We start from the raw sequence: 57,671 nt of genomic DNA on the forward strand, positions 1-57,671 counted from the left end.
CAAGGAAGGCAGCGCCAGCGTCAACCTGCGTGGCGTCAAGTTCGATATCACGGTAGACCTGACCGACCTTGCCACCGGACCTGATGCCGATGCGCTGGTCAAGGGGCGTGAGTTCAGCCTCAGCGCCAAGCCTGACGGGTTCAACATCGCTCGAACCCCGAGCAACACTTCCAGCGCGCAATTGACCAATGCCAGCGTCAGCAGTGCGGCCAACTATTCGAGCACGTTTCCTAACAGCGGCGTATTGATCAAGTTCGACGACACTGACCCGACGGCCTACAAGGTCTATGCCCAGCCGTATAACGCCGGCAGCAAACCGATCGTGGACAATGGCGTCATCACTCCCGGCACCGGCACCCCGCCAGGCCCGAGCACCATCACGGCGGCAGGCGTTACCTTCGAACTGAGCGGCACGCCGAACGTTGGCGACCAGTTTTCGGTGGGCAACACCACCCAAAAAACCCAGAACGCCCTCGATACCCTGGGCCAACTGCGTATGGCTCTGGAGCAACCGGCAGACGGCATTCCGGGCGCGCGGGTCAAACTTCAGGATGCCTTGAATGCCGCCGTCAGTAACCTGACCAGCTCGGCCGACCAAGTGGACAACGTACGTGGCTCCATCGGTGCGCGTGAGAATGCGTTGACGGTGCAGGCCAGCGCAAACACTAGCATCAGCTTGGCCAACACCACGACCATGAGTGCACTGGCCAACGTCGACATGGGTGAGGCGGCGATCAACCTGACGCTGCAGCAAACCATGCTCGAAGCCTCGCAGCTGGCGTTCGTGAAAGTCTCGCAGTTGAGCCTGTTCAACAAGATGTAAGTGGCGCCAAGTCAAGCGGCCCGCTCTGGAAACAGGGCGGGCCGTTGTCGTTTCTGGGGTTAAATTGTTGAAACGTTTTGCATAAAGCGCACAAAATTGAGTGACCTGTGAGTCATAAAGCGCATCTTCACTGTATCGTGTGAAAAGGATAAGTCGTCACAGGGTCCTTGCGGGGCGGCTTTCAGCGAGATTTTTATGGGGTTATCCCCTTTATTGTCAGCACTCCGGGCGCAGTCCTCGGGGTGTTCTCCAGCTATTTAGTATTGGGAAGCCACAATGATTGGCATAAAAAGCATCGCCAGTTACGTGCCGGCAGACGGGATCGATAACTACGCCCAGGGTGCCAAATTCGCCAAGGATGAAGAATTCATCATTGGCAAGATCGGTTCTGCGTTCCTGCCGCGCAAGGAAGCCGCGCAGGAAACCTCCGATCTGTGTGTCGAGGCGGTCAACGCTTTGTTTGCCAACAACCCGGATCTGAAGCGCGAATCGATTGATGCGCTGATCGTCGTCACCCAGAACGGTGATGAAGAGGGTTTGCCCCACACCGCCGCGATCGTCCAGGACAAACTGGGCCTGCCGACGCATGTGGCGGCCTTTGATATTTCCCTGGGCTGCTCCGGCTACGTCTACGGTATCTACGCGATGAAGGGCTTCATGGAAGCCACTGGCCTGAAAAACGGCCTGCTGATCACCGCCGACCCGTATTCGAAGATCGTCGACCCGGAAGACCGTAACACCACCATGCTGTTCGGCGACGCCGCTACCGCCACCTGGATGGGTGAAGACGCGCCGTGGTTGCTGGGCAAGTCCAAATTCGGCACCGACGGTTCCGGCGCACCGCACTTGAAGGTCAGTGATGGCGTGTTCTTCATGAACGGTCGCCAGGTCTTCAACTTTGCCTTGCTCAAGGTGCCGGCGCATTTGCACGAGCTGCTCAACGAGTCGGACCTCAAGGCTGATGAGATCGACGCGTTCTGCATTCACCAGGGCAGTGCGGCCATCGTTGATGCCGTGGCACGCCGTTTTGAAGATGCCCCGGTGGACAAGTTCATCAAGGACATGGTCGAGACCGGCAACACCGTGTCGTCGAGCATTCCACTGCTGCTGGAAAAGCACGTGATGGACGCCAAGTGGAAGCGCGTGGCAATCAGCGGTTTTGGTGTGGGTCTGTCGTGGGGTTCGGCGATTCTGTATCGCCCGTGACGCTTTAATAGGCTGCATAAAAAAACGCCGATGATCTAGAGATCATCGGCGTTTTTTATTTGGCGCCAGAAAAGCCAATGAATCCGGGGTTTTGAGCTGATGTAAGCCGTTGAATTGCAAAGGGTGGCACGGCGCCAGTAAAAAAAATCAAAAAAATCCTCAAGCAACTGCCTACCACGACGATAACTATTACGTAGGTTCTCAGGCCACACCCGGCGGTTGCCAGGGCCGGAAGCCGCAGTATCCATCCAACGAGGATTTCGTCATGGCTTTAACAGTAAACACCAACATTGCTTCGATCACTACTCAGGGCAACCTGAACAAAGCTGGCGGCGCCCTGGCCACTTCCATGCAGCGCCTGTCTTCCGGCCTGCGTATCAACAGCGCTAAAGACGACGCAGCTGGCCTGCAGATCGCTAACCGCCTGACCAGCCAAATCAACGGCCTGGGTCAAGCAGTAAAAAACGTGAACGACGGTATCTCCATCGCTCAGACCGCTGAAGGCGCGATGCAGGCTTCGACCGACATCCTGCAAAAAATGCGTACCCTGGCTCTGTCTTCCGCTACTGGCTCCCTCAGCGCTGACGACCGTAAGTCGAACAACGACGAATACCAGGCTCTGACTTCGGAATTGACCCGTATCTCGCAAACCACTACTTTCGGTGGCCAGAAGCTGCTGGACGGTTCGTACGGTACCAAAGCTATCCAGGTTGGCGCTAACGCTAACGAAACCATCAACCTGAGCCTGGAAAACGTTGCAGCCAACAACATTGGTTCGCAGCAGGTCAAAACCAAGGCCATCGTGCCTAGCGCAACTGGCCTGGCTGGCGGCGACATCACTGTTACCGGCAACGGTCAGACCAAAACCGTAACTTACGCTGCAGGCGCTTCGGCTAAAGACATCGCTGCGGGCCTGAACGGTTCGATCGGTGGCCTGACCGCTACCGCCAGCACTGAAGTCAAACTGGAAGTAGGCGCTGCCACTCCGTCGAACTTCAAACTGGCTGTAGGTAGCGGTGCCGCTGTTGATTTCGTCGGCGTGAAGGACCTGGCCGGCCTGGCTGACCAGCTGAAATCGAACGCTGCCAAACTGGGCATCAGCGTTAACTACGACGAATCCAACAAAACCCTGTCGGTTAAGTCGGATTCCGGCGAAAACCTGTCGTTCTCGGGTGCTGATGCCAACGCCCAGGCCAACATCCTGGTTGGCGCTAAAGACGGCGCTGGCGCATTCGCCACCCCGGCTGCTCTGGGTGCTGCTGCAATCGTTGTGACCGGTCAGGTTTCCCTGGATTCGGCTAAAGGCTACTCCCTGAGCGACGCTGGTACTGGTGTATCGGACTTGTTCTCGGCTGCTACCGTTTCGTCGACCAAGACCACCATCTCTAACACCGACGTGACCGACGCTACCAACGCTCAAAACGCGCTGGCTGTTATCGACAAGGCCATCGGCACCATCGACGGCGTTCGTTCGGGCCTGGGTGCTACCCAGAACCGTCTGACTACCACTGCAGACAACCTGCAGAACATTCAGAAGAACTCCACCGCTGCACGTTCCACCGTTCAGGACGTCGACTTCGCTTCCGAAACCGCCGAACTGACCAAGCAACAAACCCTGCAGTCGGCTTCCACCGCGATCCTGTCGCAGGCTAACCAGCTGCCATCCGCTGTACTGAAGCTGCTTCAGTAATCCCAGCGCTTGGTAACTAACGGAAGGGCGCGTCTACGTGCCCTTCCGTTTTTTCGGTTTAGAGGAGATTGGACATGGACATGAGTGTAAAGCTGAACCAGTCTTATCCGCCGGTTGCACCTCAAAGCGCACCTGCCAAGGTAGTGGCTGACAACAACGTTCTGAATGTCCAGGCAACGCCCGCGATTAGCCAAGAGCCCGCACGCGCCGACCTGGAAAAAGCAGTCACCGATATTCGCGATTTCGTTCAAGCTACCCAGCGTAGCCTCGATTTTTCCATTGATGATTCCACCCGCCGTGTGGTGGTCAAGGTCATCAATACCGACAATGGTGAAGTGATTCGCCAGATTCCGTCGGAAACAGCATTGAAGCTGGCACAGAACCTCAGCAGCGCAAGCAACCTGTTGTTTGACGACAAGGCCTGAGCTGGCATGAAACTTGTTGCTGTCCTGTCTTGAGGCGTAATAAGTCAAGATAACGGCAGCCACCGAACAGGAGATAGATGATGGCGGGTTCAACGGTAAGTGGTATCGGTTCGAACATCGATACGCAAGCGATCGTGACATCCTTGGTTAACGCCGAAAAGGTGCCCAAGCAAACGCAGATCAATACCGCGTCCGCGAAAGCGACCACCACGCTGTCTTCGATCGGCAAGGTTCAGGCAGCGCTGGATGCGTTTCGTAACGCCCTGGACACCATGTCCAAGGACAGCAGCTTCACCGGTTTGAGCGGTTCGTCGTCGGATGAAAAGACCGCGACCATGACGGCCAGCAATACGGCCTCGAACGGCAGCTTCCGGTTGATCGTCGACCAGTTGGCCCAGGCGTCCAAGCTGTCGAGCAAGAACTTCAGCGGTGGCACTTCGACGGTTGTCAACGCGACGGATAAGCCGACCACGTTGACCATCAGTCAGTCCGGCAAGGCTTACGACCTCAGCGTTCCAGCCGGCGCGACCTTGCAGCAGGTACGTGACTCGATCAATACGCAGTTTGGCACGTCGGGGCTGAGTGCCAACATCCAGACCGATTCCAACGGTTCTCGATTGATCCTGACCTCTACCAATATGGGGACGGGCTCGGACCTCACGCTGTCTGGCACCTCGGGGCTGGATGTGGGCGCCACGGTCGTTGATTATCCCAAGGATGCGCAATACAGCATCGATGGTGTTTCGTCTGTGTCCAAGTCCAACACCATCACTGGTGCTCTTAGTGGCGTGGATATCAAGCTGGTAGCTACGTCGACTTACAAAACGGGCACTACGGGTGACAAGAACGCCACGCTCATCACCGTCAGCACCAACAACACCGCGCTCAAGTCCGGGGTCAAGGGGTTCATTGACACCTACAACGCCCTGATCACAGCGATGAACGCCGAAACCAAGGTCACCACGAACCTGGACGGCAGCACCACTGCGGCAGCGTTGACGGGTGACTCGACCATGCGTTCGTTGCAGAGCACGATCCGCAATGAGTTCAACGCGCTGTCGGGCAACGGGGCCTTCAAGTCCCTGGCTCAGTTCGGCGTGACCACCAGTTCGACCACTGGTCTGCTGGCGATTGATGACAAAAAGTGGGACGCGGCGGTTAAAACCAACGGCGCCGACATCAACAGTATGTTCAGCGGTAAAGACGGCATGCTGGCGCGGATGAAAAGCGCCACGGATGACTTTGCCAAGGCGAGCACCGGTATCTTGGCGACGCGTTCGACGTCCTTGTCGGACACGCTGAAGGACCTGACCAAAGACCAGGCCACGCTCGACGAGCGCATGACCCTGCTCACCAACAGCCTGTCGGCCAAATACAACGCCATGGACACCCTGGTCGCCCAATTGCGCCAGCAAAGCACCAGCGTCATGACCACGCTCAACGCCTTGAACAACGTCAAGACCAATAGCTGATGCCTGCGCATGAAAAAGGCCAGGCAATCTGCCTGGCCTTTTTTTATCGCGGGACAACTGGCCCTAAAGCTTTTTGCGAACCCGTCGACATATTGGTTACTAGAATCCTTTTCGCTGTCGCCCGTCACGAGGTAGAAACATGAATCCCATGAGAGCCCTTCGCCAATACCAGAAGGTCAATTCCCATGCTCAGATCTCCGAAGCCAGCCCTCATCGCCTGGTGCAGATGCTGATGGAAGGCGGGCTCGACCGCATGGCCCAGGCCAAGGGCGCGCTGGCGCGTGGCGACATCGCCCAGAAGGGGCTGATGCTCGGCAAGGCCATCGATATCGTGATCGGCCTGCGTGACGGCCTGAACGCTGAAAAGAGTGATAACCCGGCTTACGTTCAGCAGTTGGAAAGTCTGTATGCGTACATGACCAACCGTCTGATGGAAGCCAACCTGCATAACGACGCTGACATGATCGACGAAGTTGCCCGTTTGATGATTACCGTTAAAGAAGGCTGGGATGCGATTGGCGCGCCACAGGCTGCAGCAGAATAAGGCCTGGGTGCCTTGAGGAACACGTCATGAGCCAAGCACTGCAACGCATTGATGAAACCCGTGAGGCGCTGATGGGCGCGCTGGCAGACCGTAACTGGGACGCCATTGGCGAGCTGGATATGGGCTGTCGCGACGTGATCGAGCAGGTGCTCAGCGAAGCACCGGTGGATGAGGATGCGTTGCGTGAAAAGCTTGAGAGTCTGTTGGCGGTATACCAGCAATTGCTTGAGGTGACGACCGGCGAACGCCAGGCGATTTTCGAAGAGATGTCGCAGATCAACCAAGCGAAAAATGCGTCAAAGGTTTACCATCTGTTCGGCTGAACAGTCGAAGTTAATCCTACCGGCGCGTCATAAATTTGACCGTGCCAGCATTTTTGACTTAACTAGTGCTGTTTTCAGATTTCAGACGTCTATAAGGTAAGAAGTCTTACAGGCGCCTCGATTGCCCTCAATCTCGGGGCAGGAAGTTTTACTAGGGAAGTTGCTATTGCATGTGGCGTGAAACCAAAATTCTGCTGATCGATGACGATAGCGTCCGCCGCCGCGACTTGGCGGTGATTTTGAATTTTCTTGGCGAAGAAAATCTGCCCTGCGGTAGCCATGACTGGCAGCAGGCGGCCAGCTCATTGTCATCGAGCCGTGATGTCATTTGTGTGCTGATCGGGACAGTAAACGCTCCAGGCGCTGTTTTGGGCTTGTTAAAGACACTGTCTACGTGGGATGAGTTCCTTCCGGTCCTGCTGATTGGTGATATTTCTTCTGTCGAGCTGCCGGAAGACCAGCGCCGCCGCGTGCTTTCCAGCCTGGAAATGCCTCCCAGCTACAGCAAATTGCTTGATTCCCTGCACCGTGCCCAGGTCTATCGCGAGATGTACGACCAGGCCCGCGAGCGCGGTCGCCACCGCGAACCTAATCTATTCCGCAGCCTTGTCGGCACCAGCCGCGCCATCCAGCACGTGCGCCAGATGATGCAGCAAGTGGCCGATACCGACGCCAGCGTGCTGATCCTCGGCGAGTCGGGCACTGGCAAAGAAGTGGTCGCGCGTAACCTGCACTACCATTCCAAGCGCCGCGACGGGCCATTTGTGCCGGTCAACTGCGGGGCGATCCCTGCAGAGCTGCTCGAAAGCGAACTGTTCGGCCATGAGAAGGGCGCCTTTACCGGGGCGATCACCAGCCGTGCCGGGCGTTTCGAGCTGGCCAACGGCGGCACCCTGTTCCTTGACGAAATCGGCGACATGCCGCTGCCGATGCAGGTCAAGCTGTTGCGCGTATTGCAGGAGCGCACCTTCGAGCGCGTGGGCAGCAACAAGACCCAGAGCGTCGACGTACGCATCATCGCCGCTACCCACAAGAACCTCGAAAGCATGATCGAGGTGGGCAGCTTCCGTGAAGACTTGTACTACCGCCTAAACGTTTTCCCAATCGAGATGGCCCCGCTGCGTGAGCGCGTGGAAGACATCCCGCTGCTGATGAATGAACTGATCTCGCGCATGGAACACGAAAAGCGCGGCTCTATTCGCTTCAACTCCGCTGCGATCATGTCCCTGTGCCGCCATGGCTGGCCGGGCAACGTCCGTGAGCTGGCCAACCTGGTCGAGCGCATGGCGATCATGCACCCCTACGGTGTGATCGGCGTGGTCGAGCTGCCGAAGAAATTCCGCTACGTCGACGACGAAGACGAGCAGATGGTCGACAGCCTGCGCAGTGACATGGAAGAGCGGGTCGCCATCAACGGCCATACCCCGGACTTCGGTTCTACCGCCATGCTGCCGCCGGAAGGTCTCGACCTCAAAGACTACCTCGGCAACCTGGAGCAAGGCTTGATCCAACAGGCCCTGGACGACGCCAACGGCATCGTCGCCCGGGCCGCCGAACGCCTGCGCATTCGCCGAACCACCCTGGTGGAGAAGATGCGCAAGTACGGTATGAGCCGCCGAGAAGGTGATGAACAGGCAGATGATTGACGCCTGTTTTTCAAGCCGCTGATTAATCAGCGGTTTTTTTTCGGCACAAGTATTGCTACAGCCCTCGCAACGTTCCGTTTAACTGACGGTCAGCCAAGCGAGAGAGCATGATGCCCCACGCCGCCCAACTATCTTCGGCCCCTGCCATCCAGGGACTGATTGCGCCTGTAGAACCGCAGACCCGCCAGGGTCTTGAACAAGCGTTCTCGCAGTTCAACCAGATGTCGAGCCAACTGACTGATTCCTACAGCCTGCTGGAGGCCCGAGTCTGCGAGCTGAAAGGCGAACTGGCGGTGGTTAGCGCCCAGCGCATGCAAGAGCTGGCCGAGAAAGAGCGCTTGGCCAACCGTCTGCAGAACCTGCTGTCGCTGCTGCCCGGTGGCGTTATCGTCATTGACGAAGAGGGCCGCGTGCGCGAAGCTAATCCGGCAGCCTGCGACATGCTCGGCCTGCCGCTGGAAGGCGAGCTGTGGCGCCACGTCATTACCCGCTGCTTTGCGCCGCGTGAGGATGATGGTCACGAAATCTCCCTTAAAGACGGGCGCCGCCTGTCCATCGCTACCCGTTCCCTGGACGCAGAGCCGGGGCAATTGGTGCTGCTCAACGACCTGACCGAAACCCGTCACCTGCAAGACCAATTGGCGCGCCACGAGCGTTTGTCCTCGTTGGGCCGAATGGTCGCTTCTTTGGCGCATCAAATCCGTACGCCGTTGTCGGCGGCCTTGATTTACGCCAGTCATTTGACTGATGAACAATTGCCCGCTGCCACACAGCAGCGGTTTGCTGGCCGTCTCAAAGAGCGCCTGCACGAACTGGAGCATCAGGTACGCGACATGTTGGTGTTTGCCCGCGGCGAATTGCCGCTGACTGACCGCGTGACACCTGCCCAATTGATGCAGGCCCTGCAAGCGGCGGCGGCCACCCATATTCAAGACACTCAGGTGCGTTGGCAGTGCGACAGCCACCTTGGCGAGTTGCTGTGCAATCGCGACACCCTGGTGGGCGCGTTGCTTAACCTGATCGAAAACGCTATCCAGGCCAGCGGCCCGGGCGCACGGCTCAAGGTGCACCTGTACAACCGCGAGCAGACCCTGCGCCTGTGCATCAGCGACAGCGGTGCCGGCATTGATCCTGTGGTGCTTAAGCGCCTTGGCGAACCCTTTTTCACCACCAAGACCAATGGAACCGGCCTCGGCCTGACCGTGGTCAAGGCTGTGGCGCGTGCCCATCAGGGAGAATTGCAGCTGCATTCCCGGCTGGGGCGTGGCACGTGTGCATTGATGAGCTTGCCGCTGTTTTCATGCGCGGCAAGCGCGGAGTAAAAAGTAATGGCTATCAAGGTTCTGTTGGTGGAAGACGATCGCGCCCTGCGTGAAGCATTGGCGGACACGCTGCTGTTGGCGGGTCATGACTACCGGGCGGTCGGTTCTGCCGAGGACGCCTTGGACGCGGTGGAGCAGGAAACCTTCAGCCTGGTGGTCAGTGACGTGAACATGCCGGGCATGGACGGCCACCAGTTACTGGCCTTGCTGCGCGCGCGCCAACCGCAACTGCCGGTATTGCTGATGACCGCCCACGGTGCGGTGGAGCGTGCGGTGGACGCCATGCGCCAAGGCGCGGCGGATTACCTGGTCAAGCCGTTCGAACCCAAGGCGCTGATCGAACTGGTGGCGCGGCACGCCCTGGGCGTGATCCCTGCCAGCGAAGGCGAAGGCCCGATTGCCTTCGAACCGGCCAGTGCGCAACTGCTTGAACTGGCGGCCCGTGTGGCGCGCAGTGATTCCACGGTGCTGATCTCCGGCGAGTCCGGCACCGGTAAAGAGGTGCTGGCGCGTTATATCCACCAACAATCCACTCGCGCCAACCAACCGTTCATCGCCATCAATTGCGCGGCGATCCCCGACAACATGCTTGAAGCAACCTTGTTCGGTCATGAAAAAGGCTCGTTCACTGGTGCCATCGCGGCCCAGGCCGGCAAGTTCGAACAGGCCGATGGCGGCACCATTCTGCTGGATGAAATCTCGGAAATGCCTCTGGGCCTGCAAGCCAAGCTGCTGCGGGTGCTGCAAGAGCGCGAAGTGGAGCGCGTCGGTGCGCGTAAACCGATCCAGTTGGATATCCGTGTGGTCGCCACCACCAACCGCGACCTCGCTGGCGAAGTGGCGGCGGGGCGCTTCCGCGAAGACCTGTTCTACCGGCTATCAGTATTCCCCCTGGCCTGGCGCCCGCTGCGTGAGCGTCCGGCGGACATCATTCCGCTGGCCGAGCGGTTGCTGAACAACCACGTCAAAAAAATGAAGCACGCCCAGGCGCGGCTCTCGGCCGAGGCGCAAGCGTGTCTCATCAGCTATCCCTGGCCGGGCAACGTGCGCGAGTTGGATAACGCCATCCAGCGCGCGCTGATTCTGCAACAGGGTGGCTTGATCCAGCCCCAGGATTTCTGCCTGGCCATGGGCAGTGGTGCGGCCCCATTGCCTACCTTGGCGCCCACGCCGGTGGTTGCAGAGGCTGAGTCTGCCGGTGCCCTGGGTGACGACCTGCGTCGCCGCGAATTCCAGATGATCATCGACACCCTGCGCGCCGAGCGCGGCCGTCGCAAAGAGGCCGCCGAGCGTCTGGGCATCAGCCCGCGCACCCTGCGCTACAAGCTGGCGCAGATGCGCGACGCCGGGATGGACGTCGAGGCGTATCTGTTCGCCACATAACCGGTAACAACGTCGATAAGGTTTGTCGCCTTTTCTTACGAGTTGATACAGAGCTGGCACCCTTGTTGCTACCTCCCCTAGTAATCGCTGCGTAGTGTCAAAAATTTGCGGGTTGGAGAGAGAAGTTCATGAGCCAGGGTATTGAGTTCAATCGGTTGATGTTGGATATGCGCTCCATGCAAATGGATGCCATGGCTCAACCGAAATCCGTCGCGCCAGCGCCGGAATTGGGCCAAAGCAGCTTCGCCGACATGCTCGGCCAGGCCATCAACAAAGTCAGTGACACCCAGCAAGCTTCCAGCCAGTTGGCCACCGCGTTCGAGATCGGCAAAAGCGGCGTGGACCTCACCGATGTGATGGTCGCCTCGCAAAAGGCCAGCGTCTCCTTTCAGGCTCTGACCCAAGTGCGTAACAAGTTGGTTCAGGCCTATCAAGACATCATGCAGATGCCGGTTTAAGGGCGAGATTTAAGTCATGGCAGAAGCAGTCTCCGACAACGTACCCGCCAAGGCAGACGGCAAGCCGCCGCTGTTTGGCCTGTCGTTCCTGGAAAACCTCTCGGAAATGACCATGTTGCGTCAGGTGGGCCTGATGGTCGGCCTGGCTGCCAGCGTGGCGATTGGTTTCGCCGTGGTGTTGTGGTCGCAACAACCCGATTACCGTCCGCTTTACGGCAGCCTGGCGGGCATGGATTCCAAGCAGATCATGGAAACCCTCGCCGCCGCCGACATCGCCTACACCGTAGAGCCCAACTCCGGCGCGCTGTTGGTTAAGGCCGATGACGTGGCCCGTGCGCGCATGAAGCTTGCCGCTGCCGGCGTAACGCCGTCCGACAGCAATATCGGTTTTGAAATCCTCGACAAGGACCAGGGCCTCGGGACCAGCCAGTTCATGGAAGCCACGCGCTACCGTCGTGGCCTGGAAGGCGAGTTGGCCCGCACCATCTCCAGCTTGAACAACGTCAAGGGCGCCCGTGTGCACTTGGCCATTCCGAAAAGCTCGGTGTTTGTGCGCGACGAGCGCAAGCCAAGTGCTTCGGTACTGGTGGAACTGTTTTCCGGCCGTTCGCTGGAGCCTGGCCAGGTTCTGGCGATTATCAACCTGGTGGCCACCAGCGTTCCCGAACTGAGCAAGTCGCAAATCACCGTTGTCGACCAGAAGGGCAACCTGCTGTCCGACATGGCGGAAAACTCCGCGCTGACCCAGGCCGGCAAGCAATTCGACTACAGCCGCCGTATGGAAAGCATGCTCACCCAGCGTGTGCACAACATCCTGCAACCGGTGCTGGGCAACGACCGCTACAAGGCTGAGGTGTCCGCCGACGTGGACTTCAGTGCCGTCGAGTCGACCTCCGAGCAGTTCAACCCGGACCAGCCAGCGCTGCGCAGCGAACAGTCCACCAGCGAACAACGCACCGCCAGCAATGGTCCGCAAGGTGTGCCGGGTGCCCTGAGCAACCAGCCGCCAGCCCCGGCTTCGGCCCCGCAAACCACCGGTGGCGCTGCTGCCACCGCTGGCGCGATCCAGCCCGGCCAGCCATTGTTGGACGCCAACGGCCAGCAGATTATGGACCCGGCCACCGGCCAACCGATGCTCGCCCCGTACCCGGCGGACAAGCGTAACCAGTCCACCAAGAACTTCGAACTCGATCGCTCCATCAGCCACACCAAGCAGCAGCAGGGTCGCGTCAATCGCCTGTCGGTGTCGGTGGTGGTCGACGACCAGGTCAAGGTCAATGCGGCGGATGGCGCCGTTACCCGTGCGCCGTGGAGCGCCGACGAATTGGCGCGCTTCACTCGCCTCGTGCAGGACGCCGTCGGCTTTGACGCCAGTCGTGGTGACAGCGTCAGCGTGATCAACATGCCGTTCTCCGCCGAGCGCGGTGAAGTCATCGCCGAAGCGGCGTTCTACACCCAGCCGTGGTTCTGGGACATCGTCAAGCAAGTGCTGGGTGTGTTGTTCATCCTGGTGCTGGTGTTCGGTGTGCTGCGTCCGGTGCTCAACAACATCACCGGCAACGGCAAGAACAAACAGCTGGCGGCGTTTGGCGGCAGTGACGTCGAGTTGGGTGGCATGGGCGGCCTGGACGGCGAACTGGCCAACGACCGCGTCAGCCTCGGCGGCCCGCAAAGCATCCTGTTGCCAAGCCCGAGCGAAGGTTACGACGCTCAGTTGAACGCAATCAAAAGTCTGGTAGCAGAAGACCCGGGCCGTGTGGCCCAGGTCGTGAAAGAGTGGATTAACGCAGATGAGTGATCGAGCCGCTGTTGCCAAGCTCACCAAGGTCGACAAAGCCGCAGTCCTGCTGCTGTCGCTCGGTGAAACCGATGCCGCCCAAGTGCTGCGCCACATGGGGCCCAAAGAGGTCCAGCGTGTGGGCGTGGCCATGGCGCAGATGCGCAATGTGCACCGTGAGCAAGTCGAGCAGGTGATGAGCGAGTTCGTCGAGATCGTCGGCGACCAGACCAGCCTGGGCGTCGGCTCCGACAGCTACATCCGCAAGATGCTCACCTCGGCCCTGGGCGAAGACAAGGCCAACGGCCTGATCGACCGCATCCTGTTGGGCGGCAACACCAGCGGTCTGGACAGCCTCAAGTGGATGGAACCGCGCGCCGTCGCCGACGTGATCCGCTTTGAACACCCGCAGATCCAGGCCATCGTGGTGGCGTACCTCGATCCGGACCAAGCCGGTGAAGTGCTCGGCCATTTCGACCATAAAGTGCGCCTGGACATCATCCTGCGCGTCTCGTCGCTGAACACCGTGCAGCCGGCGGCCCTGAAAGAATTGAACACCATCCTGGAGAAGCAGTTCTCCGGCAACTCGAATGCCTCGCGGACCACCTTGGGTGGTATCAAGCGCGCGGCAGACATCATGAACTTCCTCGACAGCTCGGTCGAAGGCCAGTTGATGGACTCGATCCGCGAGATTGACGACACCCTGTCCGGCCAGATCGAAGACCTCATGTTCGTGTTCAACAACCTCTCCGATGTCGACGATCGTGGCATCCAGGCGTTGCTGCGCGAAGTGTCCTCCGACGTGCTGGTGCTTGCCCTCAAAGGCTCGGACGAAGGCGTCAAAGAGAAGATCTTCAAGAACATGTCCAAGCGTGCTTCCGAACTGTTGCGCGACGACCTGGAAGCCAAAGGCCCGGTGCGCGTCAGCGACGTAGAAACCGCGCAGAAAGAAATCCTCACCATTGCCCGCCGTATGGCCGAAGCCGGAGAAATCGTTCTCGGTGGGAAGGGCGGCGAAGAAATGATCTAAGGCGCCCCTGATGTCGAACAAAGATGAGGCGCCCAGCGATCTGATTCGCGCACGGGATGTCGGTGGGTTCGACATCTGGTCGTTGCCCAGCTTCGACCCGCATGTGCCCGAGCCTGAGCCGGAACCCGTTGAAGAAACGCCGGTGGAAATGGAAGAAGTGCCGCTGGAAGAAGTCCAGCCACTGACCCTGGAAGAGTTGGAAAGCATCCGCCAGGAGGCTTACAACGAAGGCTTCGCTGCGGGTGAAAAAGACGGTTTTCGCAGCACCACTCTCAAGGTGCGCCAAGAGGCCGAAGCGGCGCTGAGCGTCAAGCTGGCCAGCCTGGAACGTTTGATGGGTGTGCTGTTCGACCCTATCGCCGAGCAGGATGCGCAGATTGAAAAATCCATGGTCGGCCTGGTGGAGCATATTGCACGCCAGGTGATCCAGCGCGAACTGGTACTCGACTCCAGCCATATCGAAAGCGTGATGCGCGAAGCACTCAAGCTGCTGCCCCTGGGTGTCGGCAATGTGCGGCTGTACATCAACCCGCAGGATTTCGAACAGGTCAAAGCCCTGCGCGAGCGCCATGAAGAAACCTGGCGCATCGTCGAAGACGCAGCGCTTCAGCCCGGTGGTTGCCGGGTCGAGACCGAACACAGCCGCATTGATGCGACGGTGGAAACCCGCATCAGCCAGATCATGGCCAAGCTGCTGGATCAAGTCCACGAGCAGGTGTTGAACCCCGCCGAACCTGACCTCAGCGTCGACCTGGACGCCGCCGATGCGCCTTGATCGCACCAGCTTCGTCAAGCGCCTGAGCGGCTACGTCGAGGCCACTGAATTGCCCGGCCAGCCGATCCTTGAAGGGCGTCTGTTGCGCATGGTCGGCCTGACCCTCGAAGCCGAGGGCCTGCGCGCCGCCATGGGCAGCCGCTGCATGGTGATCAACGACGACAGCTACCACCCGGTGCAGGTCGAAGCGGAAGTGATGGGCTTTTCCGGCAACAAGATCTTCCTGATGCCCGTCGGCAGCCTGGCGGGCATCGCCCCCGGCGCCCGCGTGGTGCCGTTGGCCGATACCGGCCGCCTGCCCATGGGCATGAGCATGCTCGGCCGGGTGCTGGACGGCGCCGGTCGTGCGTTGGACGGCAAGGGCGGCATGAAAGCCGAAGACTGGGTGCCGATGGACGGCCCCACCATCAACCCGCTCAACCGCAACCCCATCAGCGTACCGCTGGATGTGGGCATCCGCAGCATCAACGGTTTATTGACGGTCGGCCGCGGCCAGCGTCTGGGCCTGTTCGCCGGTACCGGTGTGGGTAAGTCGGTGTTGCTCGGCATGATGACGCGCTTTACCGAGGCCGACATCATCGTGGTGGGGCTGATCGGCGAGCGGGGCAGGGAAGTTAAGGAATTCATCGAGCACAGCCTCGGTGAAGAAGGCCTCAAGCGCTCCGTCGTCGTCGCCTCCCCAGCGGATGATGCGCCGTTGATGCGTTTGCGCGCGGCCATGTACTGCACGCGCATCGCCGAATATTTTCGCGACAAGGGCAAGAACGTCCTGTTGCTGATGGACTCGCTCACCCGTTTTGCCCAGGCCCAGCGGGAAATCGCCCTGGCCATCGGCGAACCGCCGGCGACCAAGGGCTACCCGCCGTCGGTGTTCGCCAAGCTGCCGAAACTGGTGGAGCGCGCCGGTAATGCCGAGGCCGGTGGCGGCTCGATCACTGCGTTCTACACGGTGTTGTCCGAAGGCGATGACCAGCAGGACCCTATCGCCGACTCGGCGCGGGGCGTGCTCGACGGCCACATTGTGCTGTCGCGCCGTTTGGCCGAAGAAGGGCACTACCCGGCTATCGATATCGAAGCGTCCATCAGCCGGGTCATGCCGGCGGTGGTCACGCCGGAGCATATGGTCCGCGCGCAACAGTTCAAGCAGTTGTGGTCGCGCTATCAACAGAGCCGCGACCTGATCAGCGTTGGCGCCTACGTGGCCGGTGGCGATCGCGACACCGACCTGGCGATCGCCCTGCAACCGCAGTTGGTGACTTACCTGCGCCAAGGCCTCAACGACAAGATCAGCATGGGTGAAAGCGAAGCGCATCTGCATTCCATCTTCGCCCCTGCGCCAGGCGGCTAAGCCATGGCCAACAGCCGCGCCGCGCGCCTGGCCCCCGTGGTGGACATGGCCGAAAAGGCCGAAAAAACCGCCGTACAGCGCCTGGGTTATTTCCAGGGCCAAGTGCGCTTGGCGGAAAGCAAGTTGGGTGACCTGGAACGCTTTCGCGGCGAGTACCAACAGCAATGGATCGAGCGCGGCACCAAGGGCGTTTCGGGTCAGTGGCTGATGGGCTACCAGGGCTTTCTCAACCAGTTGGAAACCGCCGTGGGCCAACAGCGCCAGAGCCTGGCCTGGCACCAGAACAACCTCGATAAGGCCCGCGAAAGTTGGCAAGAGGCGTTTGCCCGGGTCGAAGGTTTGCGCAAGCTGGTGCAGCGCTATATCGATGAAGCGCGGGCGCTGGAAGACAAGCGTGAGCAGAAGTTGCTCGATGAGCTGTCACAACGTCTTCCCCGCCAATCACAATTCTGAATGTGCGAGGGGGCTTGCCCCCGGTAGCGATAGATCGGTCACTGAATTTGTTGACTGACCCACGGCTATCGGGACCAGGCCCTCTTCCGCATTTGACCTGCGGTGTTGCCCGGATCTCATTCGCCTGCTACACCTTGTGTCTATGCCCATGACAAGGAAGCAGTCGCATGTCAATCGAGTCAGAAGTATCCCTGGACGGGAAGAAGTTGACGATCGCTATCAAGGGACGGTTTGATTTCGGCAGTCATCAGACGTTTCGTGACGCCTACGAGCGTTACTACAAAGTGCCTGAGCTGTATGTGGTGGATCTGAAAGAAACCACGTACATGGACAGCTCGGCCTTGGGCATGCTCCTGCTGTTGAGGGACCATGCTGGCGGCGAAAAGGCGCAGGTTGAGGTGGTCAACACCAACTCCGATGTGCGCAAGATCCTCGCCATCTCCAACTTCGACAAGCTGTTCGACATCAAGTGAGCGCCCAGGCCCCCGCGGTTGAGCCGCTGACGATCCTGATCGCCGATGATAACGCTGCCGATCTTCTGTTGCTGTCGACCATTGTGCGGCGCCAGGGGCATCAGGTGCTCACCGCTACCAACGGCGAGGAAGCCGTCGAAGTCTTCGCCCGCGAACGGCCGCAGCTGGTGCTGATGGATGCCTTGATGCCAGTGATGGATGGCTACGGCGCTGCGCGGTGGATCAAGCAACTGGCGGGGGAAGAATTGGTCCCCATCATTTTCCTCACCTCCCTGCGCGAAAGCGCTGCCCTGGCCGAGTGCCTGGATGCCGGCGGTGATGACTTCCTGCCCAAACCCTATAACCAACTGATCCTGGCGGCCAAGATCAACGCCATGGACCGCCTGCGCCGCCTGCAAGCCACGGTGTTGCAGCAACGCGACATGATTGCCAAGCACCACGACTACCTGCTGCATGAGCAGCGCGTGGCCAAGGCAGTGTTCGATAAGGTCGCCCACTCCGGCTGCATCAATGCCGCACCGAACATCCGCTACCTGCAATCGCCCTATGCACTGTTCAATGGCGACCTGCTGCTGGCGGCCTACACGCCGTCAGGCGACATGCATGTGCTGCTCGGCGATTTCACCGGCCATGGCTTGCCGGCGGCGGTGGGCGCTATGCCCCTGGCGGAAGTGTTCTACGGCATGACCGCCAAGGGCTATGGCCTGACGCAGATCCTTCGGGAGATGAATGCCAAGCTCAAGCGCATCCTGCCGGTGGACATGTTCTGCTGCGCCACCCTGTTGTGCCTGAGCACCGAGCGGCGCGTGGTGGAGGTGTGGAACGGGGGCATGCCCGACGGTTATGTGCATGACATCGCCAGCGGCAAGCGCACCCCGATGCAGTCGCGGCATTTGCCGTTGGGGGTGTTGTCGGCGCAAGCCTTTGATGACCGCACCGAGGTCTGGCCCATGGCGTTGGGCGACCGTGTGTTCCTGCTGTCCGACGGCGTGTTGGATACCGCAGATGCCAACGATCAACTGTTCGGCGCCGAGCGTTTACAGCAGGTCTTTGCGGCCAATCGCGAGCCCAATCGTCTGTTTGAAGACATCGAACAGGCCCTGGCGGCGTTTCGCGGTGAAGCGCGTGACGACGTGAGCATGGTGGAAATCACCCTGCAGCACGGCCAATCCCTGCGCGCCACCGGGCCGTTGTATGCCGACAGCGGCCAATCCTGCCCGCTGGATTGGTCGGTGAGCTTTGAGTTTCGCGCCGAGACCCTCAAGCGCTACAACCCTTTGCCCTATCTGCTGCAACTGCTGCTTGAGATCCACGGCCTGCGCGAGCAGAGCGGTGCGCTCTACAGCGTGATGGCTGAGCTGTATTCCAACGCCCTGGAACATGGTGTGCTGGGGCTGGACTCGCGGCTCAAGCGCAATGCCCAGGGGTTTGCCGAATATTACCGCCAGCGCAATGACCGCCTGGCGAAGTTGAACAGCGGTTACGTGCGGGTGCATGTGCAGGTGGTGCCCACCCACATGGGCGGCAAAATGACGTTGCGCCTGGAAGACAGCGGGCCGGGTTTCGACGTGGAACAGATGCTGGCACGGCCGCTGGACGTCGATCGTCTGTCGGGTCGGGGCCTTAGCCTGGTGCGCCAGTTGAGCAGCGACGTACGCTGGTCTGACGGTGGGCGCAGTGTCTGCGTGGAGTTTTGCTGGGGGGCTCTGGCATAATCCGCCGATTCTTGATCAAGGAGCGAGCAAGTGGCAGAGATTCATATGGACCCGCAGGTGTTGTCGGGTTTGCAGGAGGTTATGGAGGGCGAGTATCCCAAGCTGCTTGATACCTTTCTTGATGACTCCCAGAAACGCATCGAGGCCCTGCACCAGGCGCGGGATGATGCCAAGGCGTTGGGACGGATTGCGCATAGTTTCAAGGGGAGCAGTGGGAACCTTGGGGCGCTGCGGTTGGCGCAGTTGTGTCAGTCGCTTGAGGCCAGGTCTTCTGAGCCGGCTTCGGACTTGGGGGAGTTGGTGGATCAGATTGATCGGGAGTTTGCGTTGGTGCGGCCGTTGTATGAGCACGAAAGGCAACGGTTTCAACTTTGATGGGTGACCTGTCCGTTACCGAATAACGGATAGGCCCACCCAAAAAACCGCAATCCAACAAACCTGGCCCAACTCTTGCTCTACCTCCAGGTACTGCATCCCCGACCCCCATGCAGTGGAGACCTTTACCTATGCCAGTCGCCCCCAATTCGCTTCTTCAGGCTGCCCCCGCGGCCAAGCCTCAAGCGCCCGCTGCCAACCCCCAGGTAGCGGCTGCGGACCCACGGGACAAGGGCCCTGGCTTCGCTCAAGTGTTCGCCAGCCAAGGCTCGAAACCGTCGGTCAAAACCGACGACAACGCGGCCAAACCCACACGCGACAAGCCTGTCGACGCCAGCGCCAAGCCGGCTGCCGGTACCGACAAGCCTGCCGCCAGTACACCGGCGGTTGCCGATAGCGGCAAGACCTTGCCTGCCAAGCCGTCCGACGACAGCGCCAATAAGGATGACGACGCACCCGCCGATCCAGCACTCGCGCAGCAGCCCCCGACTGATCCCGTCGTCGACCCGGCCATGATTGCCGCTGTCACGCCTGTGGTCTTGCCGGTGGTCGTGCCGGTGGAAACCCCGGAACCCGCCGCTGCCGCCCAGGACGACAAGGCCCTGCCGTTGGTCGCTGTGCCCATCGCGGCGACCGAGGAGGTCAAGCCGGCCTTCGATCCTGAGGCCGATCCCCTGGATGCCATGCCGGCCGTGCGCCTGGCGATGGAGCAGGGCGGGCATGTGTCGGCCAGCAGTCAGGCGCCGGCCAAAACCGCACCGACGACTACCCAGGACCAGCCAACCGCCGCGCAGAACTTTGCCGCTGGCCTGGCCACAATGGTCGACCAGCAAGCCACCAAAGACAGCACTGACCAAGGCGGTGACAAGGCCTTCAGCGGCTTGATCGAAGACGGCCTCAAAGACCTTAAAAACGCCACCAGCGACACCCGTGTCGATGATTTCGCCAATCGTTTGGCGGCATTGACCCAGGCGGCCACGCCGAAAACGGCCAACGCGTTGCCGCCGGTGACGAATGCGCCACTGGCCATGCACCAGAGCGGTTGGACCGACGAGATCGTCAATCGGGTGATGTACCTGTCCAGCGCCAACCTCAAGTCGGCGGAGATCCAGTTGCAACCGGCTGAACTCGGCCGTCTGGATATCAAGGTCAACATGACCGCCGACCAGCAAGCCCAGGTCAACTTCATGAGCGCCCACCCGGTGGTGCGTGAAGCGCTGGAAAGCCAGTCGGGTCGCCTGCGGGAAATGTTTGCGCAACAGGGTATGGGGCAGGTGGACGTCAACGTGTCCGACCAATCCCGTGGCCAGGAGCAGCAACAGCAGCAGGCCCAGACCAGTGGCGTGAGTCGCAGCGGGCGAGGGGCTGACAGCGGCGACAGTGGCAACCACATTGATGTGGCTGAAGCCGTGGTGCCAGTGAGCTCTACAGTGATCGGCTCCAGCGCCGTCGATTACTACGCCTGACTTGAGCCGCGTACAGATCCAAATTGTGGGAGGGGACTTGCCCTCCGGTGAGGGTGTATCAGTCAACCGATGTATGAACTGACACACCCTCATCGGGGCAAGCTCCCTCCCACATTTGTTTTGTGGTGTTCGTTCGTCTCTGCCTGCCAGACAACTCTGGCATAACACTTGCTCTTGCCTATCCGTAGATCTATGAATTCCCGAATAGTGACGGATTATTGGCATGGCGAAGAGCGACGACGCAGCAAAAGCACCCGCACCGGCAGGCAAAGGCAAGCTCAAGCTTATCCTGATGATAGTCGTGGGCCTGCTCCTGGCCATCGGGGCCTCGGTGGGCGGCACTTGGTACATCATGCATAGCAGTGCAAGCAAACCGGCACCTGCCGCCGAAACCGCCAGTAACGTCAAGCCACCGGCAATCTTCGAGCCGATGCTTCCGGCCTTTGTCGCCAACTTCAATCAGAACGGTCGCCAACGCTACCTGCAAGTGAGCATCACCTTGCTGGCACGGAATGCGGCGGACCTGGATGCCCTCAAAGTGCATATGCCGGTGATCCGCAACAACCTGGTGATGCTGTTCTCCGGGCAGAGCTTCGACACCTTGGCCACCCCGGTGGGCCAGGAAATGCTGCGCCAGAAGGTCACTGCCAGCGTGCAGGAAGTGGCCCAGAAGGAGCTCGGCAAAGTCGTGGTCGAGCAGGCGCTCTTCACTAACTTCGTATTGCAGTAGGATCACGACATGGCCGTGCAAGACCTGCTGTCCCAGGATGAAATCGACGCGCTGTTGCATGGCGTCGACGACGGTCTGGTACAGACCGAAATGGCTGCCGAGCCCGGCAGCGTCAAAAGTTATGACCTGACCAGCCAGGATCGCATCGTCCGTGGACGCATGCCGACGCTGGAGATGATCAACGAACGCTTCGCTCGCTACACCCGGATCAGTATGTTCAACATGCTGCGCCGCTCGGCGGACGTGGCGGTGGGCGGCGTGCAGGTGATGAAGTTCGGTGAGTACGTGCATTCGCTGTACGTTCCCACCAGCCTTAACCTCGTCAAGATCAAGCCGTTGCGCGGCACTGCGCTGTTCATCCTCGACGCCAAACTGGTGTTCAAGCTGGTGGACAACTTCTTCGGCGGTGATGGCCGTCACGCCAAGATCGAAGGCCGTGAATTCACCCCCACCGAATTGCGCGTCGTGCGCATGGTGCTGGAGCAGGCCTTCATCGATTTGAAGGAAGCCTGGCAGGCGATCATGGAAGTCAATTTCGAGTACATCAACTCGGAAGTGAACCCGGCCATGGCCAACATCGTCGGCCCGAGCGAAGCGATTGTGGTGTCCACTTTCCACATCGAACTCGATGGCGGCGGCGGCGACCTGCACGTGACTATGCCGTACTCGATGATCGAGCCGGTGCGCGAGATGCTTGATGCCGGTTTCCAGTCCGACCTGGACGACCAGGACGAGCGTTGGGTCAAGGCCTTGCGCGAAGACTTGCTGGACGTCGACGTGCCGCTGAGCGCCACCGTAGCCCGTCGCCAATTGCGCCTGCGGGATATTTTGCACATGCAGCCGGGAGACATCATCCCGGTCGAATTGCCGGAAGAAATGATCATGCGCGCCAACGGCGTGCCGTCGTTCAAGGTCAAGCTGGGTTCCCATAAGGGCAACCTGGCGCTGCAAGTGGTTGAGCCGATCAACCGTCGCTGATGCATCCCCTATTTATGAATGTTTGCTCCGCCGAGGACATGTAATGGCTACCGAACACGAAAACACTTCCGCCGAAGACCAGGCTCTGGCTGACGAATGGGCTGCGGCCCTGGAAGAAACCGGCGATGTTGGCCAAGACGATATCGACGCCCTGCTGGCCGCCGATGCCGCCACTGCCCCCGCAGGTAACCGCCTGCAGATGGAAGAGTTTGGCAGCGTGCCGAAGAACAACGACCCGGTGACCCTCGATGGGCCGAACCTGGACGTGATCCTCGACATCCCGGTGTCGATTTCCATGGAAGTGGGCAGCACCGACATCAACATCCGCAACCTGCTGCAACTCAACCAGGGCTCGGTGATCGAGCTGGATCGCCTGGCGGGTGAGCCCTTGGACGTGTTGGTCAACGGCACCCTGATTGCCCACGGTGAAGTGGTGGTGGTCAACGAAAAGTTCGGCATCCGCCTGACGGACGTGATCAGCCCAAGCGAACGCATCAAGAAGTTGCGCTGATATGAAGCGGCTGATGGTGGGACTGTTGGTCGCGCTGCCATTGGGCGCTTGGGCCGCAGAGCCGGTGGCCCAGGCGGCCGCCGCGGCGGCGCCGGTCGGCAGCGGCCTCGGTGGCCAGTTGACCCAACTGGTGCTGGGGCTGTTGCTGGTGGTTGGCCTGATCTTCGTGTTGGCCTGGCTGTTGCGCCGCGTACAGCAGGTGGGTCCGGGTAACGCGCAGGTGATCGAGATGATCGGCTCCCGCGCCCTCGGCCCGCGTGATCGGCTGGTGCTGGTGCAAGTGGGTGAAGAGCAGATCCTGCTGGGCCTCACTCCTGGCCGCATCACCCCGTTGCATGTGCTCAAGACCCCAGTGAACGTGGATCAGTCCAAGCCCGCCACGCCCGAATTCGCTCAGCGCCTGATGGAACTGCTGGGCAAGGATCAGAAGGATAAGAAGTAATGCGCGTGTTATTGACGCTCATGCTGTGGCTGGCGGCGCCGTTGGCGTTTGCCGCCGACCCGTTGTCGATCCCGGCGATTACGCTGGGTACCAACGCGGCCGGGGCCCAGGAGTATTCGGTCAGCCTGCAGATCCTGCTGATCATGACCGCGCTGAGCTTTATCCCGGCGTTTGTGATGCTGATGACCAGCTTCACGCGGATCATCATCGTGTTCTCGATCCTGCGTCAGGCCCTGGGCCTGCAGCAGACGCCGTCGAACCAGATCCTCACCGGCATGGCGTTGTTTCTGACCATGTTCATCATGGCGCCGGTTTTCGACAAAGTGAACCAGCAAGCCCTGCAGCCCTATCTGGCGGAAACCATCACCGCCCAGGTGGCGATTGACCGGGCACAGGTTCCTATCAAGGATTTCATGCTGTCGCAGACCCGCTCCAGTGACCTTGAGCTGTTCATGCGCCTGTCCAAGCGTACCGACATCGCGACCCCGGACCAGGCGCCGCTGACCATTCTCGTACCGGCCTTTGTGACTTCCGAGTTGAAGACCGCGTTCCAGATCGGCTTCATGATCTTTATCCCGTTCCTGATCATCGACCTGGTGGTGGCGAGCGTGCTGATGGCCATGGGTATGATGATGCTGTCACCACTGATCATCTCGTTGCCGTTCAAGATCATGCTGTTTGTGCTGGTAGACGGTTGGGCGCTGATTATCGGCACCCTGGCCGGCAGTTTCGGCGGGGTATAGCGCAATGACGCCAGAAGTAGCCGTCGACCTGTTCCGAGAAGCGCTGTGGCTGACCACCATGATGGTTGCCGTGCTGGTGGTGCCGAGCCTATTGGTGGGCCTGCTGGTGGCGATGTTCCAGGCTGCCACCCAGATCAACGAACAGACCTTGAGCTTCCTGCCGCGCCTGCTGGTGATGCTGATCACCCTGATCGTCGCCGGCCCGTGGCTGGTGCAAACCTTTATGGAATACATCCTGCAGCTGTACGGCAGTATTCCTCAGTTGATCGGCTGATCGGGTGAATTCCCTGCTGGCATTGACCGACACCCAGATCAGCACGTGGGTGGCGTCGTTCATCCTGCCGTTGTTCCGCGTGACGGCCATGTTGATGGCCATGCCGGTGTTCGGCACGACCCTGGTGCCACGCCGGGTGCGCCTGTATTTGGCGGTGGCGATCACGGTGGTGCTGGTGCCGGGCTTGCCGCCCATGCCGTCGGTGAATGCCCTGGACCTGAGTGCCCTTATGCTGATCGCCGAACAAGTCCTGATCGGTGCCATGTTGGGGTTTTCCCTGCAACTGTTCTTCCAGGCGTTTGTGATTGCCGGGCAAATCATCTCGATCCAGATGGGCATGGGCTTCGCCTCCATGGTCGACCCCACTAACGGTGTGTCGGCGGCGGTGATCGGGCAATTCCTGACGATGCTGGTGACCTTGCTGTTCCTGGCGATGAACGGGCATCTGGTGGCGTTCGAGGTGCTGACCGAAAGCTTCACCACCTTGCCGGTGGGGTCGGGGTTGGTGGTCAATCACTTCTGGGAAACGGTCGGGCGCCTCGGTTGGGTGCTGGGGGCTTCGCTGTTGCTGGTACTGCCGGCGATTACCGCATTGTTGGTGGTCAACATCGCGTTTGGCGTGATGACCCGTGCGGCACCGCAGTTGAACATCTTTTCGATTGGTTTCCCGTTGACCCTGGTGTTGGGCATGGGGATTTTCTGGATCGGCCTGGCCGACATTCTCAATCAGTATCAACCGCTGGCGACCGACGCCTTGCAGTTCTTACGTGATCTGGCACGGGCGCGCTGAGCCATGGCCGAGAGCGAGAGTGGTCAGGACAAAACAGAAGACCCCACGGAGAAACGTAAAAAGGACTCCAGGGAAAAGGGCGAGATTGCGCGCTCCAAAGAGCTCAATACCGTTGCGACCATGATGGCCGGTGCCGGCGCCTTGCTGATCTACGGCGGTGGTTTGGCGCTCGACTTGCTGGAGCTGATGAAGCACAACTTCACCTTGCCTCGTGAGGTGTTGCTTAACCCTGATGCGATGGGGCAATACCTGTTGCACTCGGGCAAGATCGCGATCCTGGCGGTGCAGCCCATCCTGATTACCTTGTTGCTGGCCGCGCTGATCGGCCCGGTAGCCCTCGGCGGCTGGCTGTTCGCCGCGAGCAGCATGGCGCCCAAGTTCAGTCGCATGAACCCCGGAGCCGGGCTCAAGCGCATGTTCTCCGCCAAGGCCCTGGTGGAGCTGCTCAAGGCCCTGGCCAAGTTCATCCTGATTCTGTTTGTGGCGCTGATGGTGTTGTCGTCCGACATCGACGACCTGCTGCTTATCGCCCACGAACCGCTGGAGTCGGCGATCATCCACAGCGTGCAAGTGGTCGGCTGGAGCGCGCTATGGATGGCCGCCGGGCTGATCATCATTGCGGCAGTGGATGCGCCGATCCAGCTGTGGGAAAGCCACAAAAAACTGCTGATGACCAAGCAGGAAGTGCGCGACGAACACAAGGATCAGGAAGGGCGGCCCGAGGTCAAGCAACGCATCCGCCAGCTGCAGCGGGAAATGTCCCAGCGCAAGATGATGGCGTCGGTGCCCGACGCCGACGTGGTCATCACCAACCCGACCCACTACGCCGTGGCCCTCAAGTACGACCCGGAGAAGGGCGGCGCACCGATGCTGCTGGCCAAGGGTAGCGACTTTACTGCGCTGAAAATCCGCGAAATCGCCGTGGCCCACGACATTCTGTTGCTCGAATCGCCGGAACTGGCGCGGTCGATCTTCTACTCCACCGATCTCGATCAGGAAATCCCCGCCGGGCTTTACCTGGCCGTGGCTCAGGTGTTGGCGTATGTCTATCAGATCCGCCAATACCGCGCGGGCAAGGGCAAGCGTCCGGACCCGCTCAAGGATCTGCCGATCCCACCGGAATTGCGCCGCGACTCCTGATTATCAACTGCCCCGAACTCTCCCTCCCGGCTCCATCCTTCCCCCTACCACTCGTCGTTGTCGGTCGTCTACCTGTCAACTTTGACAGTAGCTGCCGTCCCTTTATCGCGGTTCCATAACACTGGGTTTTCCACGCACATTGCTGTGCGTGAGGCAGAGGGTGTTGCAATGGAAGTGGTTAAAGGGACGGTCGAGGAATACGACCGCAAAACAGGGGAGGGAATGATTGCTATGGATGGCGGCGACGAACACGTGTTGGTGGATCTCACGAGTTCTGCAGGGATTTGGCTCAGAGAGGGCCTAAGGGTGCAATTTACGAGGATCCACCGCCCTGAGGGCGTATTCGCGTCCCATATCAAGATTATCCAGTGAGTCTCGTGTGGTGTGCTGAGCGAGGTCAGGAGAGCGGCAATGTCGACAGGTACGGTGAAGTGGTTTAACGGGGAAAAAGGCTATGGCTTTATCAGTCAGGATGGTGGGGGAGATCTCTTCGTCCACTATTCGGCGATCAAGGGCGAGGGCTATAAAACCCTTGAGGAGGGGCAGAAAGTGGAGTTCAAAGTAGAAACAGGTCAAAAGGGTGATCAGGCTACCGAAGTGCAAATCGTCAGTTGAATTGCCCGGCCTGATAGTGCTCCAGCGTGCTTGGGAGCAATCCGCGTTTTTTAAAGCAAAAGTTGGAAGGCTTCTTGCAATACCGCCTCCAGGACGCCTTCCGGCGTCAAAAGTTTGCTTCAAGGAAACGAGGAATACCGGTGGTGGATCGCTCTCAAATGCTCGGCACGGCCCGTACGACCCTGACTGACCTCTCGCGGGGCAATCTGGGTGTGCCGTTGTTGTTGCTGGTGATGCTGGCAATGATGATGTTGCCGATGCCGCCGTTCCTGCTGGACGTGTTCTTCACCTTCAACATTGCGTTGTCGGTCGTGGTCCTGTTGGTGTGTGTTTACGCCCTGCGGCCGCTGGACTTTGCGGTATTCCCGACGATCCTGCTGGTGGCGACCCTGCTGCGGCTGGCGCTCAACGTGGCGTCCACCCGCGTGGTCATGCTCCACGGCCAGGACGGCCACGCGGCCGCCGGTAAGGTGATCCAGGCCTTCGGTGAGGTGGTGATCGGCGGTAACTACGTGGTCGGTATCGTGGTGTTCGCGATCCTGATGATCATTAACTTCGTGGTGGTCACCAAGGGCGCCGGGCGGATTTCCGAGGTGAGCGCACGCTTTACCCTCGACGCCATGCCCGGCAAACAAATGGCCATCGACGCCGACCTCAACGCCGGTCTGATCGACCAGAATCAAGCCAAGACCCGCCGCCTGGAAGTGGCCCAGGAAGCCGAGTTCTACGGCTCCATGGACGGTGCCAGCAAATTCGTGCGCGGTGACGCCATCGCTGGCCTGTTGATTCTGTTCATCAACCTGATCGGCGGCATGGCCGTCGGTATCTTTCAGCACGGCATGACCTTCGGCGATGCGGGCAAGGTGTACGCCTTGCTGACCATCGGTGACGGTTTAGTGGCGCAATTGCCATCACTGTTGTTATCTACAGCTGCAGCCATCATGGTGACCCGTGCGTCGGGCTCCGAAGACATGGGCAAGCAGATCAGCCGGCAGATGTTTGCATCGCCCAAGGCGTTGGCCGTGGCGGCGGGCATCATGGCGATCATGGGCATTGTCCCGGGCATGCCCCATGTGTCGTTCCTGAGCATGGCGGCCATGGCGGGCGGTGGTGCCTACCTGTTCTGGAAGAAGCAAAACGCGGTCAAGGTCCAAGCCCTGCAAGAAGTTGCGCGTCAACAAGAACTGCTGCCATCGCCAGCCCGCGCCCAGGAAACCAAGGAGTTGGGCTGGGACGACGTGACCCCCATCGACATGATCGGCCTGGAAGTTGGCTATCGCCTTATCCCGCTGGTGGACCGCAACCAAGGCGGCCAATTGCTCGCGCGGATCAAGGGTGTGCGCAAGAAGCTCTCGCAGGACCTGGGCTTCCTGATGCCCACCGTGCACATCCGCGACAACCTCGATCTGGCTCCGAGCGCCTACCGCCTGACCCTGATGGGGGTGATCCTGGCTGAAGCCGAGATCTATCCGGATCGCGAGTTGGCGATCAACCCAGGCCAGGTGTTCGGCAGCCTCAACGGCATTACCGCCAAAGATCCGGCTTTCGGCCTGGAGGCGGTGTGGATCGAAATCAGCCAGCGCAGCCAGGCGCAGTCACTGGGCTATACCGTGGTGGACGCCAGCACGGTGGTCGCGACCCACCTCAACCAGATTCTGTACAAGCACTCCCACGAGCTCATCGGCCACGAAGAAGTCCAGCAATTGATGGGCTTACTGGGCAAAGCCTCGCCAAAACTGGCGGAAGAGCTGGTGCCCGGCGTGCTGTCGCTGTCGCAATTGCTCAAGGTGCTGCAAGCGCTGCTGGCCGAACAGGTACCGGTACGCGACATTCGCAGCATTGCCGAGGCCATCGCCAACAACGCCGCCAAGAGTCAAGATACCGCCGCGCTGGTGGCTGCGGTGCGTGTCGGATTGTCCCGTGCAATCGTGCAAAGCATTGTAGGGCTTGACTCTGAGCTGCCTGTGATCACCTTGGAACCAAGGTTGGAACAAATATTGCTCAATAGTATTCAGAAGGCAGGACAAGGCCAGGAAGAGGGCGTTCTGCTGGAGCCAAGCATGGCTGAAAAGCTGCAGCGTTCGTTGATCGACGCCGCACAGCGTCAGGAAATGCAGGGCCAACCGGTGATTCTGCTGGTGGCAGGTCCGGTCCGCGCGATGTTGTCGCGGTTTGGACGCTTGGCAGTACCGAATTTGCACGTTTTGGCTTATCAGGAAATTCCTGACAACAAGCAAGTGACTATCGTCGCGACAGTAGGGCCCAACGGCTGAGGGTAGTGGGTTATGCAAGTTAAGCGTTTTTTCGCCGCCGATATGCGTCAGGCCATGAAACTGGTCCGTGATGAGCTGGGCGCCGACGCCGCGATTATCGGTAACCGTCGTATTGCCGGCGGTGTCGAGCTGACGGCTGCCCTGGATTACACCCCCTCGGCGCTGGCGCCGCGTGTACCGAACATGGAGCTCGAAGACGAGCTGCGCAAGACCGCTTCGCGCATCGTCTCGGCTCAGGCTGAGCTGAGCATGCGTGGCGACAGCGATACCACCACCAATCGCCAGTTGTTCGCCGGGCTGCCGCTGACCGCTGCCGAACCACTGGTTGAGCCGACCTTCGTCGAGCCGCCGCGTCCTGCCGCGCCAGCCCCGGCCGCCGCAGTTGACCAGCGTGTGTTCGACTCGATGCGCTTTGAGCTCAACGGCCTGCGCGAACTGCTGGAAGTGCAGCTCGGCTCGCTGGCCTGGACGCAGCTGCAAGGCAGCAAACCGCAACAGGCCAACCTGTGGCGTCGCCTGCAACGCATTGGCTTGTCCGGCCCGTTGTCCCGCGACCTGCTGGCCCTGACCACCGAAATCGAAGAACCCCGCCAGGCCTGGCGCATGTTGCTGGCCCACCTGGCGCGGATGATCGCTACCCCGGAAATCGAACCCCTGGAAGAGGGCGGTGTGATCGCCATGGTCGGCCCTGCCGGCATGGGCAAGACCACCACCCTCGCCAAGCTGGCAGCGCGTTATGTGCTCAAGTACGGCGCGAATAATATCGCGCTGGTGAGCATGGACAGCTACAGGATCGGCGCCCAGGAGCAGCTCAAGACGTTGGGCCGCATCCTCAATGTACCGGTGACCCACGTCGACCCGGGCCAGTCCCTGGCCAACGCCCTCGATCCGCTGCTGCGCAAGCGCGTGGTGCTGATCGACACCGCCGGCTTGCAAGCCAGCGACCCGGCGTTGCGCATGCAACTGGAAACCCTGGCCGGGCGTGGCATCAAGTCGAAAAATTACCTGGTGCTTGCAACCACCAGCCAAAAACAGGTTCTTACCGCTGCGTACCATAGCTACAAACGCTGTGGCCTGGCCGGTTGCATCCTCACGAAACTGGATGAAACCGCCAGCCTGGGTGAAGTGTTGAGCCTGGCAATCAGTCATGAATTACCGGTTGCCTACCTGACCGACGGGCCGCGGATCCCGGATGATCTTCATCTGCCGCGCCGTCATCAGTTGGTCAGCCGTGCCGTCAGCGTGCAAATGCAAGAAGAGCCTAGCGAGGAAGCGATGGCCGATATGTTCGCCGACCTCTACCACAACCCGGCAAAACGGGTCGGTTGAAGTCAGGATGAACACCGTGAAATGTACCTACATTGATGGTCTGCAAGCGATTCACGCGGCCAAGCCATGTAGCCTGCGTCTAAGCAAGACAAGGTAAAGAAATAAAATGGGCAGCATGCATCCCGTACAGGTGATCGCGGTGACCGGCGGCAAAGGTGGCGTCGGAAAGACTAACGTGTCAGTGAATTTGTCCCTGGCCCTGGCAGAGCTTGGCCGTCGCGTCATGCTGCTGGATGCTGACCTGGGGCTGGCGAACGTCGACGTTCTGCTGGGACTGACGCCCAAACACACCCTTGCCGATGTGATCGAGGGGCGCTGTGAGCTGCGCGACGTGCTGCTCCAGGGCCCTGGCGGGATCCGCATCGTGCCGGCTGCCTCCGGTACCCAGAGCATGGTGCACCTGAGCCCGGCGCAGCATGCCGGCCTGATCCAGGCATTCAGTGATATCGGCGACAACCTCGACGTGCTGGTGATCGACACCGCCGCCGGGATCGGCGAGTCCGTGGTCAGCTTCGTGCGCGCCGCGCAGGAAGTCCTGCTGGTGGTCTGCGATGAACCCACCTCGATCACCGACGCCTACGCCCTGATCAAACTGCTTAACCGTGACTACGGCATGAACCGCTTCCGCGTCCTGGCCAACATGGCCCAGAGTCCGCAGGAAGGGCGCAATCTGTTCGCCAAGTTGACCAAGGTCACGGATCGCTTCCTCGATGTCGCCTTACAATACGTCGGCGCAGTTCCCTACGACGAGTGCGTGCGCAAGGCTGTGCAAAAGCAGCGTGCAGTCTACGAAGCGTTCCCTCGTTCCAAATGCGCATTGGCGTTCAAGGCTATTGCCCAGAAGGTCGATACCTGGCCGTTGCCCGCCAACCCTCGTGGGCATCTGGAGTTTTTCGTCGAGCGATTGGTACATCAGACGAGCGCAGGACCGGTGCTATGACAGCGAATGGCTACAACGCCTACAAGAAATCTGCCCGTGACAGTCAGGGTGAGTTGATTGAGCGCTATGCGCCGCTGGTCAAGCGTATCGCCTATCACTTGCTGGCTCGCCTGCCCGCCAGCGTGCAGGTCGAGGACCTGATCCAGGCCGGCATGATCGGCTTGCTCGAAGTGTCGACCAAATACGATGCCAGCAAAGGCGCGAGTTTCGAGACGTATGCGGGTATCCGTATCCGTGGCGCGATGCTTGATGAGGTGCGTAAAGGTGATTGGGCGCCGCGTTCGGTGCACCGAAATACGCGCATGGTCAGCGACGCAATTCGTGCAATTGAAGCAAAAACCGGTCGCGACGCTAAAGATCATGAAGTTGCGGCCGAACTCCAATTGAGTCTCGACGATTATTACGGGATTTTGAACGATACCTTGGGCAGCCGCCTGTTCAGTTTCGACGACCTGTTGCAGGACGGCGAACACGAAGGGCTGCACGAGGACGGCGCGAGCGCGCATATGGAACCGTCACGCGACCTGGAAGATGAACGCTTCCAGGGTGCATTGGCGGACGCCATTGCCAACTTGCCCGAGCGCGAGCGGTTAGTGTTGGCGCTGTATTACGACGAAGAGCTGAACCTCAAGGAAATCGGTGAGGTCCTGGGGGTCAGCGAATCGCGTGTCAGCCAGTTGCACAGCCAATGCGCAGCCCGCTTGCGGGGGCGTTTGGGAGAGTGGCGAGCGCGCTGACAGGCAGTGTGGGGAGCATTGCAAAGCGATACCGCGAAGGTGATAGGCCTTCGTGGGTTCGATCCGTGGTGCCCCCGGCAGTCCTTTTTGTGTAATGCCTGTTGATTGAAATGGCGCGTCCAGGTGCTGGGCGCGTTTAAGACTGCTTGGAGGTCGAATTGGACAAGAACATGAAAATCCTCATCGTTGATGACTTCTCAACGATGCGGCGGATCATAAAAAACCTGTTGCGTGACCTTGGGTTCACAAACACGGTCGAGGCGGATGACGGCCTTACGGCGATTCCGATCCTCAACAGCGGGAGCATCGACTTTCTGGTAACAGACTGGAACATGCCGGGCATGACCGGTATCGACTTGTTGCGCCACGTGCGTGCCGACGAAAAACTGCGCAGCCTTCCCGTGTTGATGGTGACCGCCGAAGCCAAGCGTGAACAGATCATCGAAGCCGCCCAGGCCGGGGTCAACGGTTACGTAGTCAAGCCATTCACTGCACAGGCCTTGAAAGAGAAGATCGAAAAGATCTTTGAACGCATCCACGGCTAATGCCATCGCGGGGGAGCTATGGAGCATAAAGAAACGTCACAGGGAGACTTTGAGTCGACCCTGAAAAAGCATGCTCACCAGTTGGTCGACAGCCTTGAAAAAGGCCACTTCGGCGACGCGGTGCAGTTGATCCATGAGCTCAACCAGACCCGTGACCGCGGCCTGTACCAGGAAGTGGGCAAGCTCACACGCGAGCTGCACAGTGCGATCGTCAATTTTCAGATTGACCCGCACATGCCCCAGGCCGAAGAAATCTCGCAGATCACTGATGCCACCGAACGCCTGTCCTATGTGGTCAGGCTGACCGAGGCCGCGGCTAACCGCACCATGGACCTGGTGGAAAATGCCACGCCTCTGGTCAACGGCATGGCCAATGAAGCCCAGGCCCTCAGCGTTGACTGGGGCCGCTTCATGCGTCGCGAAGTCGGGGCTGAAGAGTTTCGTGAATTGGCCCGTCGGGTCGACGGTTTTCTGTCGCGCAGCGAACAGGAAAACCGCACGGTTTCCAGCAACCTCAATGACATTCTGCTGGCCCAGGATTACCAGGACCTCACCGGTCAGGTGATCAAACGTGTAACCCAGTTGGTTACCGAAGTGGAAAGCAATTTGCTCAAATTGGTGCTCATGGCTGGCCAGGTAGACCGTTTTGCCGGCATCGAACATGACCGCGAAGCGATCCTCTCTGAAAAAGATCCACAAAAACATCTCGCCAAGGGTGAAGGTCCGCAGATTCATGCCGATAAACGTGAAGACGTTGTGTCAGGTCAGGATGACGTAGATGACCTGTTATCCAGTTTAGGCTTCTAAGGAGCACCCACATGAGCTTCGGCGCCGATGAAGAGATCCTTCAGGATTTCCTTGTAGAGGCCGGCGAAATTTTAGAGCAACTGTCCGAACAACTGGTCGAGCTGGAAAGCCGACCGGATGATGCGAACCTGCTCAATGCAATTTTTCGCGGTTTTCATACTGTAAAAGGGGGCGCCGGCTTCCTCCAGCTCCATGAGCTGGTGGAGTGCTGCCACATCGCCGAGAACGTGTTCGACATCCTGCGCAAGGGTGAGCGTCACGTTGATTCGGAATTGATGGACGTGATTCTCGAAGCACTGGATGCGGTCAACGGCATGTTCAGCGAAGTTCGCGAACGTGCCCCGATCACGGCTGCCACCCCGGAACTGCTGGCCGCCCTGGCGCGCTATGCAGAGCCAGCCGACACCACGGCAGCGCCGGTGGTTGAGGCCGCGCCTGAGCCGGTGGCGGAGCCTGAAGCGGATGTGACGGACAATGAGTTCGAACAACTGCTCAACTCCCTCAGTGCCGTCAAGGCCGAAGCTGAAGCACCGGCCGCCGTTGCCCCGGCAGCGGCACCGACCAGTGAAGACATCACCGACGCCGAGTTCGAATCCCTGCTCGACCAGTTGCACGGTAAAGGCCAGTTCGCCGCCGATGCGGTGGCGCCTGTCGCGGCTGCCGAAGCGCCTGCGGCCCCGGCCAGCACCGACATCACCGATGACGAATTCGAAGCCTTGCTTGACCAGTTGCACGGCAAAGGCACGTTTGCGGTCGACGCCCTGCCGGAAGTGGCGGCAGCGCCTGCTGCTGCGGCGGCGGCTGCCAGTGCCAAGCCTGCGGACGATGGGTTGATCTCTGATCACGAATTCGAAGCGCTGCTGGATGATTTGCACGGCAAGGGCAAGTTCAGCGAAGTCGCCCCAGCGGCTGCAGTCGCCACGGCAGCACCGGCTGCTGCTAAAGCGGCTGCGCCTGCGCCTGTGGCAGCGGCCAAGCCCGCAGCCCCGGCTCCAGCTCCTGCGCGTGCGGCTGCGCCCCCACCGGCGGAAAAACCCGCCAGTGAAGCCGAAACCACCGTGCGGGTTGATACCGCGCGTCTGGACGACATCATGAACATGGTCGGCGAGCTGGTACTGGTGCGTAACCGGCTGGTGCGCCTGGGCTTGAGCAGTGGCGATGAAGCCATGCAGAAGGCCGTGTCGAACCTCGACGTGGTGACGGCTGACCTGCAAACCGCGGTGATGAAAACCCGGATGCAGCCGATCAAGAAAGTCTTCGGCCGCTTCCCGCGCCTGGTTCGTGACCTGGCGCGCCAGCTGAAGAAAGAGATCAACCTGGAACTGGTGGGTGAAGAAACCGACCTCGACAAAAACCTTGTCGAGGCCCTGGCCGACCCGCTGGTCCACTTGGTGCGCAACGCTGTCGATCACGGCGTCGAAACCCCTGAAGAACGCGAAGCCTCGGGCAAGTCCCGTGGCGGCAAGGTGATTCTGGCGGCGGAGCAAGAGGGCGACCACATCCTGCTGTCGATCACCGATGACGGCAAGGGCATGGACCCGGCGATCTTGCGCAATATCGCCGTCAAGCGTGGCGTGATGGACAAAGACGCCGCCGACCGCCTGACCGACACCGAGTGCTACAACCTGATCTTCGCCCCTGGCTTCTCGACCAAGACCGAGATCTCCGACGTGTCGGGCCGTGGCGTGGGCATGGACGTGGTGAAGACCAAGATCAGCCAGCTCAATGGCTCGATCAACATCTACTCGACCAAGGGCCAGGGCTCCAAGATCGTCATCAAGGTGCCGTTGACCTTGGCGATCATGCCGACCCTGATGGTGATGCTGGGCAACCAGGCGTTCGCCTTCCCGTTGGTCAACGTCAACGAGATCTTCCACCTCGACCTGTCGCGCACCAACGTGGTGGACGGTCAGGAAGTGGTGATCGTGCGTGATAAAGCGCTGCCGTTGTTCTACCTCAAGCGCTGGCTGGTTGCATCGGCTGCCCATGAGGAGCAGCGCGAAGGCCATGTGGTGATTCTCTCGGTGGGCACTCAGCGGATCGGGTTTGTCGTCGATCAACTGGTTGGCCAGGAAGAAGTGGTCATCAAGCCTTTGGGCAAAATGCTGCAGGGAACCCCGGGCATGTCGGGTGCGACCATTACCGGTGACGGTCGGATCGCGCTGATTCTCGATGTTCCGAGCATGCTCAAGCGTTACGCCGCACGGCGTATTTGATTCTGGCGGGGCAGGGCGGTAATGCCCGCCCCGCCTAACGGAGTGTTTATGGCAGTCAAGGTCCTGGTGGTGGACGATTCGGGTTTCTTCCGCCGCCGCGTCTCGGAAATTCTTTCCGCCGATCCAAGCATCCAGGTGGTCGGTACGGCCACCAACGGTAAAGAGGCGATTGATCAAGCCATTGCGCTAAAGCCGGACGTGATCACCATGGACTACGAGATGCCGATGATGGATGGCATCACGGCAGTTCGGCACATCATGCAACGCTGCCCGACCCCGGTATTGATGTTCTCCTCGCTGACCCATGAAGGTGCCCGAGTGACCCTCGACGCGCTGGATGCCGGTGCGGTGGACTTCCTGCCGAAGAATTTCGAAGACATCTCGCGCAACCCCGATAAGGTCAAGCAACTGCTGTGCGAGAAAGTCCACAGTATTTCCCGCAGTAACCGTCGCAGCCTGTTCAGCGCCCCAGCACCCGCCCCGGCGCCGGTAGCTGCGCCGTCTGCGCCCACCAGTTCCTCGTTCAGCCGCCCGGCGCCTGCCCCGGTTACCCGGCCTGCGCCGCCGCCGGTACGCACGTCGGCACCGGCTGCCGCCCATGCCCATTCGCCAGCGCCCAAGCGCAAGGCTTACAAGCTGGTTGCCATTGGGACTTCCACCGGTGGCCCGGTGGCCTTGCAGCGCGTATTGACCCAATTGCCGGCCAACTTCCCGGCGCCGATCGTGTTGATCCAGCACATGCCAGCGGCGTTCACCAAAGCGTTTGCCGAGCGTCTGGACAAGTTATGCCGCATCAGCGTCAAGGAAGCCGAGGATGGAGACATCCTGCGCCCTGGCCTGGCGCTGCTGGCCCCAGGCGGCAAGCAGATGATGGTCGATGGCCGTGGCGCGATCAAAATCCTTCCGGGTGACGAGCGCCTCAACTACAAGCCGTGCGTGGACATTACCTTCGGTTCGGCTGCCAAGTCCTACGGTGACAAAGTTCTGGCGGTGGTACTCACCGGCATGGGCGCCGACGGTCGTGAAGGCGCGCGCCTGCTCAAGCAGGGCGGCAGTGCGATCTGGGCCCAGGACGAAGCCAGTTGCGTGATCTATGGCATGCCCATGGCCATCGTCAAGGCTGACCTGGCCGACGCCGTTTACAGCCTGGACGACATCGGCAAGCATCTGGTGGAGGCCTGCCTCTGATGGATGTATTGAGCCTGATCGGCATCATCATGGCGTTTGTCGCCATTATCGGCGGCAACTACCTCGAAGGCGGCCACCTCGGCGCCCTGGCCAACGGCCCGGCGGCGCTGATCGTGATTGGCGGCACCGTGGGCGCTGCGTTGTTGCAGTCACCGATGAGCTCGTTCAAGCGTGCGATGCAGATCGTGATCTGGATCATCTTCCCGCCACGTGTCGACTTGGCCGGTGGCATCGACCGGGTGGTCAACTGGAGCCTCACCGCACGCAAGGAAGGCCTGCTGGGCCTGGAAGGCGTGGCCGATGCCGAGCCCGACAGCTACTCGCGTAAAGGCCTGCAGTTGTTGGTCGACGGTGCCGAGCCGGAAGCGATCCGCAGCATCCTGGAAGTGGATTTCTACACCCAGGAAAGCCGCGACATCAACGCCGCTAAAGTGTTTGAAAGCATGGGCGGCTACGCGCCGACCATCGGCATCATCGGTGCAGTCATGGGCCTGATCCACGTGATGGGCAACCTGGCCGACCCTTCGCAATTGGGCAGCGGCATCGCCGTGGCGTTCGTCGCGACTATCTATGGTGTGGCCAGTGCCAACCTGGTGCTGTTGCCGGTAGCGAGCAAGCTCAAATCCATTGCCATGCGCCAGTCCCGTTACCGCGAGATGCTGCTCGAAGGCATTCTCTCGATTGCCGAGGGCGAGAACCCGCGCTCTATCGAATTGAAGCTTCAGGGCTTCATGGATTGATGGGGAGTAATGCCAATGAGCCGTCGCCGTCGCGAGCCTGAGGAACACGTCAACCACGAGCGGTGGCTGGTGTCCTATGCGGACTTCATCACCTTGCTGTTCGCATTTTTCGTGGTGATGTACTCCATCTCGTCGATCAACGAAGGCAAGTACAAAGTCATTTCCCAGGCGCTGATCGGCGTGTTCAACGACGCCGACCGTTCGCTCAAGCCGATCCCCATTGGCGAAGAGCGGCCCAAGAGCGTGACCCCGGCCAAGCCGCTGGTCAACGACAGCGACGAAACCGCTGCCGGCGTGGGCGGCACCAGCGATCCGCTGAAAAGCATCGCCGATGACATCAGTGCCGCGTTTGGCGACCTGATCAGCTCCAACCAGATGACCGTGCGCGGCAATGAGTTGTGGGTGGAGATCGAGCTCAATTCCAGCCTGCTGTTCGCCAGTGCCGATGCGTTGCCCAGCGACCAGGCGTTCACCATCATCGACAAGGTGGCGGCGATCCTCAAACCGTTTGAAAACCCGGTCCACGTCGAAGGTTTTACCGACAATGTGCCGATCAGCACCGCGCAGTACCCGACCAACTGGGAGCTGTCCTCGGCCCGTGCCGCCAGCATCGTGCGCATGCTCGCGATGCAGGGTGTGAACCCCGGGCGCCTGGCGTCGGTGGGGTATGGCGAGTTCCAGCCGGTGGCCAATAACGCCACCCTGGAAGGCCGTGCGCGCAACCGTCGGGTGGTGTTGGTCGTCTCACGCAACCTGGATGTGCGCCGTAGCCTGACCGGCACCGGCACCGCCAATGCAACACCGGATGCGGCCTTGAGGCGCGCTGGCACACAAACTGCACCGGCCCCTGCAAAGCCGCCGGTTCGGCAGAGTGCCGTCAATTCTCCGTCACCGGCTCAATAACCTATGCAATGTCTCGGTCGCGCACGTGCCCACCGGGAGGAACCATCCGAATGAGAGTCTGGGCAGTTGCCAATCAAAAAGGTGGAGTCGGCAAGACCACCACCTCCATCGCTTTAGCCGGCTTGCTGGCCGAGGCGGGCAAGCGTGTGGTCGTGGTCGACCTCGACCCCCACGGCTCGATGACCAGCTATTTCGGTTACGACCCGGACGCGCTGGAGCACAGCAACTATGACCTGTTCCTGCACAAGGGCAGCGTGCCGAGCGACTTGCCCGGCCAACTGCTGCTGCCGACCAGTAACGAGAGCATTTCCCTGCTGCCGTCCAGCACCGCGCTGGCCACCCTTGAGCGCCAGTCGCCGGGGCAGAGCGGCCTGGGCCTGGTGATCGCCAAGACCCTGGCGCAACTGTGGCAGGACTTCGATTACGCGATCATCGACAGCCCGCCGTTGCTCGGCGTGCTCATGGTCAATGCCTTGGCGGCCAGCCAGCAGTTGGTGATCCCGGTGCAGACCGAGCACCTGGCGGTCAAAGGCCTGGAACGCATGGTCAGCACCCTGGCGATGATCAACCGCTCGCGTAAACAGGCGCTGCCGTACAGCATCGTGCCGACCTTGTTCGATCGCCGTACCCAGGCGTCCCTGGGCACGTTGCGCGTATTGCGTGACGCCTATCCGCAGACCATCTGGAACGGCTACATCCCGGTGGACACGCGCCTGCGCGATGCCAGCCGCGCCGGGCTGACGCCTTCGCAGTTCGACGGTAAAAGCCGTGGTGTGTTGGCCTACCGCGCATTGCTCAAGCACCTGCTGTCCCAGCAGCTTGTTGCGCAGGTGGCGTGATGAATCGTCCAGTCGAACTCAAGACCCGGCCGCAACTGGCACTGGAATCCTACCTGGATGCCTTGTTGCAGGAAGCCACTGCAGAAGAATTGCCGGAACCGATCCTGGTGCTGGAGCCAGCGGTAGAAGAACCGTCGTCCAGTACCCTGGATGAGTTCCAGTTGGCCGTATTGGAAGAGCAGGCGCGTGATGCCTACGTCGCGCCGGTGATCGTGCCGGTCGCCGTCCCGGTGGTCATGCCCGTCGCGCCGGTGGTGGTCGAGCCCGTGGTGGAAGTGCACCTGCCACCGAATATTACGCCGCCGCCCGTGAGCGGCGATGGTCGTCCGGCCTGGGCGGCGGAGCCTTTCGAATGCCTGCTGTTCGACGTCGCCGGCTTGACCCTTGCGGTGCCGCTGGTGTGCCTGGGCTCGATCTACTCCCTGGCCGGCCAGGAACTGACGCCGCTGTTCGGGCAACCGGAGTGGTTCCTCGGAATCCTGCCGAGCCAGGCCGGTAATCTCAAGGTGCTGGACACCGCGCGCTGGGTGATGCCCGATCGCTACCGCGACGACTTCCGCCAAGGCCTGCAATACGTGATCTCGGTGCAGGGTTACGAGTGGGGGCTGGCGGTGCATCAAGTCAGCCGCTCGTTGCGCCTGGACCCTAACGAAATCAAATGGCGCAGCCACCGGGGCCAGCGGCCTTGGCTGGCGGGCACCGTAATCGAACACATGTGCGCGTTGCTCGACGTCGCCGAACTGGCCGAGTTGATCGCCAGCGGTGCCGTCAAGTCGATGCCCGTGAACATACGCAGTTGATTGAACAATAAGGGCCGCACGCAAGTGCGGTCGACGAAGCACACACGCCGTTCGTAACGGCATTTGAAGGGGTCATGGGTATGAATAAGTCAGCATCTGCACAAGGTTTGGATGATCCGATCCTGCAATGGGTTACCTTCAAACTGGACAACGAAACCTACGGCATTAACGTGATGCGCGTGCAGGAAGTGCTGCGCTACACCGAGATCGCCCCGGTTCCAGGTGCGCCGAGCTACGTGCTGGGCATCATCAACCTGCGCGGCAACGTGGTGACGGTGATCGACACCCGCCAGCGTTTTGGCCTGGATACCGTCGAAGTCAGCGACAACACCCGTATCGTCATCATCGAAGCCGACAAGCAAGTGGTCGGGATCATGGTCGATAGCGTGGCCGAAGTGGTTTACCTGCGCCAATCGGAAGTGGAAACCGCGCCGAACGTGGGTAACGAGGAATCAGCCAAGTTCATTCAGGGCGTGTGCAACAAGAACAACGAACTGCTGATTCTGGTTGAGCTGGACAAGATGATGAGCGAAGAAGAGTGGTCGGATCTGGAGAACATCTGATTGTTCCTTGAAGCAGCAGTGATTGTCCTGGCCCTGCTGTGGGCCGGGACGCTGGCGTTTATGCTGCGCTATGTGCGCCAGCAGCGAGAATTGGCCATGCAACAGGCCGAGCGCGATGCGCTGCGCGACCGGCGCATTCTGGAGCTGGTCAAGCGGGTTGATCACTTCCAGCAAAGTGCGGTGAGGGTCGGGGATGAGGTGCATGAACTGCGCGCCATCCTCGCGCCGTTGCCGGACAAGCTGGCGCAGATTGAGCAGCGCGACCCTGCGAGCCTGTCGTTTGCCCAGGCAGCGAAGCTGGTGGGCATGGGTGCGACGGTGGATGAACTGACCCAATCCTGCGGTTTGACTCAGGCTGAGGCGCAATTGATGAGCAAATTGCACAAAAACTGAGGATTAATTTTTACACCTGAAAAACCGCTATAACCCTTGAGTTAGAGCGTTGCAATGTGACAGTCATGGCGGCCTGCAGTGGCCGCTTTTGCGAATCAAGTCACAGTGCCATGTTTTGCTGGGGCACTTTTGTGTCGTTGTGGTGACAAAGCCTGCGCATGTAGGAAGTTTCACTCACAAGGATGCGAAATGTCTCTCGTCGCTGTATCTAGAACAAAACCATCAGTTTTGCTGCAGTCGTGCGTTTCCACCTGTACTGCAGTTGGTTTGCTAGCCAGCGCGGCTGCGTTTGCGGCCGAGCCGCAAGCGCCGGCCCAGCAATTGATCCAGCAGCAACAGCGCGAGCGTGCACAACGCGAGCAGCTGGAACCGTCGCCCGACGTTCGCCTGCAAGCGCCCCAAGACACCGAAGCCAGCCTGCGCCTGCCGCGTGATGAAACGCCGTGCTTCAAGATCGACCGCGTGGTGCTCAGTGGCGACCAGGCCGAGGATTTCCAGTGGGCCCTGCGTGCCGCCAACCCGTCCGATGATCCAGTGCAAGGGCGTTGTGTTGGCGCGCGCGGGATCAACCTGACTATGAAGCGCATCCAGAATGCGATCATCGCCAAAGGCTTCATTACCACCCGCGTGCTGGCCCAGGCCCAGGACTTGAATCAGGGCACCCTGTCGCTGGTGGTGGTGCCCGGCCGGATCAAACACATCCGTTTTGCCGCCGGCACCTCGGCCCGCGCCAACTACTGGAATGCGATGCCCGCGTCCGATGGCGATGTGCTGAACCTGCGCGACATCGAACAGGCGCTGGAAAACTTCAAGCGCGTGCCCACCGCCGAAGCCGACGTACAGATCACCCCCGCCGAAGGCGCCGATGCGCAGCCAGGTGAAAGCGATGTGGTGATCGCCTGGAAGCAGGCCGTGCCCGTGCGGGTCAGCCTGTCGGTGGACGACTCCGGCAGCAAGCAGACCGGCAAGTACCAGGGCAACGTCGCGCTGTCGCTGGATAACCTGGCGACCCTCAACGACCTGTTCTACATCAGCTTCAACCACGACCTCGGCGGCGGCGAAAGCGGCGACCGTGGGTCCAAGGGCCACACCATTCACTACTCGGTGCCCTACGACTATTGGCAGTTGAGCCTGACCTCCAGCGAATACGACTACCACCAGACGATCGCCGGGGTGAACCAGGCGTATTCCTACAGCGGCCGCAGCCGGACCAATGAGGTGCAGCTGTCGCGCGTGATCTATCGCGACGCGGTGCGCAAGACCACCGTGTCCCTCGGTGGCTGGAGCCGTACCTCCAGCAACTACATCGAAGACACCGAAATCGAATTTCAGCGCCGGCGCATGGCCGGTTGGCAGGCCGGGATCAATCACCGTGAATTTATCGGTGCGAACACCCTCGACCTTGGCGTCGGCTATCGCCGTGGCACCGGTGCGCGCGATGCCTTGCGCGCGCCCGAGGAAGAAAACGGCGAAGGCACGTCGCGCTCGCAGATCATTACCGCCAACGCGCAATTGCAAGTGCCGTTCAGCGTCGGCCAGCAGAAGCTGCGTTACATCGGCGGCTGGCGCGGGCAATGGAACCGCACGCCGCTGATTCCCCAGGACCGCTTTTCAATCGGTGGGCGCTACACCGTGCGCGGCTTTGATGGCGAGCAGATTCTGTCGGCGGAACGCGGCTGGACCTTCAGCAACGACCTCGGCCTGAGCCTGGGCAACACCGGTCAGGAGCTCTATCTGGGCGTGGATTACGGCCAGGTTGGCGGGCATTCCACCGAGTACTTGCTGGGTCGCCGCCTGGCCGGTGCGGTGGTAGGCCTGCGCGGCGGCTACAAGCAGTTTTCCTATGACATCTACACCGGCAAACCTCTGGAAAAACCCAAGGGTTTCCAGACCGCCGACGTGACCAGTGGCTTCAGCGCCAACTGGTCATTTTGAAGGAGACCAGCATGTCGGATGACACCCTCGAAGTGCTCGCGCCCACGGGGCCCGACAGTCCCATCGACGAAGCCCAGGTGCTGGGTTCGGCGGTGTGGTTGTGGATGCACTCGGCGGCGCATCGCGATGCGCCATTGCACAGCCTGTCGACCCTGTTGCTGCCGGCGATCAAGCGCCGTCAGTTCATCCTGATCAGCGAAGCGGGGCGCCCGGTGTTTTTCCTGTCGTGGCTCAACCTCAGTGCCGAGGCCGAGGCGCGCTACCTGCGCGAACCAGCCGTCTGCCTGCCTGCCGCGGACTGGGACAGCGGCGACCGCCTGTGGATCAACGACTGGGTCGCGCCGTTCGGGCATACCCGACGAGTCAGCGGCCTGTTGCGACGGCGGCTGTGGCCCGGGCGGATCTTCCGTTCGCTGTACCACCGAGGCGATGAGCGCGGACTGCGCGTCATGAATTTCCAGGGTATCGCCGTCCTGGACCTGGAGGCGCAAGCCTGGTTTGCCACTCACCCGTTACCCAGCGACGCGCTCTGATCAGCCACCGCGCAAAGGACTTGCATGAATAAGCATCTGTATCGAATTGTTTTCAACCAGGCTCGCGGCCTGCTGATGGTGGTGGCCGAAAACGTCAAGAGCGCGTGCAAGGCTCCCGGCACGACCGGCGCCGTAGCGCGCCCGGGTACGGCGGTTGCCACGCTCACGCCGCTGCGGTTTGCGCTGATGCTGGGCATGGGCTGGGTCGCGCTGGCGGCGCCGGTACAAGCGCAGGTGGTGGTCGATGGCTCCGCACCGGCGGGCCAGCGCCCGACCATCGGCGCCGCCGGCAACGGCACCACGGTGGTGGATATCACCCGGCCAAGCGGCGCGGGCGTGTCGCGCAACACCTACACCCAGTTCGACGTGGACAAGCGCGGGGTGATCCTCAACAACGGCGTGACCAACAGCCAGACTCAACTGGGCGGGTGGATCGAAGGCAACCGCAACCTGGCCAATGGCAGCGCACGGGTGATTCTCAACGAGGTCAATTCGAGCAACCCTAGCCAGTTGCGCGGCTTTGTCGAAGTGGGGGGCTCCAAGGCGCAGGTGGTAATTGCCAACCCGTCGGGCATCACCTGTGAAGGCTGCGGGTTTATCAACGCCGACCGCGCGACCCTGACCACCGGGCGCGCGCAGTTCGAGAACGGCCTGATCAGCGGCTATGAAGTCTCGGGCGGCAAGGTCAGCATCGGCGGCGAAGGCATGGACACCAGCCGCGCCGACTACACCGAAATCATCGCGCGCACCGTTGAGGTGAACGCGGGCATCTGGTCCAAAGACTTGACCATCAAGGCCGGCGCCACCGGCGCGACACCGACCGACACGCCAACCGTCGCCATCGACGTGGCGCAGTTGGGCGGCATGTACGCGGGCAAGATCACCTTGGTCGGCAATGGCGCAGGCGTGGGCGTGCGCAATGCCGGGCAGATCGGCTCCAGCGCCGGTGAAGTGGTGATCGGCACCGACGGCCGGATCGAAAACCACGGCCAGATCAGCAGCGCCACCGATTTGACCGCCCGCGCCGACAAGGGCATCGACAACGACGGCACGCTGTACGCCCAAGGCAACCTGGCCGTGCACACCGCTGGTGATATCGACAACCGTGGCATCGTGTCCGCCCAGGGCAATGCCGCGCTGACCGCCACCGGCGCCAATTCGGCGATTCGCAGCCACGCAGGTTCCGCATTGGCCGCGGGCGTGGACAGTACCGGCAAGCTCGGCAGCAGCGGTTCGCTGACGCTGACCTCGGCTGGCACCTTGACCGCCAAAGGCCAGAACCTCGCCGCGCAGACCCTCAAGGCCAGCGCCGCCCAGGTCGACCTGAGTGACAGCCAGACGTCCGCCCAGACCGTTGAGTTGACCAGCACCGCCGGCAATCTCGACTTGCGTCGCAGCCGCGTCACCGCCGGCCGCGCCCTCACGGCCGACGCTAACCAGAGCGTGCTCAGCGATGCCGCACAGGTAGGCGCGGCACAGATCAGCGTGACCGCGCTGGACCTGTCCAACGTCGGCGGCAAGTGGGTGCAGACCGGCAGCAACGGTATGCAAATGACCGTCGCGCGCAGCCTCGACAACAGTGGCGGTACGCTGTCCAGCGGTGGCGCCCTCGTCGTCAGCGCTGACACCCTGAACAACGCGGATGGCCTGGTGCAGTCGGGTGGCCTTGGCGACTTATCCGTCACCGCGCGCCAGCACCTGAACAATCAGAAGGGCAAGCTGGTCACCGCCGCGCAATTGACCCTCAACGGCGGCACCCTGGACAACAGCAGCGGGCAGATCACTGCCGGCGGCGCGCTGGGGATCAAGGCCGCGCAGTTGAACAACGCCAATGGCACCGTCGCGGCCACGCAAACCTTGACGGTCAAGGCCGACAGCCTGCAGAACCAGGGCGGTACCCTCGGTTCGGTGGCCGCCGACCTGATCCTCAACAGCGACACCAGCGTGCTCGACAACCTTGGCGGGCGTCTGGAGGCAGCCAAGGCGCTGACCCTCAATGCACTCGGCCTGAACAACCAAGGTGGGGTGATCACCGGCGCGCAACTGCTGCTCAATACCCAGGGCCAGCAACTCGACAACAGTGCAGGCACCGTCAACGCCAGCGACACGCTGAGCGTCGACAGCGGCGCGTTGATCAACGACGGCGGCATCATGCAGGCCAAGTCGGACCTGCGCGTGGATACCCACGGCCAACAGCTGAGCAACCGCAATTCCGGCAGCACCGGCGGCATCCTCGGCCAGCGCGACGTCACCGTGCGCGCCGGTCAAGTGTTCAACGACCAAGGCTTTATCGGCAGCGCGCGCACCCTGGACATCAACGCCCAGCAACTGAGCAACCAGGCGGGCTTGTTGCGCGCCGACGGGCATCTGTTGCTGACCGCCGCGAGCGTGGACAACAGCGCGACCCAGGGCGCGAACCAGGGCATCAAGGGCCAGAGCGTCGATCTCGACACCGATACGCTGACCAACCGCGCTGGCTCAATCGTGTCCGACACCACGCTGAACGTGAAGGGCAGCGGCAGCGTGGACAACGACGCGGGCATCCTTTCGGCGGGCAGCGTGCTGACCCTGGCCGATCGCAACCCGGCGCAGAAAAGCCTGGCCATCAACAACGGCGCGGGCACGCTGATTGGGGGCCAGTCCGTGTTGCTCGACAGTGCCAATTACAGCGGCGCCGGCAAGGTCCAAAGCCTTGGCGACCTGACCTTCCGGTTGACTCAAAACTTCATCAACAGCGGCCTGGTGCAGAGCAACGGCGACCTGTCGCTGCAGACCGGCGGCACGATGACCAACCAGGGGGCGGTGCAGTCCGGCGCGCTGGTGCGCGTGGATGCCGGCGCTATCGACAACGGTGCCAACGGCGTGATCAGTGGGCGGCGTGTGCAGGCCAACGCGGTCAACCAATTCGACAACCGTGGCGTGGTCGACGGCGAGACGACCCGCCTCAGTGCTGCGACCCTGAACAACCTCGGTACCGGGCGCCTCTACGGTGATCATTTGTCGATCACCGCCGGTACGCTCAACAACATCCTCGAAGGCGCAACGGCGGCGACCATCGCGGCACGCAACCGCCTGGATATCGGCGCTCAGGTCATCAACAACCGTGAGCACGGACTGATCTTCAGCGCCGGCGATACGGTGATCGGCGGCTTGCTTGACGCCAACGACCAGGCCAGCGGCCAGGCACAGGTGCTCAACAATGCGAGCGCCACCGTCGAAGCGCTGGGCCATCTGAGCGTCAACGCCAAGCAGATCAACAACACCAACGAACACTTCGCCACCGACCGCGTGCTGGTGTCCAACCAAGTGCTGCAGGAGTACCTGCTGTCGGGCTCGACCAACCGTTACACGCCGGACCAGATCTCGCTGTACAACGACGAGGTGCTGCACCTGGTCACGCCGGAAGGCTACGGCACGCGCTGGAACCGCTATGACTACACGCGCAGCGTCACCGAGACGCAAATTGTCAGTTCCGACCCTGCGCAGATGCTTGCCGGTGGCAACCTCACGTTGATCGCCGACCAGGTGCTCAACGACAAGAGCCGGATCATTGCCGGGCAGGCGCTCAACGGCAGCATCGGCCAAGTGATCAACACCGAAGTGACCGGCGAACGGGTCACGGCCGACAACGGCAGCGTGGCCAATTACTATCGCATCCAGCGCAAGGGCCGTGACCGCCAGGGCGTCGGCCTGACCGGTTATACGCCGGCGCCGCTGATCGAGCAGATCTCCCTTAAACCCACGGTGTACACCGAGTACGCGGCCATCAACGGCAGCGGCACCCAGGTTGGCGCGCTGGTTCTGGCCAACGTTACCGACAGCACTGCGGGTACCGGTGAGCTGGCGGGCGCTGGCCGCACCCACGCCGTGAGCCCGATCAGTGAAGTGAAGGCACTGACCCAACTGGACGCGGCAGGCGCGGTGGAGCAGATCCGCACGGGTGGTTTCAACCCCGACCTGCCCAACAGCAGCCTGTTCCAGACCAACCCGAACAGCACCGCCGGTTATCTGGTGGAGACCGACCCGCGCTTCGCTAACTACCGCAAGTGGTTGTCTTCGGACTACATGCTCGGGCGCCTGAACCTCGACCCGGCGGCCACGCAGCAGCGTCTCGGCGACGGCTTCTACGAACAGAAGCTGATCCGTGAGCAAATCGCGCAACTCACCGGCCGGCGCTTTCTCGACGGCTACGCCAGTGATGAGGAACAGTATCGCGGCATGATCGACAGCGCCGTGACCCTGGCGGATCAGTGGAAACTGATTCCTGGTGTCGCCCTGACCGCCGAACAAATGGCGCAGTTGACCAGCGACATCGTCTGGCTGGTGTCCAAGGACGTCACGCTGGCGAGCGGTGAAGTCCGTCAGGTGCTCGTGCCGCAAGTCTATGTGCGGGTTCGCGAAGGCGATCTGGATGGCTCCGGCGCACTGATGGCCGGGCGCACGTTGAACCTTGATGTGCGCGGTGATCTGGTGAACTCCGGCAGCCTGTCCGGGCGCGATGGCGTGAACATCAGCGTGCAGAACCTCGACAACCTCGGCGGCCGTATCCAGGGCAACGACGTGGCCCTGACCGCCAGCCAGGACATCAACAACATCGGCGGCCTGATCAGCGCCAACAGCCGTCTGGCCCTGAGCGCCGGCAACGACATCAATGTGCGCTCGGTCACCACCGACAGCGAGAGCGATCAGGGCACCCGCACCGGCTTGTCGCGGGTGGCGGGGTTGTACGTGTCGGCACCGGCGGCGAACCTGATTGCCACCGCCGGCAACGATATCAACCTGCAAGCCGCGCAAGTGAGCAACACCGGCGTCGGCGGCAAGACGTCGCTGGTGGCGGGCAACGACATCACCCTGACTACAGTGAAAGAGTCCTACACCCAGTCCAACCAGTGGGATGGCGACAACTGGCGCAAGGAAGCCGGACGCAATGAAGTCGGCAGTTCGGTGCAGGCCAACGGCGATGTTCGCGTGGGCGCCGGGCGTGACGTGCAGGTGCGCGGGGCGATGGTCAACAGCGACGCGGGGGCTGTTGCTGTGAGTGCGGTGCGCGACATCAATGTCGAGGCCGGCGAGCGCTTCAACAGCGCCGACGAAGCGCACAAGGTCAAGGGCAGCAACGGGATGTTTTCGAGCAAGACCACCACCACCCGCGACACGGTCAGCCAGACCACCGCACAGGCCTCGACCTTCAGTGGCGAGCAGGCGGTGATGCAGGCCGGCAACAACATCACGATTACGGGTAGCAACGTGGTTTCCACATCGGGCACGGTGCTGGCGGCGGGCAACGACATCAAGGTATTGGCAGCCACCGAGCAACTTGACGAAAAACACATGAAGGACGTGAAGACCAGCGGGATGTTCAGCGGCGGCGCCATTGCCGTCACCGTTGGTTCCAAGCAACAGACCAATAAAGACAGTAGTCAGCAGACTACGGCGGCCGCGAGCAACATTGGCGCAACCGACGGCAACGTGCTGATCAGCGCCGGCGGCGAATACCGTCAGGTGGGCAGCAATGTGAACGCGCCCAATGGCGATGTGTCGATCGACGCGTCCGAGGTCAATATCCTCGAAGCGCGCAACCTCAGTGCGCAGCAGCAGGAGCAGCGCTTCAAGCAGACCGGCGTGAGCCTGACCCTGACCAACCCGATCGTGAGTGCGGTACAGACCGGCCAGCGCATGAACAAAGCCGCTGAACGTACCGATGACAAACGTATGAAAACTTTGGCGGCGCTGAGTACTGTGTGGGCCGCCAGCGATGCGCACACTCAGGTCATGGCTGACCCGGCGGCGGCGGGCGGTATCAACTTGAGCATTGCCCTGGGCATGAACAAGAGCGAGAGCAAAAGCGAGCAGACCAGCAACACCGCAGCCGCTTCGACGGTCGCGGCGGGAGGGGATGTGACGATCGTGTCCTCGGGCGGCACGCGCAACAACAACCTGACCGTGCAGGGCAGTGAGATCACGGCGGGCAACAATGCGTTGTTGAAAGCTGACGGCAACATCCTGCTGGCGGGTGCGCAGAACACCATCGAGCAACACAGCACCAACAAAAGCGTCAACGGCAGCCTTGGCATCGGCATCTCGTTTGGTAGCGAGAAAAACGGTCTGAGCTTCAACGCGTCCGCCTCTCAGAGCCGTGGCAATGCCGATGGCAATGACTTGGTGTGGAGCAATACCCACGTGACTGCCGGCAAAGAGGTCAGTCTGATTTCCGGTAAGGACACCACCCTGCGTGGTGCGGTGGTGTCGGGTGAGACGGTCAAGGCCGATATCGGCGGCGACCTGAATGTCGAGAGCCTGCAGGACACCAGCACCTTCGCGTCCGAGCAGAAGAGCATGAGCGCTGGGATCAGCATCTGTATCCCGCCGGTCTGTGCCGGTGCGGCGACCGCTAGTTTCAGCTCCACCAACGCCAAGCAGAAGTCCAACTTTGCCAGCGTGATCGAACAATCGGGCATACGTGCCGGCGACGGTGGTTTCGACATCAACGTGCGCGGCAATACCGACCTCAAGGGTGGCGTGATCGCCAGTTCCGACAAGGCCATTGCCGACGGAAAAAACAGCCTGACCACCGGCACGCTGACGGTGTCCGACATCCACAACGTGTCCGAAGCCAGCGCCAAAACTTCAGGCGTCGACCTGAGTTCGGACATGCTCGACGGCAAACTGGGCACGGCCAAGGCGCTGCTCGCCAACAGCATCAACAACGGCTCGGACTCCGACTCCGCCGACAGCGACACCCGCAGCGCGATCAGCGCCGGCACCTTGGTGATCACCAATGCCGAGCGCCAGCGTGTGGTTGGCGGCATGACGGTTGACCAGACAATTGCCAACCTGAACCGCAACACCGAGGCCGCCCATGTCGCCGTGGGACGGTTGGATGTGGCGGAAATGGGGCGCAAGGTCGCGGCTGAGCAGGAGATCAAGCGTGAGTTCTATCATCAGGTCTCGCTGCTGGCTGATGAGGCGTATCGCAAGATCTTTATCGAGAAGGCGCGGGTGTATGAGGTCTCGAAGGACAAGGAGGGCAAAGTTCAACGTCGCGAACTGAGCGACGAAGAGAAAATGAACCTCAAGAAAGGGCCGGACGGCAAAGTGCATATCGCCAACAACGGCATTTTCAATGATGCCGACGCTGCGGCCAAATACGCCGAGCAGCACAGTTCGGCTGATAGCGGGCCGCAATACTTGATCCACTTCGAGCAAGCCAACAACTTCACTTCCGAGCTGATGATCGCTGCTTATCAGAAGAATCTGGAGAATGATTTCTGGGGGTTGTCCAATGCAACGGTGCAAACCAAAGACTACATGACGCAGTTCGGCCAGAGCGGGTTGCACATCGATGGTCACAGCCGGGGCACGTTGACCACTGGCAGCGCCATGGAGTCGCTGGCCCGTGATCCGGCCAACGTGGGCATTCTCGGCAAAACGTCGATGAACTTCTTCGGTGCTGCCTACAGCGTGCAGAAGGCCGACTCGTTGTTAGGGGTCTTACAGAGTCGTTCAGGGGTGAGCTCCGAATCACAGCGCGAGGCGATGGAGCTGCGCTACCAGAATCACAATCTCGATCCGGTTGCGCGCTTGCCGCTCGTAGGGTTCAACCCCGCTACGGGCGGTACGGTCCCGGACGGCAGCGTGCGTGTATGGGAATGGCTGAAAGTGCTTGGCGGCGATAAGACAGTGCACAACTGCTACGGCAATGGAGGGCCCGCCTGCAAGCCCTTCTGGAAAGATTCAACCGATGGCGTTCCACACTTTAAGCGCGCCGGAGAATAAGGAAGAACGTTATGTTGAGAAGTACGTTGCTGTTGACTATTGGCGCTGTGTTACTGACCGGCTGCACGGGGAGGGGCTTTCAACCGCCGCCGCCGGAATTCACCAACTGGAAAAAAAGTGGGGTCTCCCAAGAAGGCGTCAAGAGTGCGATGAGAGCTTGCGGGTATATCAACCTGACAGGCACGGGGGACACAACGCCTATTGACCAGGTACTCACACAGTTTTATTGCATGAAAGACTCGGGTTTCAAGCGCACAGATAACATTGACCTGTGCAAAGAAGGCCGCATTGGTGAATCACCGGTGTGCGAAGGCCGCCGTTAATCGATCACTGAAAGGTCGCAGGGAATGAACGATTTACGCAAACCTTAAGGAACACCCCTATGTCCAGGAGCGGGCTGCTGTTGAGTGTTTGCGCTGTACTGCTGGTCGGCTGCACAGGCAGGGGTTTTCAGCCGCCGCCGCCTGATTTTGTCTATTGGCAAAAGAGTGGGGTCTCTGTAGAGGGCGTCAAGAGCAGTATGCTCGCGTGCGGGTACGAGAATGTGGCGGGCACGGGCGGCGGCTCAATCGATGAGCGGCTTAGGAGCTTCTACTGCATGAAAGATGCGGGCTTCACACGCAAAGATAACTTGGACATGTGCAAGCTTGGCCGTATCGGCGAATCACCGGTGTGCGAAGGCCGTCGGTAACCCATCCCTAAAAGGAAGCAAGGAATGAACGATTTACGCAATGGACTGTACGGCGTCGCGCTGGCATTGGCGGCGACAGGGTTGGGCGGTTGCGCCTCGTCGATGACGGTCACCGGCGAGCCGGGGGTGAGGATGGGCCAGAGCTATGCACAGGTGCTCGCGGTGGTCAGCCGCAACAACGCCGTGACCAAGCAGGTCGATGGCGAAGGCTTCCGGGCGGAGGGTTACTCGTCGATGTTCAAGGACTGCCGCATCAAGTACTTCATCTTTCAGGGCGCCGATGGCTTGCAGCAGGTGAAGTACGAGCCCGCACCGCAGTTGTCGGTCAGCCAGAATTGCCGTCAGCCGTAAACAGCCCTTTATTCCTTTGCGAGTTGACTGCTGATGAGCGTTTTACGTGGGGTTCCCGTGGCGTTGCTGGTGCTGCTGACAGGCTGCGGCCAAGTGGCGAATATCCGTTCCTTGTCCACCGGCTACGTCGCACCAACGTCTGGCGAGACTGCCCGTGTGCGGTTGATCACCGATGGTCTGGTGCGCGCGGTGCCGGGGCGTGATTGCCTGGACTGGAATGTACCGGGCGCTGGGGTGATGGCGTCGACGAAAGCGGGCTTCCCCGATCACAACGGCGAGAGCCTGGGCATGCCTGGGCCGATTTACTCGTGGGCGGCTGCGGTATCGTCGGAGTTGGTGGTGCCGGCGAACACCCCGATCGCGTTTCATTACTTGGGGAAACTGCAGTATTCCCGGCAATGCTCCAGCACCATGACCTTTGTGCCTCGGCCGGGGATGGACTACATGGTGCAGGCGTCCATCTATGCGAGCTGTTCGTTCCAGCTGCACGAGCTGCCGCCGGGCGGTAAGCAATGGGTCGAGGTGGAGCCTGCGCCCAAGGGCAAGGTGTCGATGTGCAACGCGATGGATAATTTCTAGCGAGCCAATTATTTTTCGACCTTAATGACTTTTTCCTACTCCTCAAAGGTCAACATCCTTCAAGCACCATTGACTCCAGGAGTACGCCCCCCATGACCACCCCCAAGGCACTGTTGATCCTTCACGGCAAGCAAGCCCTCAACGAGGACGTACGCGCGGCCGTGCTGGCCCGGCGCGAGTTGGGTTTGGAGCTGGCGGTGCGGGTGACGTGGGAGGGCGGTGACGCTCAACGGCTGGTCAAGGAGGCTGTGGACGGCGGTTACACCCACATCATTGCCGGCGGCGGCGACGGCACCTTGCGCGACGTGGCCGAAGCCATGGCCCAGGCCAAGAGCGACGCCAGCCTGGTGCTGATGCCGCTGGGCACCGCCAATGATTTTGCCAAGGCTGCCGGCGTGCCGTTGGAGCCTGCCCAGGCCCTGGCATTGCTGGATGTGCCCCCTAGGGCAATCGACCTCGGCCAGGTCGGCGGGCAGATTTTCCTGAACATGGCCACTGGCGGCTTTGGTAGCCAGGTCACGGCCAATACCTCCGAAGATTTGAAGAAAGTCCTCGGCGGCGCTGCTTATCTGTTTACCGGCCTGACGCGCTTCAGCGAGTTGAAGGCCGCCTACGGTGAGCTGGAAGGACCGGACTTTCACTGGAAGGGCGAGTTGCTGGCGCTGGGCATCGGCAACGGCCGCCAGGCGGGCGGGGGGCACATACTGTGCCCCGGCGCATTGGCCGATGATGGTTTGCTCGACGTCAGCATTCTGCCGGCGCCTCAGGAAGTGGTCGGCACGCTGCTCAATCTGGTGAGCGACGGTGGGATCGACAACATGTTCGTTCGGGCGCGCCTGCCGTGGGTCGATATCAAGGTGGCGCAGGGCTTGTACATCAACCTCGATGGCGAGCCGCTGGAAGGTGACGACCTGCACTTCGAGGCGTTGCCCAAAGCGCTTCGCGTGCATTTGCCGGTGGATTCGCCCCTAGTCGTCCAGGCTGATGATCTGCTCGCGCACAGCGAATAACACCAGGCCTGCCACATCAAATATCTGCAGACGCTTCATGATTTGCGAACGGTGGGCCTCTACGGTCTTGATGCTCAGGCCCAGGCCGTGGGCGATCTCACGGGTGGATTTGCCGCGCACGATCAGGCGCAGGATCTCCAGTTGGCGTGCCGTGAGGTTATGGCTTTGACCGGCGGGCGTGATCGGCCCCTGGCTGCGCACCAGCGCCTGGTTGATCACGGTGTGGGCGATCGCCGGGCTCAGGTAGCGCTCGTTGTTGCGCAAGGCTTGCAGCGCGTGTTCCAGCTCATTGGCGGTAGTGTCCTTGAGCAGGTAGCCATGGGCACCGGCTTGCAGCGCGCGCATGATCAACTCCGGGTCGGTGTGCATCGACAGGATCAGCACCTTGCTCTTGGGGTGCGCACTCTTGAGTTGCTTTAAAGCGTCGAGGCCGCCGGTGTGCTTCATCGACAGGTCCAGCAGCACAATGTCCGGCAACAAGCGATTGAACTGCTCCAGCAACTGGGCGCCATCGCTGGCTTCGCCCGTCACCGTGTAGCCGGGAATATCCTGGATCAGCGCACGCACGCCTGCCCTGATCAGGGCATGATCGTCCACCAGAAGTAATGTGCAGGTCACTCGATAACCTTAGGGGCGCTGGCCCGTTCGAGGGCGCGGGGCGCCCAGGGGAAGAGCGCTTCGATGCGCGTCCCGTTGCCTGGCTGGCTGCTCACGGACAATGTGCCGCCAAGCTGATCAACCCGCTCGGACATGCCCGCCATGCCCCGCTGGCCTTCCAGGCTGGGATTGATGGCGGGCAAAAAACCCTGGCCGTCATCACAAATGCTCAGCGACAGGCCTTCGGGTAGACGTTGCAGGCGCACCAGCAGGTTGTGTGCCTGGGCGTGGCGCAGCATGTTGGTGACGGCTTCCTGGGTGATGCGAAAGGCCGCCACGGCCATTTCTTCCGGGATGCCGGTCAGCCGTTGCTGGCATTCCAGGCTCCAGTGCACCGGGGTGTTTTCCAGGGTCTTGAGCAGGTGCGCGCGCAGGCTGGCTTCCAGGCCCAGGCTGGCGAGCTGTCGGGGGTTGAGGATGGCAGAGACGTCGCGCACCTTGGCCAGGGTCTCGTTCAAGGTATTGCACAAGACGTTGCACTGGGTTTGCAGCTCATCCGGCATACGGCGCTTGAGCCATTCGCTTTGCAGCTTGGCGGCGGTCAGCAGTTGCCCGATGTCGTCATGCAGTTCGCGGCTGAGGCGGTGGCGTTCGTTTTCCTGCACTTGCAGCAGGCGATCGGCCAATTCCTGGGGCTGGAACTTGATGGATTTGCGCGAGTACCACTGTTGCAGGCCTACCACTAATAAGGTGGCCAGGTTGAGCAGCAGTACCATCAGCGGCAGCGTTGCGGAATGGGCGTAGGCCCACAGGCTCAGCAGTAGTGAGCCAAGGCATAGCGTGAGGATCAAACGGCGTGCATTGCTGCGGGACGCGGACCTTGCGATGAATGTCTTGAGGCTGGCATGCATAGCGGATGGAGCCAATAAAGGTTCGCTGCGGGAAGACCGGTCGACACTGACCGGGCGCTGTTTGAGATACGTTATTGAATCGTTTTCAAAGTTAATAAATTCAATCACTTTGAGGGGGTGATAGTACCACTACTCTTACCTTCGGTCGCCAGGCGCCTGTCTGGCGGGATTATCTAAGCGCGCAAATATTCAGGGACGATAGTCCCAAAGTTAATGAAGGGGGGATGTATTACTTCAACAGGAATGTAGAGGTTATGGCTAATTGATATCTACGCGTGCGCCATTCAGTTTCAATGGGTTGGTTATAAACCTGTCGTTTTTAGAAAACTGCGCGTTATTTACGACCTCATAACCGCTCAGGACGAGGGGTGTAAACGCTGCTGCGGTTTATATCTGAAATCCTTTTGTGGGATTTGCAGTGTGACCGTAGCAATCAATGAGGTTTGTTCCGATTCATCCAGTGCCAATAGGCCTGTCTTTGCATCGATAAGCTCCAGTTGCCAGGCCAGCAGTCTCAGGCAGTCTTCCAGGGCGCTCAGGGCCTGATCATGCAGCTGCAACGGGTTTTCGGCGTTGGCGATCACGTATTGGATATGCCGCGAAAATTCGCTGATCGCCTGCAGGGCGAGGCAATCGGCTTTTTCGGCGAGCTTGATCAGGCTGGCTTTCATGCAGTCTATGGCGTCGCTGTCGTTGCGAATCAGATGCAGGTGACTCAGGCACTCTTCCGACTTGGCCAGCAGGTTTTCAGCCTCGTGCAGGAATTCGGGAAGTGCAAGTTGCCACTCGTTACCGTCGTTCATCATGCAAGTCTCCACAACATAAGGTGGGGTGATGAGAGGTCGCATTGGGTGAGTGGCGTAAAACTACTGCTGAAAGATAACTGGAGTCTGTAGGTTGCTTCTGAGCGTTCAGTAGGACGTTTATTTGAATGATGGCGACGGCTGCGCGCGGCCCTCGTGAGCGGGCTCAATTGCACACCTTCAGTTGCCGCGACGTGAGTGTCTGGTAGACCCGTGGAACGAGGGCTTGGGATGGCAAACAAAGCCTGACTCCATTCATGCAATGAGAATGGCGTCACATTAATGACTATTAGATAAAGCGAATATCAGGTTGGGCCTGATTGCTTATAGGGGAATCCCTTACATGGCGGAACTTTACATCGCTTTGAATGTCCGGCAACGCCGATGTACCGCTGTCTGGAGAGGTTCATGCAGTAGAGCATGATGTCAGTGTGACATCAATGAATTTACGTGGCATTTTAGCAGGGGGTCAAGGTCTGGCTTTCGCCGCCGATAACAGCAGTAATGAATTGCACAATCCCTTCGCGCATCTAGCTGCGCACACCAGGAGCTTTTGATGGCCGGCATTCTCGACACAGTAGACCAACGCACGCAACTGGTGGGTGAGAATCGCCTGGAGATCCTCATGTTTCGCCTGGCCGGGCGGCAACTGTTCGCAATCAACGTGTTCAAGGTGCAGGAAGTCCTGCAACTGCCCAAGCTGACCCTGATGCCTCAGCGTCACCCCTTCGTGTGCGGCGTGGTCAACCTGCGTGGCCAGACCTTGCCGGTGATTGACCTGTCCCAGGCCATCGGCATGCGCCCACTGGTACCGGGCCCGAACAGCACTATCATCGTCACCGAGTACAACCGCTCGGTACAGGCGTTCCTGGTGGGTGGTGTGGACCGTATCGTCAACATGAACTGGGAATCCATCCTGCCGCCGCCGACCAGCGCCGGGCGTCAGCACTACCTGACCGCCATCAGCAAGGTCGATGACCAACTGGTGGAGATCATCGATGTGGAAAAAGTCCTCGCCGAGATCGTGCCCTATAACGCCAAAGTTTCCCGTGAAAAACTTGAAGACCCGGTGTTGGAACGTGCCCGTGGCCGCGAAGTGCTGCTGGTGGACGACTCCAACGTCGCCCTGTCGCAACTGCGCGACACCTTGGGTCAACTGGGTGTGAAGATGCACATCGCCAGCGACGGCCTCAAGGCACTGAACATGCTCAAGGCCTGGGCCGACGCCGGCCACGTAATGACCGACAAGCTCCTGATGATCTTCACCGACGCCGAAATGCCCGAG

54 protein-coding genes and 2 pseudogenes (2 of these 56 cut by a window edge) are annotated in these 57,671 nt (G+C 60.7%); 53 read left to right on the forward strand and 3 right to left on the reverse strand.

All coding sequences use genetic code 11. The features are described from left to right. From BW43_RS11310 to yegS, 52 genes and pseudogenes are all read left to right on the forward strand, one after another. Positions 1–823 carry the 3' portion of a flagellar hook-associated protein 3 gene (locus BW43_RS11310; RefSeq protein WP_032887861.1) on the forward strand. Its footprint begins 818 nt before the window's first position, so the window shows 823 of its 1,641 coding nt (coding positions 819–1,641); its start codon lies beyond the left edge, outside the window; its stop codon occupies positions 821–823. 276 nt (positions 824–1,099) lie between these two features. Continuing rightward, positions 1,100–2,029 (forward strand): ketoacyl-ACP synthase III, encoded by a 930-nt coding sequence (locus tag BW43_RS11305; protein ID WP_032887863.1) that lies wholly within the window; start codon positions 1,100–1,102, stop codon positions 2,027–2,029. A gap of 265 nt (positions 2,030–2,294) precedes the next feature. After that, positions 2,295–3,719: a flagellin gene (locus BW43_RS11300; RefSeq protein ID WP_032887865.1), complete on the forward strand. Its 1,425-nt coding sequence runs from the start codon at positions 2,295–2,297 to the stop codon at positions 3,717–3,719. Between the two features lie 74 nt (positions 3,720–3,793). Beyond that, complete coding sequence (locus BW43_RS11295) at positions 3,794–4,144, forward strand: flagellar protein FlaG (RefSeq protein WP_032887867.1); 351 nt, start codon at positions 3,794–3,796, stop codon at positions 4,142–4,144. 80 nt (positions 4,145–4,224) lie between these two features. After that, positions 4,225–5,616 (forward strand): flagellar filament capping protein FliD, encoded by a 1,392-nt coding sequence (gene fliD / locus BW43_RS11290; protein WP_032887869.1) that lies wholly within the window; start codon positions 4,225–4,227, stop codon positions 5,614–5,616. 139 nt (positions 5,617–5,755) lie between these two features. Then, on the forward strand, positions 5,756–6,160 hold the full coding sequence (fliS, locus tag BW43_RS11285) for a flagellar export chaperone FliS (protein WP_032887870.1): 405 nt from the start codon (positions 5,756–5,758) through the stop codon (positions 6,158–6,160). Positions 6,161–6,186: 26 nt separating this feature from the next. After that, on the forward strand, positions 6,187–6,483 hold the full coding sequence (gene fliT / locus BW43_RS11280; protein WP_028617332.1) for a flagellar protein FliT: 297 nt from the start codon (positions 6,187–6,189) through the stop codon (positions 6,481–6,483). 170 nt (positions 6,484–6,653) lie between these two features. Then, a complete protein-coding gene (locus BW43_RS11275; protein ID WP_032887872.1) occupies positions 6,654–8,129 on the forward strand; it encodes a sigma-54 dependent transcriptional regulator in 1,476 nt (491 codons plus the stop codon). A 110-nt stretch (positions 8,130–8,239) separates the two neighbouring features. After that, on the forward strand, positions 8,240–9,451 hold the full coding sequence (locus BW43_RS11270) for a PAS domain-containing sensor histidine kinase (RefSeq protein WP_032888090.1): 1,212 nt from the start codon (positions 8,240–8,242) through the stop codon (positions 9,449–9,451). Between the two features lie 6 nt (positions 9,452–9,457). Beyond that, positions 9,458–10,834: a sigma-54 dependent transcriptional regulator gene (locus BW43_RS11265; RefSeq protein WP_032887874.1), complete on the forward strand. Its 1,377-nt coding sequence runs from the start codon at positions 9,458–9,460 to the stop codon at positions 10,832–10,834. Positions 10,835–10,962: 128 nt separating this feature from the next. Next, complete coding sequence (gene fliE / locus BW43_RS11260; protein WP_017134937.1) at positions 10,963–11,292, forward strand: flagellar hook-basal body complex protein FliE; 330 nt, start codon at positions 10,963–10,965, stop codon at positions 11,290–11,292. A 16-nt stretch (positions 11,293–11,308) separates the two neighbouring features. Continuing rightward, on the forward strand, positions 11,309–13,090 hold the full coding sequence (fliF, locus tag BW43_RS11255; RefSeq protein WP_032887876.1) for a flagellar basal-body MS-ring/collar protein FliF: 1,782 nt from the start codon (positions 11,309–11,311) through the stop codon (positions 13,088–13,090). After that, positions 13,083–14,099, forward strand: a complete 1,017-nt coding sequence (gene fliG / locus BW43_RS11250; protein WP_032887877.1) for a flagellar motor switch protein FliG — start codon at positions 13,083–13,085, stop codon at positions 14,097–14,099. The genes fliF and fliG overlap by 8 nt, the downstream gene beginning before the upstream one ends. A 10-nt stretch (positions 14,100–14,109) precedes the next feature. After that, a complete protein-coding gene (gene fliH / locus BW43_RS11245; protein WP_032887879.1) occupies positions 14,110–14,874 on the forward strand; it encodes a flagellar assembly protein FliH in 765 nt (254 codons plus the stop codon). Next, complete coding sequence (fliI, locus tag BW43_RS11240; protein ID WP_032887880.1) at positions 14,864–16,222, forward strand: flagellar protein export ATPase FliI; 1,359 nt, start codon at positions 14,864–14,866, stop codon at positions 16,220–16,222. The genes fliH and fliI overlap by 11 nt, the downstream gene beginning before the upstream one ends. Before the next feature lie 3 nt (positions 16,223–16,225). Beyond that, entirely contained in the window at positions 16,226–16,675 is a 450-nt protein-coding gene (fliJ, locus tag BW43_RS11235) for a flagellar export protein FliJ (RefSeq protein ID WP_032887882.1), read from the forward strand. 167 nt (positions 16,676–16,842) lie between these two features. Continuing rightward, a complete protein-coding gene (locus tag BW43_RS11230; RefSeq protein ID WP_032887883.1) occupies positions 16,843–17,148 on the forward strand; it encodes an STAS domain-containing protein in 306 nt (101 codons plus the stop codon). Next, complete coding sequence (locus BW43_RS11225) at positions 17,145–18,863, forward strand: fused response regulator/phosphatase (RefSeq protein WP_032887885.1); 1,719 nt, start codon at positions 17,145–17,147, stop codon at positions 18,861–18,863. Before BW43_RS11230 ends, BW43_RS11225 begins: the two co-directional genes overlap by 4 nt. Positions 18,864–18,893: 30 nt before the next feature. Next, a complete protein-coding gene (locus BW43_RS11220) occupies positions 18,894–19,238 on the forward strand; it encodes an Hpt domain-containing protein (protein WP_032887887.1) in 345 nt (114 codons plus the stop codon). Positions 19,239–19,369: 131 nt separating this feature from the next. Then, a complete protein-coding gene (locus BW43_RS11215) occupies positions 19,370–20,704 on the forward strand; it encodes a flagellar hook-length control protein FliK (RefSeq protein WP_032887889.1) in 1,335 nt (444 codons plus the stop codon). Positions 20,705–20,927: 223 nt separating this feature from the next. After that, entirely contained in the window at positions 20,928–21,434 is a 507-nt protein-coding gene (gene fliL, locus BW43_RS11210; protein WP_032887891.1) for a flagellar basal body-associated protein FliL, read from the forward strand. Between the two features lie 9 nt (positions 21,435–21,443). Continuing rightward, positions 21,444–22,412, forward strand: coding sequence for a flagellar motor switch protein FliM (gene fliM / locus BW43_RS11205; protein ID WP_010208755.1), 969 nt, complete (start codon positions 21,444–21,446; stop codon positions 22,410–22,412). 43 nt (positions 22,413–22,455) lie between these two features. Beyond that, positions 22,456–22,923 (forward strand): flagellar motor switch protein FliN, encoded by a 468-nt coding sequence (gene fliN / locus BW43_RS11200; protein WP_032887893.1) that lies wholly within the window; start codon positions 22,456–22,458, stop codon positions 22,921–22,923. 1 nt (position 22,924) lies between these two features. Then, entirely contained in the window at positions 22,925–23,365 is a 441-nt protein-coding gene (gene fliO / locus BW43_RS11195) for a flagellar biosynthetic protein FliO (RefSeq protein ID WP_032887895.1), read from the forward strand. Continuing rightward, complete coding sequence (fliP, locus tag BW43_RS11190) at positions 23,365–24,108, forward strand: flagellar type III secretion system pore protein FliP (protein WP_032887897.1); 744 nt, start codon at positions 23,365–23,367, stop codon at positions 24,106–24,108. The genes fliO and fliP overlap by 1 nt, the downstream gene beginning before the upstream one ends. A gap of 4 nt (positions 24,109–24,112) precedes the next feature. Further along, positions 24,113–24,382 (forward strand): flagellar biosynthesis protein FliQ, encoded by a 270-nt coding sequence (gene fliQ, locus BW43_RS11185; protein WP_003214552.1) that lies wholly within the window; start codon positions 24,113–24,115, stop codon positions 24,380–24,382. A gap of 4 nt (positions 24,383–24,386) precedes the next feature. Continuing rightward, a complete protein-coding gene (fliR, locus tag BW43_RS11180) occupies positions 24,387–25,172 on the forward strand; it encodes a flagellar biosynthetic protein FliR (protein WP_032887898.1) in 786 nt (261 codons plus the stop codon). A gap of 3 nt (positions 25,173–25,175) precedes the next feature. Continuing rightward, positions 25,176–26,312, forward strand: a complete 1,137-nt coding sequence (gene flhB, locus BW43_RS11175) for a flagellar biosynthesis protein FlhB (protein WP_032887899.1) — start codon at positions 25,176–25,178, stop codon at positions 26,310–26,312. Between the two features lie 411 nt (positions 26,313–26,723). Continuing rightward, positions 26,724–26,927, forward strand: coding sequence for a cold-shock protein (locus BW43_RS11165; protein ID WP_032887903.1), 204 nt, complete (start codon positions 26,724–26,726; stop codon positions 26,925–26,927). Positions 26,928–27,085: 158 nt separating this feature from the next. Further along, positions 27,086–29,200 carry a flagellar biosynthesis protein FlhA gene (gene flhA / locus BW43_RS11160; protein WP_185160066.1) on the forward strand — a complete coding sequence of 705 codons (2,115 nt, stop codon included), beginning with the start codon at positions 27,086–27,088 and terminating at the stop codon, positions 29,198–29,200. 12 nt (positions 29,201–29,212) lie between these two features. Continuing rightward, the gene (gene flhF / locus BW43_RS11155) at positions 29,213–30,529 is read left to right on the forward strand and encodes a flagellar biosynthesis protein FlhF (protein ID WP_032887905.1); all 1,317 of its coding nucleotides are present in this window, start codon (positions 29,213–29,215) and stop codon (positions 30,527–30,529) included. 106 nt (positions 30,530–30,635) lie between these two features. Continuing rightward, positions 30,636–31,469: a flagellar synthesis regulator FleN gene (gene fleN, locus BW43_RS11150; RefSeq protein ID WP_003192912.1), complete on the forward strand. Its 834-nt coding sequence runs from the start codon at positions 30,636–30,638 to the stop codon at positions 31,467–31,469. After that, entirely contained in the window at positions 31,466–32,206 is a 741-nt protein-coding gene (gene fliA, locus BW43_RS11145) for an RNA polymerase sigma factor FliA (RefSeq protein WP_015885174.1), read from the forward strand. The genes fleN and fliA overlap by 4 nt, the downstream gene beginning before the upstream one ends. A 170-nt stretch (positions 32,207–32,376) precedes the next feature. Then, complete coding sequence (locus BW43_RS11140; protein WP_160385018.1) at positions 32,377–32,751, forward strand: chemotaxis response regulator CheY; 375 nt, start codon at positions 32,377–32,379, stop codon at positions 32,749–32,751. 18 nt (positions 32,752–32,769) lie between these two features. Then, on the forward strand, positions 32,770–33,558 hold the full coding sequence (locus tag BW43_RS11135; protein ID WP_032887907.1) for a protein phosphatase CheZ: 789 nt from the start codon (positions 32,770–32,772) through the stop codon (positions 33,556–33,558). Between the two features lie 11 nt (positions 33,559–33,569). After that, positions 33,570–35,774, forward strand: coding sequence for a chemotaxis protein CheA (locus BW43_RS11130; protein WP_032887908.1), 2,205 nt, complete (start codon positions 33,570–33,572; stop codon positions 35,772–35,774). 48 nt (positions 35,775–35,822) lie between these two features. Further along, positions 35,823–36,962 (forward strand): chemotaxis response regulator protein-glutamate methylesterase, encoded by a 1,140-nt coding sequence (locus tag BW43_RS11125; protein WP_032887910.1) that lies wholly within the window; start codon positions 35,823–35,825, stop codon positions 36,960–36,962. Beyond that, complete coding sequence (locus BW43_RS11120; protein ID WP_032887912.1) at positions 36,962–37,702, forward strand: flagellar motor protein; 741 nt, start codon at positions 36,962–36,964, stop codon at positions 37,700–37,702. The genes BW43_RS11125 and BW43_RS11120 overlap by 1 nt, the downstream gene beginning before the upstream one ends. Before the next feature lie 15 nt (positions 37,703–37,717). Beyond that, positions 37,718–38,605, forward strand: a complete 888-nt coding sequence (gene motD, locus BW43_RS11115; RefSeq protein ID WP_032887913.1) for a flagellar motor protein MotD — start codon at positions 37,718–37,720, stop codon at positions 38,603–38,605. 50 nt (positions 38,606–38,655) lie between these two features. Next, complete coding sequence (locus tag BW43_RS11110) at positions 38,656–39,444, forward strand: ParA family protein (protein ID WP_032887915.1); 789 nt, start codon at positions 38,656–38,658, stop codon at positions 39,442–39,444. After that, the gene (locus BW43_RS11105) at positions 39,444–40,244 is read left to right on the forward strand and encodes a CheW domain-containing protein (protein ID WP_032887917.1); all 801 of its coding nucleotides are present in this window, start codon (positions 39,444–39,446) and stop codon (positions 40,242–40,244) included. Before BW43_RS11110 ends, BW43_RS11105 begins: the two co-directional genes overlap by 1 nt. A gap of 80 nt (positions 40,245–40,324) precedes the next feature. Beyond that, positions 40,325–40,807 (forward strand): chemotaxis protein CheW, encoded by a 483-nt coding sequence (locus BW43_RS11100; RefSeq protein ID WP_032887919.1) that lies wholly within the window; start codon positions 40,325–40,327, stop codon positions 40,805–40,807. Next, complete coding sequence (locus tag BW43_RS11095; RefSeq protein WP_032887921.1) at positions 40,808–41,200, forward strand: DUF2802 domain-containing protein; 393 nt, start codon at positions 40,808–40,810, stop codon at positions 41,198–41,200. A gap of 267 nt (positions 41,201–41,467) precedes the next feature. Continuing rightward, complete coding sequence (locus BW43_RS11090) at positions 41,468–43,135, forward strand: ShlB/FhaC/HecB family hemolysin secretion/activation protein (protein WP_032887923.1); 1,668 nt, start codon at positions 41,468–41,470, stop codon at positions 43,133–43,135. Positions 43,136–43,146: 11 nt separating this feature from the next. Continuing rightward, complete coding sequence (locus tag BW43_RS11085; RefSeq protein ID WP_032887925.1) at positions 43,147–43,668, forward strand: toxin-activating lysine-acyltransferase; 522 nt, start codon at positions 43,147–43,149, stop codon at positions 43,666–43,668. 24 nt (positions 43,669–43,692) lie between these two features. Further along, positions 43,693–48,783: pseudogene (locus BW43_RS11080) on the forward strand (filamentous hemagglutinin N-terminal domain-containing protein); the annotation flags it as partial. A gap of 39 nt (positions 48,784–48,822) precedes the next feature. Next, a pseudogene (locus BW43_RS29605) lies at positions 48,823–51,444 on the forward strand (hemagglutinin repeat-containing protein); the annotation flags it as partial. Positions 51,445–51,455: 11 nt separating this feature from the next. Beyond that, positions 51,456–51,767: a hypothetical protein gene (locus BW43_RS11075; RefSeq protein WP_032887929.1), complete on the forward strand. Its 312-nt coding sequence runs from the start codon at positions 51,456–51,458 to the stop codon at positions 51,765–51,767. A 59-nt stretch (positions 51,768–51,826) separates the two neighbouring features. Then, positions 51,827–52,135, forward strand: a complete 309-nt coding sequence (locus BW43_RS29305; RefSeq protein WP_032887930.1) for a hypothetical protein — start codon at positions 51,827–51,829, stop codon at positions 52,133–52,135. A 24-nt stretch (positions 52,136–52,159) separates the two neighbouring features. After that, positions 52,160–52,486, forward strand: coding sequence for a hypothetical protein (locus BW43_RS11065; RefSeq protein WP_032887932.1), 327 nt, complete (start codon positions 52,160–52,162; stop codon positions 52,484–52,486). A gap of 33 nt (positions 52,487–52,519) precedes the next feature. Beyond that, the gene (locus BW43_RS11060) at positions 52,520–53,065 is read left to right on the forward strand and encodes a hypothetical protein (protein WP_032887934.1); all 546 of its coding nucleotides are present in this window, start codon (positions 52,520–52,522) and stop codon (positions 53,063–53,065) included. 92 nt (positions 53,066–53,157) lie between these two features. Next, positions 53,158–54,075 (forward strand): lipid kinase YegS, encoded by a 918-nt coding sequence (yegS, locus tag BW43_RS11055; RefSeq protein ID WP_032887935.1) that lies wholly within the window; start codon positions 53,158–53,160, stop codon positions 54,073–54,075. Here yegS and BW43_RS11050 read toward each other — a convergent pair. The 3 genes from BW43_RS11050 to BW43_RS11040 all read right to left on the reverse strand — a co-directional run bounded on the left by BW43_RS11050 (position 54,034) and on the right by BW43_RS11040 (position 56,389). Continuing rightward, positions 54,034–54,693 carry a response regulator transcription factor gene (locus BW43_RS11050; protein WP_032887937.1) on the reverse strand — a complete coding sequence of 220 codons (660 nt, stop codon included), beginning with the start codon at positions 54,691–54,693 and terminating at the stop codon, positions 54,034–54,036. The genes yegS and BW43_RS11050 overlap by 42 nt on opposite strands. After that, positions 54,690–55,583 carry a sensor histidine kinase gene (locus tag BW43_RS11045; RefSeq protein WP_032887939.1) on the reverse strand — a complete coding sequence of 298 codons (894 nt, stop codon included), beginning with the start codon at positions 55,581–55,583 and terminating at the stop codon, positions 54,690–54,692. Before BW43_RS11045 ends, BW43_RS11050 begins: the two co-directional genes overlap by 4 nt. Positions 55,584–55,939: 356 nt before the next feature. Then, complete coding sequence (locus BW43_RS11040; RefSeq protein WP_177326444.1) at positions 55,940–56,389, reverse strand: hypothetical protein; 450 nt, start codon at positions 56,387–56,389, stop codon at positions 55,940–55,942. A gap of 553 nt (positions 56,390–56,942) precedes the next feature. On the opposite strand from BW43_RS11040, the gene BW43_RS11035 reads away from it, so the two are divergent. Next, a protein-coding gene (locus tag BW43_RS11035) for a chemotaxis protein CheV (RefSeq protein ID WP_032887940.1) crosses the window boundary here: on the forward strand, positions 56,943–57,671 show its 5' portion. It continues 207 nt past the right edge of the window; the window shows 729 of its 936 coding nt (coding positions 1–729); the start codon lies at positions 56,943–56,945; its stop codon lies off the right edge, out of view.

Source organism: Pseudomonas sp. RIT357 (assembly GCF_000632245.1).
GTDB lineage: Bacteria > Pseudomonadota > Gammaproteobacteria > Pseudomonadales > Pseudomonadaceae > Aquipseudomonas > Aquipseudomonas sivasensis.

Excerpts from the sequence above, each read along its gene's own strand:
- fliQ (WP_003214552.1), top strand. The coding sequence starts at position 24,113 with ATGACGCCAGAAGTAGCCGTCGACCTGTTCCGAGAAGCGCTGTGGCTG.
- BW43_RS11270 (WP_032888090.1), top strand. The coding sequence starts at position 8,240 with ATGCCCCACGCCGCCCAACTATCTTCGGCCCCTGCCATCCAGGGACTG.
- fliO (WP_032887895.1), top strand. The coding sequence starts at position 22,925 with ATGAAGCGGCTGATGGTGGGACTGTTGGTCGCGCTGCCATTGGGCGCT.
- fliD (WP_032887869.1), top strand. The coding sequence starts at position 4,225 with ATGGCGGGTTCAACGGTAAGTGGTATCGGTTCGAACATCGATACGCAA.
- BW43_RS11305 (WP_032887863.1), top strand. The coding sequence starts at position 1,100 with ATGATTGGCATAAAAAGCATCGCCAGTTACGTGCCGGCAGACGGGATC.
- BW43_RS11140 (WP_160385018.1), top strand. The coding sequence starts at position 32,377 with ATGAAAATCCTCATCGTTGATGACTTCTCAACGATGCGGCGGATCATA.
- BW43_RS11045 (WP_032887939.1), bottom strand. The coding sequence starts at position 55,583 with ATGCATGCCAGCCTCAAGACATTCATCGCAAGGTCCGCGTCCCGCAGC.
- BW43_RS11065 (WP_032887932.1), top strand. The coding sequence starts at position 52,160 with ATGAACGATTTACGCAATGGACTGTACGGCGTCGCGCTGGCATTGGCG.
- fliS (WP_032887870.1), top strand. The coding sequence starts at position 5,756 with ATGAATCCCATGAGAGCCCTTCGCCAATACCAGAAGGTCAATTCCCAT.
- flhA (WP_185160066.1), top strand. The coding sequence starts at position 27,086 with ATGCTCGGCACGGCCCGTACGACCCTGACTGACCTCTCGCGGGGCAAT.
- BW43_RS11265 (WP_032887874.1), top strand. The coding sequence starts at position 9,458 with ATGGCTATCAAGGTTCTGTTGGTGGAAGACGATCGCGCCCTGCGTGAA.
- yegS (WP_032887935.1), top strand. The coding sequence starts at position 53,158 with ATGACCACCCCCAAGGCACTGTTGATCCTTCACGGCAAGCAAGCCCTC.
- BW43_RS11105 (WP_032887917.1), top strand. The coding sequence starts at position 39,444 with ATGAATCGTCCAGTCGAACTCAAGACCCGGCCGCAACTGGCACTGGAA.
- BW43_RS11075 (WP_032887929.1), top strand. The coding sequence starts at position 51,456 with ATGTTGAGAAGTACGTTGCTGTTGACTATTGGCGCTGTGTTACTGACC.
- BW43_RS11060 (WP_032887934.1), top strand. The coding sequence starts at position 52,520 with ATGAGCGTTTTACGTGGGGTTCCCGTGGCGTTGCTGGTGCTGCTGACA.
- BW43_RS11300 (WP_032887865.1), top strand. The coding sequence starts at position 2,295 with ATGGCTTTAACAGTAAACACCAACATTGCTTCGATCACTACTCAGGGC.
- fliI (WP_032887880.1), top strand. The coding sequence starts at position 14,864 with ATGCGCCTTGATCGCACCAGCTTCGTCAAGCGCCTGAGCGGCTACGTC.
- fliM (WP_010208755.1), top strand. The coding sequence starts at position 21,444 with ATGGCCGTGCAAGACCTGCTGTCCCAGGATGAAATCGACGCGCTGTTG.
- fliL (WP_032887891.1), top strand. The coding sequence starts at position 20,928 with ATGGCGAAGAGCGACGACGCAGCAAAAGCACCCGCACCGGCAGGCAAA.
- fliN (WP_032887893.1), top strand. The coding sequence starts at position 22,456 with ATGGCTACCGAACACGAAAACACTTCCGCCGAAGACCAGGCTCTGGCT.
- BW43_RS11275 (WP_032887872.1), top strand. The coding sequence starts at position 6,654 with ATGTGGCGTGAAACCAAAATTCTGCTGATCGATGACGATAGCGTCCGC.
- fliP (WP_032887897.1), top strand. The coding sequence starts at position 23,365 with ATGCGCGTGTTATTGACGCTCATGCTGTGGCTGGCGGCGCCGTTGGCG.
- BW43_RS11165 (WP_032887903.1), top strand. The coding sequence starts at position 26,724 with ATGTCGACAGGTACGGTGAAGTGGTTTAACGGGGAAAAAGGCTATGGC.
- fliF (WP_032887876.1), top strand. The coding sequence starts at position 11,309 with ATGGCAGAAGCAGTCTCCGACAACGTACCCGCCAAGGCAGACGGCAAG.
- BW43_RS29305 (WP_032887930.1), top strand. The coding sequence starts at position 51,827 with ATGTCCAGGAGCGGGCTGCTGTTGAGTGTTTGCGCTGTACTGCTGGTC.
- fliH (WP_032887879.1), top strand. The coding sequence starts at position 14,110 with ATGTCGAACAAAGATGAGGCGCCCAGCGATCTGATTCGCGCACGGGAT.
- BW43_RS11100 (WP_032887919.1), top strand. The coding sequence starts at position 40,325 with ATGAATAAGTCAGCATCTGCACAAGGTTTGGATGATCCGATCCTGCAA.
- BW43_RS11135 (WP_032887907.1), top strand. The coding sequence starts at position 32,770 with ATGGAGCATAAAGAAACGTCACAGGGAGACTTTGAGTCGACCCTGAAA.
- BW43_RS11110 (WP_032887915.1), top strand. The coding sequence starts at position 38,656 with ATGAGAGTCTGGGCAGTTGCCAATCAAAAAGGTGGAGTCGGCAAGACC.
- fliG (WP_032887877.1), top strand. The coding sequence starts at position 13,083 with ATGAGTGATCGAGCCGCTGTTGCCAAGCTCACCAAGGTCGACAAAGCC.
- flhF (WP_032887905.1), top strand. The coding sequence starts at position 29,213 with ATGCAAGTTAAGCGTTTTTTCGCCGCCGATATGCGTCAGGCCATGAAA.
- fliJ (WP_032887882.1), top strand. The coding sequence starts at position 16,226 with ATGGCCAACAGCCGCGCCGCGCGCCTGGCCCCCGTGGTGGACATGGCC.
- motD (WP_032887913.1), top strand. The coding sequence starts at position 37,718 with ATGAGCCGTCGCCGTCGCGAGCCTGAGGAACACGTCAACCACGAGCGG.
- fliE (WP_017134937.1), top strand. The coding sequence starts at position 10,963 with ATGAGCCAGGGTATTGAGTTCAATCGGTTGATGTTGGATATGCGCTCC.
- BW43_RS11215 (WP_032887889.1), top strand. The coding sequence starts at position 19,370 with ATGCCAGTCGCCCCCAATTCGCTTCTTCAGGCTGCCCCCGCGGCCAAG.
- BW43_RS11295 (WP_032887867.1), top strand. The coding sequence starts at position 3,794 with ATGGACATGAGTGTAAAGCTGAACCAGTCTTATCCGCCGGTTGCACCT.
- fliT (WP_028617332.1), top strand. The coding sequence starts at position 6,187 with ATGAGCCAAGCACTGCAACGCATTGATGAAACCCGTGAGGCGCTGATG.
- flhB (WP_032887899.1), top strand. The coding sequence starts at position 25,176 with ATGGCCGAGAGCGAGAGTGGTCAGGACAAAACAGAAGACCCCACGGAG.
- BW43_RS11125 (WP_032887910.1), top strand. The coding sequence starts at position 35,823 with ATGGCAGTCAAGGTCCTGGTGGTGGACGATTCGGGTTTCTTCCGCCGC.
- BW43_RS11040 (WP_177326444.1), bottom strand. The coding sequence starts at position 56,389 with ATGATGAACGACGGTAACGAGTGGCAACTTGCACTTCCCGAATTCCTG.
- BW43_RS11230 (WP_032887883.1), top strand. The coding sequence starts at position 16,843 with ATGTCAATCGAGTCAGAAGTATCCCTGGACGGGAAGAAGTTGACGATC.
- BW43_RS11120 (WP_032887912.1), top strand. The coding sequence starts at position 36,962 with ATGGATGTATTGAGCCTGATCGGCATCATCATGGCGTTTGTCGCCATT.
- fleN (WP_003192912.1), top strand. The coding sequence starts at position 30,636 with ATGGGCAGCATGCATCCCGTACAGGTGATCGCGGTGACCGGCGGCAAA.
- BW43_RS11085 (WP_032887925.1), top strand. The coding sequence starts at position 43,147 with ATGTCGGATGACACCCTCGAAGTGCTCGCGCCCACGGGGCCCGACAGT.
- BW43_RS11130 (WP_032887908.1), top strand. The coding sequence starts at position 33,570 with ATGAGCTTCGGCGCCGATGAAGAGATCCTTCAGGATTTCCTTGTAGAG.
- fliA (WP_015885174.1), top strand. The coding sequence starts at position 31,466 with ATGACAGCGAATGGCTACAACGCCTACAAGAAATCTGCCCGTGACAGT.